The organism is Paenibacillus monticola (assembly GCF_009664975.1).
GTDB lineage: Bacteria > Bacillota > Bacilli > Paenibacillales > Paenibacillaceae > Paenibacillus_AQ > Paenibacillus_AQ monticola.
In genome coordinates this window covers 864,384-922,054 of sequence record NZ_WJXB01000002.1, presented here as the reverse complement: position 1 = coordinate 922,054, position 57,671 = coordinate 864,384, and the positions used below count along the sequence as shown (strand labels likewise).

The window sequence follows — 57,671 nt, the reverse complement described above, 5'->3', positions numbered from 1 at the left end:
TGATCTTTACAGCTGCTGCCCGGATGAACACAGACAATAGCTGGGAGTTGCTTCTTCTCTTCAGCTTGCTCTGGTATATTTAAGATCGCCGCTACTTGCAGTCTATTCGCGGGGAACGATACCTTTTTTTGAATCACTGTCATAATTGTATACCACCCTTGTTATTTTATTACACTAGTGAGTTTTAATCGCTTTGTGTATACTTATGTTATTCTGAATGATCCGTTTATTCAATAACCACATGATGTGATATGAGTGTTATTACACATTCCGTTATATGTGTGTAGCAACGAGAGGAGGATTCCGGTGTGGAGAAAGTTGATCGAAGAATTGTGAAGTCCAGGCAGGCCATTCAAACGACCTTTTTGCAAATGTTAGTCAAGGAAGGGTTTGACGAGATTACGGTCAGAAATATTACAGAACAAGCCAATTTGGGCCGAAAGACATTTTACCTTCATTATGTTGATAAGTACGATCTGTTAGATAAGATTGTAGATGACCATATCGCGCAAATGAGAAAGATAAGTGATCAAAAAAAAGATTTGGGGATTTTAGAGGGCTCGATATTGTGGTTCTCGTATGTTGAGCAGCATAAACCGTTTTTCGCTGCTTTATTTAAAAGCAAACATGCTTCGGCATTTCGCAGTAAACTGCTGTTATTTACTACAGGCGAGATTGACAACAAAATTCATGAGGGCTCGCACCCCCTAATGGATAAGACGATTTTCTTGAAGTTTTTGGCAACAGCAACCATGGGTGTATTGGAGGCTTATGTACTGCAGGAAATAGATAGTGATATTGAAGATATAGCAAAGCAAGTGGTACAGTTATTCGAGAAGCTTATAAACTAAAATGCTTTTCTTTTCATGGTTTTATTGAGTTGGAGTTTCAGAATGTTGGATGATGTATAACCTCTCTGCGCAGAAGAGTTTGCCCATCTTGAGATGATTGCGACCATGATCTATAAGTTGATCAAGGACGCCACGATTGAGCAGCTGGAGGCCGCTGGACTCGGTCCGAACTATGCGACGCGCGATCATGCACTGTTCTATAACAACGCCGCAGGGGTTCCGTTTACCGCTACCTATATCGCGGATATAACTAATATTAGCGTCAACAGTCCCCCATCGAAATCAAAAGGCGGGGGCTGTTTGACGCTTATATTTATTTGCTATTGTATGAGAGCTGAGAGAAGTCTCCACAGAGGAACGACATACCATGGGACACCGTACGGATAACAAGAATAAGGGAATCAAATGCTTTTTTTTGCGGAGAGAAGAGATAAGACCGCGGATGCGGGCGAATTGATGGGCCTTTTGAGGAAGGGAAATAAATAAAGTTCTTACAAGCACAGCGATTGTGACAATGATTTCTTCTCGATGCTCCATCCAAAACAATGACTATAATTCTAAACCAATTATTCAAATAAAAAAGAAAATGGATCAGTTGAACTCAAGTGGTTTGATGTTTTCTTCTTATCAATTTCTTTAAATGATGTTGTGAATCCTGCCGAAATCAGTATCGTTCCACAGAGAAATATCCAAATCAAAAGTCCTGTTACTATCCACATTAATTTTCCCTCCTCAAGATATTAAGGATACTTTATAAAGTGTACTTAATTAGTGTAGAGCAGAAGTTATATCTTGTCAAGATGAATCATTATGTTTGGAAGTCCATGACTTATTTTATAAAAAAGTTGTAAACTACCTGTACAGGCAGCAAAAGCAATATTATTATTTTTCATTTCGCGATAAACTTGTTTTATCTCATACAATCTCATAAAAAACTCCACATCTATTAGGGTATATAAATAATCTAATAGAGTGGAGTTTTCACTATGCGTTTGATCCATTTCATAATTAAATATACTTTATAAAGCATATTTAATTATAATGAGGTGTGTGGTATATATGGAGAGTCTTGGAGGCTCCAAGGTATTCTAGAGGGAATTTAAAAACGGAGAACTGTAGATACTAGTGGCAAGTTAATAGGTAGGGAGAGGCTTATGGAAAAAGCAAACGGAAATCTAGTTAAAGAAATCAATGTAAACAATGTTCGTGAAGCTATGAAGCAGATGGAAACCGCAACAAAGTCCCAATTGGCCGTGTTGACGAAACTGAGCGTAGTCACTATCAATTCGCTTATAAAGGAACTGCTCGACCTCGGCGAAATATTTGAAGATGAAACTGTTCCATCCAACGGAGGAAGGCCTGCATTAACCTATCGTTATAATTATGACTTTAGTCTGGCACTGGTCATTTATATGAACGAGAAGCAGGGGAAAGATGTGGTTTTAGCGACTGTGATTAATTTGCAAGAAAAAATTATAGTAAGAGAAGAACATAACATTCCACTTTTTGACCGCAGCCGTTTCTATGAAATGATTGATGTTATTGTCTCCCAATATCCTCGGATTAAAGTGATTGGAATTGGTATTCCTGGGCAGTCGGTAAATGGTGAAATTACAGTGAGCAGTCATGAAAAGCTGCAAGGCGTTCGAATGATCGAAGAGATACAAGGACAATTCGGATTGCCGGTTATACTGGAAAACGATGTGAATGCTGCTATAAGTGGATACTGTGCACGAAGAGAGTCCGTAGAGAATCAATGTATTCTTGGTGTTTATTTTCCGGAAACATCCCCTCCGGGTATGGGGATTTATATGGATAGAAAAGTAGTAAAAGGAAAAGATGGCATGGCGGGAGAAATTAAATTTCTTCCTATCGATGTTGATTGGAATAGTTCATTAAAGACAGAGGCATTTATAGAAATTGTCTGTACCATTATTCAAACTCTAAATGCTGTTCTTGCTCCGGATCAAATCGTGATATATCAGAGCATGATTGATGAAGACACATGGGCACGTTCATGGAAAGCTTATAAATCCAAACACTACATGGCTTCGTATGCAGAGATTATTCTTTTGGAATCGTTCCATGAAGACTTTGAAGCAGGCATGCGGTGGTTAACCTTAAAGGAACTGGAGCCCTCATTCTCTGTTTTTAAATAAAAGAAATAGCAGGGTTAGACTTATAAATCCAGAAGTGAATAACGACATCTCCGACGACTTATTTGAATACCATAACGTTCTTTTAGTCTTCTTATTAGGTTGTCTGGTGCGAATTAACAGAGGATTTGGAGAGGTTCATTTTCTATATTGGGGAGATACGGAATAGGGCTGCCTTATTTAAGTGTGAATGGTAATCGCAATGGGGAAGCTATATCAGAAAATGAGCTTGATTGAAGAAACAGAAGGCCTAAATTCAACCCACAGACGCAGGAATGAACTAATACAAATGGTCTAAGTTACTTCAAAATCTCACAATAAAAGGTCCGATTTCCACTCTATCAGAGAGAAATCAGACCTTTTTTCTTATCAGAAAAAAGGAAATAATAGTATAAATTTAAATGTAAATGGGAATATAGGTTCAATTACTTATAAGTGAATTATTTGTCTAATGACTGTAGACCTAAGTCTTTAAACTGAGCTGAATTTGTCGAAAAAGGAAGAATAATGGCTAATCGGGGGAATTAGAACTATATTTGAAAGAAATGTAATGGAAAATATAAACTTTCAGAAATCCCCACCGATAATGCTTGAGTTGAAGTAAGAATTGATAATAATGTTATTTTTTACATTAAAACAACTTATTTAAAATTCAGTTAATACAAAATTCCTATCCAGTGGTGATGAAGAAATGAGCGCTCCAGAAATGCTAACAAATCAGGTACAAAGAACCCCGCGTATTAAGCCGAATTACCCGGAAGGCGAACTTATTCTGGAGGATCCAGCCAGACCTTCGGGAAAACCGACATTTTCATGGCTAACTATATTAATCCCGCCAATCGGGATGTTGGTTATCGCAATCTTCATGTCTACGTTAACCAGGTCGTATACGATGCTAATATCTACGATGAGTATGACTCTACTAACGGTCATGGTATCAATCTTAAATTATACCTCTAGTGTCAAGAAGCATCATGAGCTGAATAAAAAGCTGGAAAAGAAATATCTCAACTACCTGTTTCAAGTCAGGAATGATTTACAAAGTGCTGCCAGCACGCAACGTGAAGCCTATACATACATACACCCGAGTATTTTATCCTGTTTAGAAATTGTCCGTAATAGGAGCAAACAGCTTTGGGAAAGAACAGCCATTGAAGATGACTTCCTGAATATCCGGCTGGGTATTGGGATTCAGCCTATAGCACTGCTGCCAACATTTAGTGCGAAGGCAAAAGCAATTGATGACGAGAATCTGCTTGAAGAGATCGCCAGCAAAATATGTGAAGAAATGTATTTTGTGAAAGATATTCCAGTCTACATTCCGCTGAGGAATGTGAATACGCTAGGAATATTCGGGAAGCGGCAAGAGGTGCGCGATTTTATTAATGCCACTATGGTTCATCTCACTACTCACCACGGATATGATGATGTAAGAGTGATCTGCGTTATGCCGCCTGAAGAGCTGAAGCACTGGGAGTGGCTGAAGTGGCTGCCTCATTCATGGAATAAGGATAGAAGCCTACGATGCTTGGCTACGAATTCTTATGAGGCATCCAAACTTGCTGATGAGCTGCTTCCAGAGCTGAGAAAGAGAGAAGAATCTAGCAAGAATAGTTATGGCCTGCAATCCTTACATACTCCACACTATATTTTTTTGGTGTTTGCTCCTGAGCTTTGGGAGAACACTGATATGATGAAATACTTATTGTCTAACAATTTAGGATCAGGAATTACTAGTGTTTTTATGTCGGAGAAGATTGATGTTGCACTTCCATTAAATTGTCAGGTTATTCTGGAGATTAAGGATAGCCAGGGCATGGTTCGGAAAGATATCAATCATCAACTGGGGCATTTGGCAGATTACTTTGCTGCCGATTCATTGGATGAAATCCATTCAGAGTTTTTTGCTCGTTCAATAGCGCCTTTGAGAATAAAGGAAGGGCAAAATAATAGCTATATTCCACCAATGGTTACGTTTCTGGAGAGCTTTGATGTTCAAAGTATTGACGAACTCAGTGTATTGGCACGCTGGTCAAAGAATCAGGCTAACCGGACGTTATCTATTCCCTTAGGGTTGGGGGCTGGAGGAAAGCTACTCTTATTCGATATGCATGAAAAAAGCTATGGACCTCATGGACTTGTAGCGGGTACGACCGGTTCAGGAAAAAGTGAACTGCTTCAATCCCTTCTGTTGGGATTAGCGGTTGACTATCATCCCCACGAGGTAGCATTTGTCTTGATTGACTACAAAGGTGGAGGAATGGCAAATGCCTTCCAAGGGCTTCCCCACTTGGTGGGAACCATCACCAATCTTGGCGGCAATCAGATCAATCGGGCCTTGGCTTCCATCAAAAGCGAGCTTCTGCGCAGACAACGCCTGTTCAGCGAAGCTGGTGTGACCAGCATTGACAACTACATCGTTCTTTACCGCAACAAGGAGGCAAAGCTTCCACTCCCCCATCTAATAATAGTGGTGGATGAATTCGCTGAACTCAAATCCGATCAGCCTGAATTTATGAAGGAGCTAGTCAGTGCAGCGCGGGTCGGAAGAAGCTTGGGGATCCATCTAATATTGGCAACTCAAAAGCCATCAGGTGTCGTTGATGATCAAATATGGAGTAACTCGAGATTTAAGTTGTGCCTGAAAGTACAGACGCCGTCAGATAGTCAGGAAATGTTAAAGCGACATGAGGCGGCAGAGATTAAAGAAAAGGGGCGAGGGTTTCTGCAAGTCGGAAATAATGAGATATTCACCTTATTTCAATCCTCGTGGAGTGGGGCGCCGTACCATGCTGGTTCATCCAATGAGGAGGATACACTCCAGATTGAAGTTGTTGCATTAGACGGCGAACACAGAGCACTGATTCCTAAAGAGAGAAAAAGCGATGACACTGCTGTATTGAGCCAGCTGCAAGCAGTGGTGGATCATATTGCTGCCCTTTCTCATGAACAATCCATTGGAGAGGCCTTCCAGCTATGGCTGCCGCCTCTTCCAGAGAACCTTGCGTTGGAAGAGGTGTTGGATGCGGTGCGGATTTGGAACGGAGAGCTGTGGCAGCAACCAGTTGATAATCTTACTGCAACCGTTGGAAGGATAGACAACCCTTCTGAGCAGGAACAATACAATCTGGATATTAATTTTAATCAGAATGGTCATCTGCTGGTGTACGGAGCGCCAAGCAGCGGAAAGACTACACTGTTAAAAACGATTATCATGTCACTTGCCCTGAAATATGATCCGGAATATGTGCATTTTTATATTCTGGATTTCGGTACAAGAACCCTGGGAGTCTTCTACGAGCTTCCACACGTAGGAGATATTATTTTTCCTGAGGACGAACAGAAGCTGGGCAAACTACTCAGTTGGCTCCTGTCTCAGTTGGAGGAGCGCAAACACAAGTTCTCCCAACTTGGGATTAGTAATCTGGTCTCTTATTGTACGGCTACAGGTGAAAAGGTTCCTTACATAGTTATTCTGCTTGATAATTACACAGGATTCTCAGAGGCTTACGATGATCATGTACTAGATCTGGCCAAGCTGGTGCGCGAAGGTGGGAATTATGGTATTTACTTTGTGTTCGCAGCCAATGCCGTTAATTCATTTCCTTACCGGATTAGCCAGAATATTAAGCAGGCACTTGTGTATCAAATGTCTGACAGAATGGATTACTCAAGTATTCTGGGAAGAACAGAAGGCATGGAGCCGACCAATACGGTAGGGCGAGGGTTGCTTAAAGATACTCGAATCTTAGAATTCCACACCGCTCTGCCGGTAGCAGCTAGTTCAGATGATCAGATTGCTGTAGGAATCCGTCAGATCAGCTCGCAGATGAAGGCTGCTGCAGGGGACCTTAATCCTATCGAAATTTCAGTAATCCCTGAGAAGTTATCTCTTGCTGAACTTCTGGAGCGGGCAAACCAGAAGCGTGGAGATAGAATTAATGATTGTCAAATGCCAATAGGGCTCGACTGGAATACCACTATACCGATTGAAATCGATGTGAAGAAGACTAGCAACTTTCTCATTTCCTATGTAAATCAGTCGAAATTGGATCTTAGATTCACGTCTATTGTCCAAACACTGCATGAGTCGATGGATCAAGTAACCAAGGAAATCTATCTGTTTGATAGCGGTGGGGTCCGACTGCCGAAATTAAGTAAACATCAAGCGGTAACGAATTGCATGAGTACAGCGGAAGAATTCCTAAGCTTTACACAATCAGTAATAGATCAGCTTCAATTAAGGAAGAATGATGGCCGGCAGGCCTTTGCCGCTGCTTCAATACCTGAAGAGTTCGATGAAACCAACTATATTCTCAGTAAATACCCGTTGCTCGTTATAGTGATTCCTCAGCTCAAATCCGCTTTTGAATTAATGGAAAATGATTCGCTGGATCACTTAGAACGGATATCGAGATTTGGCTTTGGCCTGGGTGTGCTTCTTCTAGTTGGCAGCAATGTCCAAGAACTGAACAAGATGCAGCTTATTACCGCTCTAGCTAGTGAACTGATTAATAGCGGGAATGCATTGCTAATCGACGGAAGACCTAACGATCATGTATCCTATACGCCGCTATTGGAGGGAATGGAATACCATGAGCTGAACCAAGTGATGGGTGAGGGGGAAGCAATGTTATTAATAGAGGGTACCTATACACGTGTCAAATTGATAACAGAACTATAGACAGCAGGTGCAGTAGCTATGAAGCCAGAGCGGGAAGTTTTTGAATTACAAGCTTTAGAAATTATATATTTGACAGCCCTAACTGGGGGGAACGGGTTTCCGGGCCTTATGATTGATTTGGAAGGCGAATCGGAACTCAAGTTGCGTTCCCTAATGGATGCTCAGATGAGGGCTCTTGAATTAAAGGGATATGTAGAGATTGATTTTATGGGAAGGGCCAAAGTTAATGAATTACTTCATAAATGTATTGGAATTGGGTCCAACTGCGACTCTTATTTCTGCCAGTATGGGCAAACGAATCAAGAAGTACATAGGACTTATTATTTTATTCAGGACGAATATCGTTTTGAACTGACACATCATCCGGAAACCAACATCTATAAGATGCAAGAAATATATGGTCTGCATGAGTTTATGTTTCAGGTCATTGAGCGGTTTCCATTAGTGCAAGACAGGGATAGCCATGAAGCTGCAATTGAAGAACAGCATCTTGGAGAATGGGTGGAACTGTCACTTCTAGAAGGGGCGGTCATCTCCTCAATCGCGGAAATCCAATGCCGCAGCGAGGAAGCTCATATTATGCGTGAACTGGTGATGCTGATTCATGAGGGACAAATGTGGGCGTTGCAGCGTGCTCCTGAAGACCAAATCAGCCGAATTACTATGACTCTAGCAACGGCGATAGAAGAACTATGTTTATGGCTACAAGTAGAGTAGCTTTCACGGGGAGGAGCAGAAGATGACAGCTGCACTAACAACTTTTGTGTTTAAAGGTGAGGTAGAGAAAGTTATAGATTTGGACATTTCCCTCTCTATTTCAGCGGGGGAATGTCTGGAACTATTGAAGAGCGTGCATTGGCTTCCGGATCACTGGAAATTTAGATGTGAGGTCAGCAGTACTGGTGAGGAGTGGACGGAGCTTGAGCATCACGTTGTATTAGCTGAGGTTATCCAGGGAGACGGAGCCATTATTCGGATTTTGCCCTATTGAGTATATGGATTTGTAAAGGAGGATACCTATGAAAAGTGTACATTTAGTCTGTTCCCCTGAACTCATTTTGCTTCTATCCCGAACACTTGAGAATGAAGGATATGTGATTTCCGGTAAACACTCAACTCTACATAGTTTTATTAGCGGTTTTAGCAGTAAGGAAGTAGACCCCTCTTCCATAGTCATTATGGAGGGAGGTGCAGGATTAGGCACTCCGGTGAGGTCGGCTGATATTATCGGGTTCATGACACTGATCCGCAAATATCTGAAAGCTACTCGGCTAATTGTCCAATTGGATCCTGCGCTGCAGACGGATATTGAATTTATACGTGCCATGGTGAACATGAATATTCACGATCTTCAGTTCACAACTGAATTTCGGGGCGACGATCTGCTGAACTGGATCAGGGAGAAGAAAACAACAAGGGATTACTACAGTATTCTCGGTAAAAAGAAAGGCCTTTTCTCATTTAGAGGGTCATCAGCGTCAAATACTCCAATACCAACTGTAGAGGAGCCCGTATCTGCTCCGGCGAGGCAGGTGGAATCACTTACCCGTCCACAGTCTGCTTCGGGACCCAAATCGAATGCAACTGCTGCTGGCGGATCGGTACCATCAAGACCAAGACCGCCAGCCAGGACAGAACCGCCAGCTATATCCGATGCAGCGATTCGTGAGCGCTTGGAACAGATGATACCCCAGGAGGTTCCCGCTGCATCAGCGGTGGGAGGGAGAATTCTCGGCGGCCATGTGCCGCTCGTCATCGGCATTTGCGGTGTTGGCGGCGAAGAGGATGTGGGAGCAGCAGCTTTCTTGTTGGCGGCAAGTCTTGCAGACTTGGGTTGGAAACCGCTAGTATGTGGGGATGATCGACCTGAGATCAGCTCTCTCGAACAAATTGTATTTGACGGTGAGAAGGAGGACTCCTCTTCTAATATGTTCGAGTATGAAGGCGTAACGTTTTACCGGAGAGGTTACTCGTGGGACATCTCTGAACTGCTGGCGAGCAATTTCACTCATATTATTCTCTGGGTTGATATTCATCATGAACGAAAAGGAATCAGTGGGCTGGAGCTCTGGTGGAACTCGCAAATCCCCATGATGGTGGGGAACGGGGCAATGTGGAAGTATGAGCTGCTCAAAGAGAAGCTGAATACCCTTAATCCCTTTGAACGCAAACGGTGCAGGCTGCTGCTGGAAAATGGGCATCAGGAAGTGCTGCAAATGCTGAAGAAGGATTTTGTAGAGATACAGGCAACCTTGATTCCCGTACATCAAGATCCACTCTATCCGGATAAAACAGCTGTCGAATGGGTGATGAGGCTGCTGTCTATCCAAAAAAAGCTTTTTCGCAAACAGACGCTGCTCTGGGGAATAGCGGGTGCTGTTCTATTTGTCACTTTGTTACTAATCGGAATCGGATTCTCTTTTGTTCCGGAAAGCCGATAATTCAACATTTGGAGGCTGAATATGAATTCAGGAACGGTTAGAGGTATTGCTTTTGATTGCCATAAATTATTGCCTCCAGCCCAGGAGTGCAGTGACAAAATGACTGGGGCTATCGCAGGATTGTCTGATTATTGGGTCGATTTAGGCGGGGAAGAGTTTAAGCAACACTGCGGGGAATGGATTAAGAAAATGAACTTATTCAAGGAAACCATCGCACAGATTGAATCTGGAATGCTGAGATATGCAGATAAATTGCAGGTAGAGGAAGAACGGGTGGAGGCAGCAAGAGTTAGGGAAGCTCAGAGACAAGCCAATGAGCGGGCTGCAGCAGCGGCAGCACCAAAAAAGACAGGCAACATTAAATAGGGATGGAAATGAGGTCATGAAGTGGCAGTACGCAAGAGTAAAAAAATATTGAGATATTCGATTATTTCAGGTTGTCTTGTTGCCGTCATTACATCGGGTGTATGGTTTGCAACCTATCGACACTACAATGCAAAGCTTATCGATGAACGGGTATCTTATGAAGAACAGCTAACGGATAAAGACGAGGTTCTGCAGCGTTATATGGATCAATCCCAAACCGCTTATGTGCTTGTATCCTCCAAGCTCGCAGGAGAAGCAATCACGGAATCGGATGTTATGGAAGAGAAGCTTCCTAAATTTTCGTCTCCTGACAATTTGATCAGTGAGTCCAAATTGATTGTAGGCAAATATCTGAAAATTGACGCTATGCCTGGTACAGCATTAACTACTGAGATGGTACGGGATGAAGAGAGGTTGGACCCGTCAGAACGGAAAGAAGAGACACAATACATCAAGCTTCCGCTTCGTTTGACTAAACGGGATGTCGTAGATATTCGGATTGTTTTTCCTAATGGTGAAGATTACATAGTCGTTGGAAAGAAGTCGCTGGAGGATGTGGATCTGGCGAATCAATATACATTTTTTAATGATGATGAAGAAGAGATGCAAATGCTGCAGGCAGCGCTTGTAGATGCTTATATTAACAATGCAGAGTTGTACATGAAACAATACGTAGAGCCAGAGCTGCAGCCTGAACCGGAGGCCAATTATGTACCCAACCTGGATGTATTAAGAGTAATTAAAGATAATCCGCTAATTATCGATCAGGCAAAATGGAGCCTTGCTGCGCAAATTCGGACTGAACTGGAGAAGCGCTTGGAAGCTATCAAGGATGGCAATGAAATTCATGTTGGAGCCCAGGCTCCAAGTGGCAGCGGAGTGATCGAAAGAAAGGCTGTACAGGGATCTACTGCGGTTGAAGCGGACAATAGTCAATCCGTGAATGGCATTATAGATCAAACTAATCAAGTGCCGGTCGATTCAAGTGTTGATAAGGGTTCACCCGAGGTACAAGGTAATACCACAACAGATGATAGCTTGCTGGAAGGAGAGTGACAGACTTGAACATTGTTGTCGCGGGGGAGTGCGAGAAGCACGACTTTATGCTTGTAGCAGCTGTCTTATTGAAGAATTATTTCAACAATGAAGTCATGATAATATCGGACAACAGCAGACATTATCAGTATTTTGAAGGAGAAGTATCCGGTGTGAAAATAGCGGATTCTTCAGCAACCGTGAAACCGGAAATTGTTCTATACGATTGGCATCACGGTTATCCGGAAGGTCTTGAAGACGAGGTTGTGGCTTATGCAACAACCTATGAACGTCAAGCTATGGAGAATGTGGATCTGCTGCTTAATCAGAAACGTATGCCGGCTGTATTGCTTGTTATTGAAGAAGAATGCGGTCTTGGATTGAAGTATATTGACAGATATTATCCGGTGATTTCTTCCCAAATCAGTTACATCAGCAGTCCGGAGAGAAAGATAGATTGGGTTCATGATGGAAGAGTAAATCTCAAGGTAGATAAAGATTTTGCCGAAGCTGTAAATGATTTTTTGGTGGAATTCTGCAATGTTCCAAAGGTTGACATCAAGAGGCTGTGGCAGTATGCAAGGAAACGGGGGTAGTTAATGTGCTTGTAGCTTTTTGGGGACCTGCCCATGGACAGGGAAGAACTACTTCGAATATGGCGGCTATTGCGACAACAATAGCGCTGGATAATCATATCCGAGTGTTAATGACACACACGCATTTGGAACAAGGGGCACTGGAGTATGTATTTGCCCAGACAAGACCGCCCGCCCAATCTACGCGTACTTCAGGTGGGATGGATGCAATCGAGAGACTAGTACAATGTGGAATGCTTACTCCTGAGGGGATTAGAGATCATGCGGAATCCATTCTTAAAGACCGTTTAGAAATGTTGGGGGGATCAACTAGCAAAGAGGGGCAGGCCACCAAATTGCTCTTGCCGCATATTTTTAAGGATTATAGACGGTTTTATGACTTGATGTTTGTGGATATTTCCTCTGAGGATAACCTGGAGGTGATCTCACTGGTTATGGAGCAAGCGGATCTGGTTGTTGTTAACCTGAATCAGAATCGGGTGAATCTTGATTCGTATTTCTCGAAGAATAACACAGTACCTATTCCAGCGGGCAAACCGGTTCTGTACTGTCTGGGCTCCTATGAGAGCAGTTCCAGGTTAAACAAGGACAGAATCATTAAACAATATGATCTTAAGAAAAAAGAGATAGGTTATATTCCGCACCATATCCGTTACATGGATGCTCAGAACGAGCAGCAAATTGTTCAGTTTATGCTGAAGGCAAGAGAGGCTAAATCCCGTTTTCTAGAGTTTAGTGAAGATGAATACTTTACCGGAGCGGTGCGCCATATGGGACAGCTAATTCTTCAGGCACTGGAAATCTCTCCCGTATCAGAATTGGATGATGATGATGATTAATCTGATCCTTATATTGGTTGTCTTGATCGCAATCGGTGTGTTTGTATTCTTGTGGCTTAACAGACATAAAGAATCGGCTCCATCGTCCAATCAGTTGAAATATGATATGAATGAAATTGTGCTTTTTATAAGACAGGCCTTTGAGGAGATTATGGCCTCCTCTCTTTATGAAGGAAGCCCGAATGAGGTTGAATATAATCGCCGTAAGGCTCGCCGGAGGGAACTGCAGAAGGCACTTAGAAGCTGTATGCACGGAGATTTATCAGCTAAGAAATACGTGAAATTATATATGAAAGATCTGCTTGTGCAAACCTATGGGCTGGATGAGAGCAATGTGGATAAGATTATAAGCTTCAGTCAGACTACAAGGCTTACTTCACAGGATTGCTTCGATATTCTACTTCATGTCTTTAAGAACACACATGGGCAAGAAGCGTTCAATGTGATGGTAGGCAAATATAATCTCGACACACTTCACAGACTGTCTGATGGCTCCAAGGGCTACCAGATTACTGAAGAGCAGATTCGCAGCATCTACAATGCCGAGAAACCAAGACTGTCTGTTCAGGATAAGATTGAAATTATCGTGCAGCGGGCTTATCAGGTGTATAAGGGGCTTGGAGTGATTGACGAGCTTCGGGACCAGAACATTGACGGTATTAATGGAGGAACAAGCGGTATGCCCCCGGATGTAGTGCAAACGACCGACTTCCTGGAATATACAAAACAGCAGCATCTAATTCCACAATCGTATGATGCTGTGTGGACTTTTTACCACGGGAAGTCGCTTCATCTGGAATTTTTAAGCTTTGGTTCGGAGCAGGAGCTTAAGCGAGTCTGCCAAAATATTTATGGGTTCGGAAATCCGGGACAACTAAATGAATCCAAGGGTTATATCATTAATGATATGGCTGATGGCAGTCGGGTAGTGGTTGTTCGACCCAAGATGGCAGAAAGCTGGGCCTTTTTTGTCCGCAAATTTAATGACTCATTGGTGGAGCTGGATCAGCAGATTCTGGATCAAGGCGCACCACTTGCGATAAACATGCTTGTGTTTCTTATCCTGGGTCATCAGGTAACAGCAATCACCGGCAGACAAGGCTCAGGGAAGACAACACTTCTAAAGGCAATGATTAAATATATAGATGCCAAGAACATTCGTATACAGGAGAGTTCATTCGAAATCTGGGCTAGAAAAATGTATCCGAGCAAAAATATTTTATCGTTCAGAGAAACACCTACAGTAAGTGGACAAGACGGTCTGGATGTACAAAAGAAAACCGATGGAGCAGTGAATATCGTCGGGGAAGCGGCTACCCATAGTGTTGTCAGCTATGTTATTCAGGCCGCCCAAGTAGCCTCCGAATATACCTTGTTTACCCATCACGGTAAAACCTTGGCTAACCTGGTTAGCGCTCTGCGCAACAGTCTTATCGCATCGGGAGCCTTTAGCAACGAGAAGATTGCTGAGATGCAAGTGGTTGAAGCGCTCGGATTCAATGTTCATCTGGTGCTGCGTGCAGGCAAAAGATACATCGAACGGATTACTGAGATTATACCGGCTGACTCCCAGTTCGAATATCCGCAGCATTACAAAGATCCGGAGAATATAGCGGATAAGCTGGATGCTTTTATGGATACGATGACCGAATACTTTGGCCGGATGACAGACCGGCGTTCTTATGAATACAAGGATATCATTGTGTGGGAATCCGGAGAGTATGTGGCCAAGCATCCTATCAGCAATAGGAAGATTGAGGAGATGCTGAAAAATATGGACTCAGACGATGCGGTGCAGTTCGAAGCCTTCCTCGGAGAGTATTGGGGGCAGTCCGCATGAGTCTACAAACGATATCGTTGATTATTTTAGGATCATTGACAGCTGTGCTTGCACTGCTGCTTATCCTGCTAAGCATTGTGCAGAGTAAATTAAAGGGCACTCAGTACCAGGAGCAAAGACGCTTGAAAGCCCTGCTTCCATCCAGAAAAAAAGAACGAAGATGGATAGAACAAGCTCAGAAGGCATACCCCATCTTGGATGAACTGCCGCTGGTAAAAAAACTGCTTCATCAGATGCGCGCACGTCTTACGATGATCCATGCTGGCAACGAAATCATGATCAGAGGCCGCGCGGCTGCGCTGACCCTGATGATTATCACCTGTATTATTGTGATATCGCTGCTCTCTTTACTCTGGACCTCTTCCTGGATTAGTCGTGCGACCATTATGCTGGTCTCCATTTATCTGGGAGGTATTCTTAGTGACCTCTTTATTAGCCGTCTAGTTAAGCAGATGTTATATGACCAATCTTCAATGATTCTAGATATCCGTCATGAATACCACCAGACGAATATGGTGCAGGTTAGTCTGGAGAATGCAGCAGAACGTTCGAAACCCATAGTAGCTTTACATGCCCGACAGATTGCAGGGATTCTGGCAGCTGTTGATCCGGAAGATGAGCTGCAACAATATTATGAGATTGCTCCCAACCGCTATATGAAACAATTGGCAGGGGTGAGCTTCAAAATAGGTGAATATGGGGATGCCGATATCCATAAAGGCGAGAAATCAATTTATTTATCTATGCTCGGCAATATCAGAGAAGAAATCCATATGGACATTAATCGGCGTGAACGTATTGATCGATTGCTATACGGTATTGTATTTGTGGCTATTTCACCAGTATTTATGTTGGACCCCATCCGTAACTGGGCGGAAAGTATGTTTCCGATTGTCGCCAATTATTATAATTCGGCTTGGGGAATGTACTCATTAATCTTGCTCTATTTGACTTTTGTTATCTCCTTTGTTGCCTTGCGGATTCTTAAGGGAGTAGACGAAGATACCAAGGCGATCAAAGATGAAGGCAAATGGTTAAAGCGGGTCTTGAAGAACAAATGGATATTTAAGGTGATCGACAGGGTGACTCCAGGGGAGCATGAGCCCGTCTATTTCAAGGTTGCCAGTAAACTTAAGGAAGCCAATTCGGGGCTTTCGCAGCATGCCTACTATTTACAGAAAACCATGGCTGCTGTGCTAGCCTTTCTGTTGATCGTTATTATTCAATTTTCCATACATGAGAATATCAAACATAATATTCTGCATCCCAACGAAGAAATTATGACAGGCGGCAATCAAACAGAATCTCAAGTGATGTTGAGTAAAGAACGGTATGCCTTTGAGGAATCATTGATTGGAGAACTGGTCGCCAAAGACCTTTCTCCTGATCAGATGGGCACGTTTATTCAGGAAAGAACGGAGAACAAGCAGTTTCTCCAGGCAAATCTGGATGAGAATACTTATGCCACACAGCTTATGCAGCGTGTAGAGCATTATCACGAGGAGTATTACAAATGGTATGAGCTTCTACTCGCATTTGCGCTGGCGGTAGCGAGCTTCTATTTGCCAGATATATATCTGGTGATCCGCACGCAACTAAGAAAATGGGAAATGCAGAATGAGGTGGATGGCTATAATACGCTTTCTATGATGCTGTCTCAATTTCCCAATATGAGCGTATTTGAAATGATTGAGTGGCTGCACCGGTACAGCTACATCTTTGAGCGTCAGCTGCTGCGCTGCATGCTGGACTATGAAGCGGGAGCATGGAATGCCATTGAGAATCTGAAGGAGGATGCCCGCTTCGTACCGCTTGAACGGTTGGCTGACCGCTTGCAGGTAGCAGCGGATCTAATCCCGGTGAAGAAGGCATTTGATGATATGGACGCGGAGAGAGCCTTTGCCATGGATCAACGCAAGGAACACTATGAGAAGGTAATCAGCAGGAAAAGTACACTTGGTAAAATATTCGGGTTCTTGCCGATGCAGGCGACGTTCACCTTATATTTACTGCTTCCCTTCGTTTATATGGCCTTCCAGCAGCTGGGTGACTTGACTGTTGTGACTGGCAAAATGTGAAGGAGATACAGGCATGGAGAATATAGCAAGCTTTCTAAAAACAACGGTATCTATTCTGATCACACTGGCCATTATTTCATCCGGGTTGTTCCTGTGGGGGAAGACACAGCCTGTTGTCGAGTTGGCGAACAGTCAAGCGGCAGCACAGGCCAGGGAACTCTCGGAACAGCAATATTCAGCATTTGATAACCAGCTTGTCAGCGGTTCACAGATCTTGACGGCTTATCGGCGTTATGAGTCCCAGCAGGGCTTCTGTTTGTATATAAAGAGACCTTATACAATCGCTGAACAGTACAGGGAATTCAGTATGAAGCCCAGCGGGAAAGGGAACTGCCGGGCATTTGATTATTCCAGTGGGAAGTTCAAGGACGGGGATGCTTCCAGTTATATAAACGAAGATGATATCACTTATGCGGGCGACTATTACATCAGTCCTCAGTCCAGATATAGAGCGAAGCTGGTAAAAGATAATAATGATCGGATCGCAGCCATTTATTTCAAAGCGGAGTAACGGACGTCAAGGTCAATAGAATATGAATAAGCTTCAAATAAAGTGAGGAGGAAACATCATGGAGAATATCTCGACTGGACTTAAATGGGTTATCGGCATCATTGTTACCATCCTGATTATCGCCGCAGGTGTAAGTATTTATTTGGTCATCAACAACTACTTCATCCGTGCTCAGGAGCAGACTCTGGCCCAGACGCAGATGATTAATCAAGCGGAGTTTAACAGCTACGATAATAAGGATGTCTCCGGCCAAGATGTTATCAATGCGGCGATGCGGTATAAAGGGCGTCCGCAGTTCGCGATTAAGATTTATACAGGGGAAAATGAGACTCGAGGATTTTATGCGGAGAATACGTATGGAGCTAAATATAAAGTTCCAACTACTGGGTTCGTGGATTTGACATCAATAGGTGAAGAGGAAGTTAAGAGTGTTTCTGAAATGCTGGATATAACGGATTCTGACGATTTTAATGTCAACACTCTAGGTGTTTTCAAAGCCAAGATTTATAAAGATCAGAATGATGAGGTTAGATTGATTGTATTTAAACAATAGTAATAATTGATAGTAGTTTCTGTCTTTTGCATAATACCTTTAAAAAGGAGAACAGGGTGAGAAATACATGGAGAATATTTCGACTGGTTTAAAGTGGGTGATTGGCATTATTGTCACCATTCTTATTATTGCTGCTGGAGTTAGCATTTATCTAATCATCAATAACTACTTTATCCGTGCCCAGGAGCAGACTCTTGCCCAGACTCAGATGATTAATCAAGCGGAGTTCAACAGCTATGATAATAAGAATGTATCCGGTCAGGATGTGATTAATGCGGCGATGCGTTATAGAGGGAGACCACAATTCACAATAATTATTAAGACAGGTGTAAACAAAGCAGGATTTTACGCTGAGAATGCTTATAGTACTTACTATAAGCTGGCTATACCACAGAACGGGGAAACAGCAGCAGAACCAATTAATTATAGTGTGAAAAATGGTTCTGCAGAAGCTCATAGTGTATCGGAAATGCTGGACCAGAGTGAAATCAAGAGTACGAATATCGGAAATTTCAATGTGAATACTCTTTCGATTTTTAAGTCTACAGTCATCAGGGACAAGAACGGCGAAGTTCGAATCATTGAATTCGACCAGAACAAGGCTACTAAATGAGAACTAGCACTCAGTTTCTACTAACTCTCTTTGCCTGGATATTGTTCGCTATAGGCGGCTTTACGTTTCTGCGGCTGGAAGGGGAAAACGCTGTTCAAGCACGGCAGCCGGTGCAACCTACAGTTGCATCGGCGCCTTATACAGGCACAGGCGATTTGAAGAAAGTCAATGGTGAACAAGTGATCGGTATGATCCCTTCGGCACTGGAGGGAGACTATATTTTATATATTGATGGCATTGTGATTAATATGGAAACAGATCTTACAGCAGTGGATTTGCGCGGAGTTCCTGGTGGTGCTTATCAGTTAAGCATCACGCGAACAGATGAGATGATTACGAAAATCTTTGCCACCCGCTAAGAAAGGAGGACCCGTCGTATGGCAGATGCACTGAAAGGGGTAATCGTCGTTATTTTATTGGTATTCGCTTTCGGGGTGTATCCCGCATACCGTCAATCTGAAGTCGTGGAGAGAAACACCAAGCTCGCGGCTAACGCAGCAGTGGTAGAGTTCGTGGATACGGTTCGTGCTAAAGGATATGTGGATGTGAACGACTATAGGTTGTTTTTGCACTCACTGGATGCCTCATACGGCGTTTTCGATGTACAGATGGAGTACTACAAGAAGGAATTACAGCCATTATATATAAATCCTGATGATTACTCGACATTCCAGGACAGTTTCAGTGTCAGGTATGACGGCTACTTCAGTAAGGATATTTTGGATGTGTTGTATCCAAATTCCACACTATCTGAGGATAATCCTGGCAGACGATTCACCATGCATGTGGGTGATTTATTTAATGTCCGGCTTGAATCCGAAGGCACGACCCTTGCTTCACGAATGCGTTCGTTTCTTTTTCACAGTGAGCTAATTCCGGTCAATTTGAAATACGGGGGAATGGTGCGAAGTGAAGCCCCTTAGTGTATTACTCATTTTTCTGATACTCGCGATTCCGCTCGTTCTTATCAATGATACTAGAGAAGACCAACGTATCTTTAATCAAGACCTTTATAAACGGTATTCGGATGATTTTCAGGCCGCAGTGGATGATGCTGGAGACTATATGTCGCGACTGGAAATGCAGCCGACTACAACAGCAGTGCATTATGGACGAGAACGTCAGCTGCAGCTGGATCAGGATGTATTGAATGTGTTCTACAGTAATCTGGCTATGAAATTTGGCTTGGAGAACAATCAGAACGAAATGAACAATTTGAAGCTGCATATGCCAGCACTCGTGTTATTCGGTTATAACGGCTACACCTTGATTACTCTGGATGATACGGCAAGCACTACTGGAAGCAAAGAGCTTAAGCCGGCGAGTTGGCCTGAGCGTCCCTACTACTATAAGCTGCAGAACGGTAATCTGCTCTATTTCACTTTGGATGACAACGCCCGGGTATATGATACAGGCTCCAATGAATTTTATGAGGGAGAGTATGCAGCGCTGGCGGCAGAGACTAGTCTCTCCCCTTTAACCTCCATAGAACTATTTCACGAGGTGCGCCAGAGTACGATAACTTCACTAGTTGAAAAAGATTTGGCAACGGCAATTAACAGGCATCTGGAACTGGTGAAACGTATGGATTTGTCGGTTCAGTTCACCTTACCCCGCGGACTGCAGGAGCAGTCCATACAGGATGTGGGGATCATGGCTTTTATCCAAGGTTATCCTCTCCCTGGTGGTGAGCTTCTGGATGCTTATTCATTAGGCAGCGGTGCGGTCATGAAGCGCAAGATTCTGGTAGGAACCAAGAATTCTGCAGGAAGACATATTGCATACGGGGAAAGTTGTGTGCCAGCTGGGGCTGTTGTTATTGAAAGCCTGTTTGATCCCGAGGAGGCTGCACGGAAAGGGTATTTTGTTGAGGATTGTGCGGTCAGGTAAGCTGGGGAAATTACATTTTAAGGACTCCGGTTGCTTGAACTAAAAGGTGAGTATTCTTGCGGAATATTTCATGAACCGACGTATACCGAACGATACATACGGTGGTGTGTGAGGTCGGGGCTTGTCGCCCCCTCCTACTCGATTTAGATGCAAGCTGGGGGAAGCACATGTCTGTAAAGAAGCTAGTATTCAAAGAAGATGAAGTCGAGCGCTTGCGCACGAAAATGGGGTTACTTAGTCAAGATACCAATCATCTATACCTACAGTTTAAAGGTCAGGCTAACAACTGGGGCGGTATTCCACTAGGCCAAAACTTGCTGCAGGCGCAGGTGCTGATCAACGAACTGACGATGGAGGCTGAAGAGCTTGAAGATATCATTCGTCTGGCCGTAAAGGGTGTACAAGGCGTTCAGGAAGAGAACAAACGGCAGATGAATCAGTTGGCTCAGCAGTTCAGCGCTCTTGGCGGTATGTTCGGGAGGCTTGGGGGAGGTAGTGCAACCGGGCGGATTACGATTCCGCCCTTTGTCCAGAAGGCGGCCACGAATCTAATCTCCTCGATTGCCGCACTGCTGGGCCGGGATGAGCTGAATAGTGATCCTATGGTCAAGAAGCTCCAGGATATTATTCAAAAATCCGGTCTGGGAACCATAGACAGTATAGCGGCGCAAAGCAAGCTTAAGGATATCTACGAGGCGCGGGATCAGATCGCGAAGGCGCAGACGGCCTACGAGGTGTATGAGGCATTTGGAAATAAAACGCAAATGGACGCGATGCACAAGCTGGCCGAAGACGCACGGGCGAAGCTGGAATCCATGGGTATAGACGAAGTCCAGTATCAGACGGGGAAGGATCTAGGTGTCTATTACAAGCAGCCAGCGGTTAGGGCGTGTGACTATGATCCGTCGATCACGACAAGTAGCGTACCGCTGATGCAGGATGAGTCGTATCTGCTGCTGCTGCGAATGGCAATGGAATCAGGAGATCAGGGGGGCTGGGCAAAGAGTCAACTGGACGGAAAAAGATTGGAGATTAAGTTAGCGGAGGCTGGGAAGATCGTTGCGGCACAGATCGCGGCAGAGAAGCGGCTGAATGGTCCGCCGCTGGAACTACCGGATGGGACGCTGATTACCGCGAAGAACAAAGAGAATGAAATAACCTTTAATTATTTTAAAACGCATGTTTCTGATCCCAAAGAAACGAATCAGGCATTGGCATACTATGTATGGCTGGAAGAAACCTATGGAATGACCGAATGGCGGAAGAAGGTCGTGCAAGCGGATGCGGTAACGAGCGCATTTGTAGGAGCAATTATCGAAGAGACGGTTATGGGTGTAGTGGATACGGCAAAGTTAGCGTTCAACTTTGTGGTAGATCCGCAGAAGACGACGCAGGACATGGTGGATAAGGCCACCTATTTGATGAACCATCCGGAAGCACTGCTCGAAGCAGCCCGGACGGTATACCATAACTTTGATGAGGGGACCCCGGAGGAAAAGGCTGCGATGCTGGGGTCGGTCGCCTCCTTGTTAGTGCCAGGACTCACGATTACGAAGAGCGGAAAGGTAGGCAAAGTGGTCGACGGGGTGCAAGGGCTTGCCACCAAAGTCCTCCAGAACTCCGAACGCTTCACTGGATTCCCTAATTTGAACCCATTTTTAAGTACGCCGGAGGGTTTCACTTTCAACGTAGGAAAGATCACGCCGGATACGAATTCGCTGCCCAAGACATCGGTACAGGAGCATTATCTCAATGAGATGGACGGGCTTGGGGATGTGAAAGCGGGTAAGGTTGAGGGGACGGGTGATACTTCAGGCAATTACATAAAAGAAATAGATGAAGTAAACTATGGCGACCAATTTACTAAAGGAAAAAATGGGAGAAAAGAACTCGCACCTAATGTTCAATATATAACTCAAGATGGATATAAATACAAAACGGATGAGTTAGGAAGAATTGTTGACGTGGAAGCAGATAATCTGATACTTAAAGAAGCAGATAGAAATTTAGGAATGCAAAGAGCCGCTGGTAGAGAGGACAGATTACCAGAGGATGATGGAGGTCATTTGATAGGAAGTCAGTTTCATGGTTCGGGAGATATTGATAATCTTGTTGCTCAAAATAGTCGAATTAATCGTTCAGGCGGTCAATGGTATAAAATGGAGACGGAGTGGGCAAAAGCTTTGAAAGAAATACCACCAAGAATAGTATCTGTCAGAATAGAACCATTATATTCAGGAAATTCAATACGACCGGATTCTTTTGAAGTAGTTTATGAAATTGAAGGAAAAGGGATTTTCGAGAAAATAATTAAAAATCAATCAGGAGGTTGAGTTTGTTGGAGAAAAGACTAAATGATTTATATCGACAAATTGCTGAAACGGTTAATGAAATGATTCCAGAATTATGGGAGAAGTTTTACTTTTATGCTCAAGTTTCTGAAGATGGTGGAGGTACATATTTTTTCTATCAACCTGCATCCAACCAGGAAAAGTATGAGTACAGTCTTGAAATTCCTAATAAATATCAGGTTAACGAAAAAAAATATAGATTAGATAAAAGAAAGCTATTTTCCATAGCGGAAGAAATGAGGGAGGTATTTAAAAGTGAGAATCAAGAATTATGGTACTCTTTCACGTTAATCTTAGAGAGAACAGGTGAATTAAAAGTTCACTTTGATTATACAAATTGGTTTGATACTGATTATAGCTTTAGTGATCAACTTATCATTTGGAAGTACAAATATCTAAGCGAGATACCAAAAGATACTGGACTACAAAGATTAATAAAACAATACTTAGAAGAGTTTCCTGATAATCCAATTTAAATCCCAATTCAAATCTTATTTAAAGAGAATATTCAAGAAATTTTCACCAAACAAAATTAAGTATGGAAAACAAAGTAGAACTTTTGAAAAAAATTTCAAACCAAGATTTGATAAATAAAATAGTTGTATGGTCATAAGGGGGATGTTAAGTGGATTTATTTACAAAGCTAAAGAAATATACTGAGTTTTCAATGGGGCAATCCAAGGAAGTGAGTGAACTTATTTTGATGAGTACTTCAATGTTGCGGAAATCAGGGTTATGCTGATCTACGTATTTTTACGAACTACTATAATGATGATCCAGGTGAACATAAGACAATAGATGCATTCTCCAGTTTGTTTGAAAACTCTACCCTCCATGAATTGAAGTGATGGAAGATGCGACTAGATGAAGAAGAAATATTCATAGCAAAGTATATTTAAAATGAACCGAAAAATAGGAGGTACATAATGAAAAAATTAATACTTAACAGTCTGGTCGTTGTTTCTCTGGTGTGCATTAGTTTGGTGATACAGGTTAATCCAGCGGCGGCAGCGGAGCCAATCGTTACATTTACAGATATTAAAGGACATTGGGCCAAAGCAGCTATCGATACGGCAGTGAAAAATGGGTACTTCAAAGGATATGCTGATGGTACATTCAAACCGAATGGATCAGTAACCCGGGCAGAGTTCGCGGCATTGCTGGCAAGGGCGTCGAAGGTACAGCCTGAGACAGCACAACCGGGAAATTTCCCGGATCTGGCGGGACATTGGAGTGAGACTGAAGTGAACCGGGCGGTTGCACTAGGGTACATTAATGTCAGTGATTATCCGAACGGATTTAAGCCAAGCACACCCATTACACGTATGGAAATTGCCAAGTGGATGGCGTCCGGACTTGCGGCAGCCGATCCAGAGTATAAGCAAGCCTTGCAGGACACGGTTACAACGGTGCTTCCGGTAAAAGAATACTTTAAACCAGGCATTCCACAGTCACAATCTCCGTATATTGCGATTTCACTGGGGACGAAGCTGATGAGCGGCTATCACGACGGATCATTCGGCCTAACGCAAAACGCGACCCGGGCGGAAACCTCGGCTATCCTGCTACGCCTAGATGACGTTAGCCAGCAGCAGGCGAGCAGCTTTGTTGGATTAAATGAATTGAGGGAAGTTGGGACCAAACGGACGAATATGGAGACGATTAGTCCATTTAGAACTCTAAATGATACCTCCGTCAATGGAGTGGTGGGGAAAAAATATACTTTTCGTAACAAATCAGGAAGTGTTGTATTAAACAATTATATAGTAGTAGATACACAATACGTTAATAACATTAAGGGGATTTATGCACCATTATTTGTAGACAAGAGTGAAGATAGTAAATATCATGTTCCAGGTACCTATAGAGTATTTGGGGAAATTACCATTTATCCTCAAAAGGAAGGTTTTAATTTAGATGATTATTATTCTGGAATGCGGAATGGTTTTTCTGGTTTTTTTATTAACAATAATTTACATGAAAAATTTGGCTATAAAACGATGCCCCGAAATTATCCAAAGGATTTCTTTTTGAAGAGCGGAGTAACCTTATGGTTAGAATTTTCTTGGTTGAGTGTAGATGAAGATAGTAGGTGGCTAATTACGGATGATGGCACAGAACTCGGCATTGGAGCTAAAAGTAATTAGGAGGGGGGAATAGTGGGAAAATGGTTAGTAGTCGCAACTTTAATTATTTTGTTTTGTTTTTTGACTCCTGATTTTACAAATGCTGATTTTTCTAATGGCTATCCTACCGAAGGAATTGAGGTTACACCACAGGGACCCGTAAACATGCAGACTCTTAAAGTTGAAGTTACGGGTGAAGATGATGCAAAACCTAAGGTAGTATGGGAACAGAATGATTCAGGTGATTGGGTGGCTATCTACGAGGGCGGAACTACAGTAACACCAGGTGATGTTAATTCAAACGGTGAGACAGTTCCGTTGAAGAAAGAAACCGACTTTAATTTAGATATGGGTAATTATGCGCCTGATTCAATGAAAGATAAATTAAGTAATGCTTTTCAACAAACCTATATCAAGGGTCTTGGTATTAAAGATATGAATTGGGCAGAGCCGAAAATCACTTACGAGGCGGTCGATGATAAACCTTTATTTCAAGAAGGATCCTTGAACGCTTTTATAAAAGTTCGCACGGGTTCCTCGATACCGTATACTGCTAGAAATGTATACACTCCAGATGGTAGTCCCATTAAATACAAGGTTCAATACTATATACCAATGAAGGTAGAGTTCAGTGGCTATGTAATAGAGAAGAAACAAATGCGCGTGCTCCAAAATGCTTCATTACAAGTAAACGAGACTAAAAATTTGCAAGCGCAAGTTAGAACGATGGATGTAAGCATGTCTGCTTTTACTGATAATTGGTACGATGTTACGGTATCGCCAGTGAATCCATCGACATTAGAAGGTACGACTTGGAGCTCGGATAACTCAGCAGTAGCTAGTGTGGATCAATATGGAAAGGTTACGGCAAAAGCAGAAGGTACTGCTCATATCACGGCAAAATGGAAAAAGGGTCCGTATTGGCTATATGGCACTGCTACTATAACTGTAGGTGGGACGGGGGAAGGTTCAGGTTCAGGCGAATGCACGTATACCATTGACCCGCCTAACAAGATCGCTGCACCGCAAACGTCATTTATGGTACCGGATGCGAATGGGGCGATTCTTGGTAATGACACGGCAAATGGAATCCATTTTGATGCGCCGACGGGAATTCCTACCTCAGAGCATTTATACGCCAATGCTTGGGGAAAAAATTATTTGTTTGAGCATACCTTTGCCAATATGGCAGGTAAGATTCGTTATTCCTGCAGCGTAGATCTTACCTATCCTACAAAGTGGGAGGAAGAGCAGCTGGATCTACCGGGACCGAATGGAACATCGATTCCCCAGCTTCCGCTTCCCAAAACATCATCCTTTGATAAAACCTACACCTTTGAACTGACGCCAAGAGAATATGCGTACTGGCAGATCGAGCAGCTATCCGTCTATCAAATCGATCAGGCTCGCATGAAGAACTACGCATTGCCCGGAGGGGAAGTCACACTTTACCCGAATAACTATGATTCTCCAACGGTCGAGCTTGCCAACAGCACGGTGGTGGAAGACCATGTTGTTCCCCAAGAGACAGGAACCCTATCGTTTACGCCGGAGGTGGTAGATGGTGGAGACCACGAGCCGGGCCCGGGAGATGTTGATGATACCGCGGAGCTTAAGAGTCTTGCGGAAACGCAAACCAAAGATCCGGAGGTGCAGAATGACCGACTCGCATTTAACGGAGAAACCATTATGGATGATACCGTGGCGATCAAGACCGGACCCATTCCGGGGAGGATTCCCGATCCGCAAATCATCGGAGACGAGGTGCTTTACGAAGGCCAGTTACTGATCAATAGTGGTCTACTCAATCGGCCGAATACAATCAGCACAGGCACGATTTATTATAAGATGCTGGCGGAGAATGTAGAGGGAAGCGGGAATCGGGAATATCCGATCTCTCCGATTAACTCCGTCACCGTGCACACACCGGTCGTCAATTATTCGCTCCTCCCCGACGATAACCGCCCATTCGACCAACGGATGGTGCCGGATATGACCCGAACGGTGCTGATCCTGGACCGGCCTTTCACCGTACACTTTACGGAGAGCGGCCAGCATCTCAATATTCCTGGGTACGGCAACCGGGATTATGCCAAATATACGAAGAACAAACGCATTCAGTTTCCGTTCGGCGTGTTCCAAGAGGGCCAGTATTACCCGGAAAAAACCTGGATTTACATCCCTGTCGGGACACCGTCCATGACCTTTACGATGCCGACCTGGGTGAATGAAGGCGACTATACCATTCATACGCAATCCTGGGCAATTAATGCCCCATTAGAGGGTACGGATCTGTGCGAAGTGAACCTGAACGGAGACTTAACGAATTACTGTGCTTCGGAGAGTTTCAATGTCGGGGTGGTCGGTCGGCTGTTCGATTTTCGGATCAGGGACATTGGAGATTTCCGCTTTGAAAAGGTGTTCCGCACCGGAGTGGGGACACTTGAGCATAGCAACGCGATGTATTATGCGGGCGGGAATGATGAGAATGGCCTTCCGACGGCTTTAAGCGGACAAACACAGTGGCACTTGCCCATCCGCAAGGGTTCTCATCCCACCGAACCATTGACGGTTCCGCATAACGGATACTCTTTTCTATTTGATTTCCGGACGATCGGGAACCTGTGGCAACCAGGTGAGGGCATCCGAATCGAGCCGAGCTTCTATTTTATCCCGAAGACCGGAGGTTCACCGACACCTGTCGATCTGTACTATGACATATCCGGTTCGAATAACAAAATGATCGGCGTCGGCTCTCCTAAGGACAAGCTGAGCTATACCCGGACCTACCGCTTGGCGGATGGCTTTCGGAATATATCAGGCGGTGAATTATCGACGGCAGCGAGCTATGAGTACAATGATATACTGACCGAGGCGGAGCGGGTGAAGACTCCTTGGCTGAAGTTCTATAAACAATTTGTAAAGCGCAAAACCAAAATCGCCACGGGTTACGAGCTGGAGGTTCTGCCCTATAAATCGCGGACCTTAGTCGGTCCGACCGATATCCCGAATGAAGTAAACCCAATCACGGCTGTGCGGAGCGTGCAGCATTGGTACGGAGAATATAACCTGCCGATTGCGCCCTACATCCTGCCGAAGGGGACGAATATTGTGGCACTGGCGAATCAGTATGGAGGGGCGCTGGACGGGCATGAGAAGGAGTTTATGAAAGGGGGTTATATCCTTGTCAAGTTTGGGATCTATACCGTAAAAAATGGAGATGTGGACACACGTATACTGGGATATAAGGCGCCTATTGCCAACATGTGGGCGATTGAAGGACAGATGACGGGCGACACGGATGAACGGGGGCAGACGTTTTCTTTTTCCTCCGGGGATATTATCTTGTTCGAATCGGACTTTTCGGTGCGGAATGACTATCAAGGGCAAGGGAGATGAAATTAGAAAATAGTTACTGTGAAGTTAAATTTATCATTAAAAGGATGAAAATATAAACTTCTTAGGGCTATAGACCGATAAAGATGAAGTGGGAAAATAGATCTATAAAAACAATTGTTTAAAGGAGCGGTTAATAATGGCAGATAAAGTTACATTGAGTTATGAAGGTCTAGCTGGACAGGCATCGACAGTTTTGAAACAAAAACAAGAGTACGATAATTTAATGAAAAAAATTATGACGACGGCTACGAATCTGAATAGTATTTGGGAGGATGCAGCCGCTAGAGATTTTGCCGAAAAGGTTAAAAGTATGCAGAAAACATTCGATGCCTTTGGTAAAGCTCTGGAAGACATTGGAACTCATATGAATAATGTATCGAAGAGTTACGCAGAACTTTCTAAAAATATTACGAACGCACAAAAAGGTTTCTAAGAATCATATACATGTAGACTACACGAGCCCCACTACATAAGAATGCAATTAGCTATGCAGCATGCTGCATAGCTAATTTTAGTAGAAGCAAGCAGGGGGAAGCACATGTCTGCAAAGAAACTAGTATTCAGAGAAGATGAAGTTGAGCGCTTGCGCATGAAAATGGGGTTACTTAGTCAAGATACCAATCATCTATACCTACAATTTAAAGGTCAGGCTAACAACTGGGGCGGTATTCCACTGGGGCAAGACTTGCTGCAAGCACAGTTGCTTATTAATGAACTGACGGTGGAGGCCGAAAAGCTTGAAGATATCATTCGTCAAGCTGTAAAGGGTGTTCAAGGCGTTCAGGAAGAGAATAAGCGTCAGACGAATCAGCTTACTCAGCAGTTCAGCGCTCTTGGCGGTATGTTCGGAAGGCTTGGGGGAGGGAGTACAACCGGGCGGATTACGATTCCGGCCGTTGCCCAGAAGGCGGCCACGAATCTAATCTCCTCGATTGCCGCCCTACTGGGCCGGGATGAGCTGAATAGTGATCCTATGGTCAAGAAGCTCCAGGACATCATCCAAAAGTCCGGGCTGGGAACCCTAGATAGTATAGCGGCCCAAAGTAAACTAAAGGATATTTACGAGGCGCGGGATCAGATCGCGAAGGCGCAGACGGCCTACGAGGTGTATCAGGCATTTGGAAATGAAACGCAAATGGACGCGATGCGCAAGCTGGCCGAAGAGGCACGAGCGAAGCTGGAATCCATGGGTATAGATGAAGTTCAGTACCAGGCGGGGAAGGATCTAGGTGTCTATTACAAGCAGCCCGCGGTGAAGGCGTGTGACTATGATCCGTCGATCACGACCAGTAGCGTACCGCTGATGCAGGATGAAACGTATGCGCTTTTGCTGCGAATGTCGATGGTGGGAGGACCGAAGGGAGACTGGGCGAAGCAACAATTGGAGCTGATGAAGCCGCAGGCTACGATAGGCCCCGCTGACCCCTATAACGCAGTGTCGGAAGCAGATATTTTAAACCGGAACGACCCTAAGGTGATTGAACGGCTGAAAGGAACGTATTGGTTCAAGCTTTCGATAGAGGAGCAGGACCGGAGATTTGAAGAGATCAAGGCATATTATGAAAAGCAAGTGAAGGAAGCAGTGAACAAAAACCGTTTAGTGGGAAGTGGGGTTGGCAATCAGACACTTGCCAATATTCTCGTAGGCGGAAGCAATATGGTAGTTAATGCAATCGATACGGCGTCATTTGGGATGGCCGGGACGATCACGGACTGGATCATGGGGCCGAAACCGGAAGGTTATGTCGATCCGCTGGATGATTCGTATGGGAAGAAGGCCGGGCAGTTTTTGGGAACGGTGGTCAGTATAGGCCTGCCCTGGAAATATTTAAATGGATTGAAAATCCCAGGTGCAGTGGGTAAATTCTCACCTACCTTATTGAAGTCGATGGTATCGGGAGCAGTTAGTGGAATCGTGAGCGAAGCGTTTGACGCATTTAATGATTTTAGGGATGATGGAAAGCAAAGCTTGGGAGAGCGTATAGCTACTGTTGGAATCAACACCGTTATTACTGGTGTGGGCGATGTAGCAATTACTGCGGGCAGCAAAGTGCTTGCCAGTACAATGAGATTTGTGCGCGGAAAGCTGCCGGATATCAAGGTAGAAAAGGTTGAGGTGGTAGGTAAAGCCAGTGAAGAAATAGAAGTTAAACTAAAGGAGGTAGAAGAACTTCGTATTGAGGTGACGGGGAAAGCTTCTCAAGGACAAACTGAGAGATACCCTACTAAATTAATTGATCCAATAGAGGATAAATATATTATTGATCAAGTAGCCGAAGTAAGGGGAGGATTGTCTAATAGATATAAAGAAGATGGCAATTTTGCGTATGCTGAGGTAAATATTACAGGTGTCGATAAGACAGACTTTTATGCGCATAGCGGAATTCATGATGCAAGCAAAAATATCCCTGGTACTGGGGAGTTTTCATTCAAACCTGACCAGCAAATATTTAAGGCAACGGAAGCTCCTGATAAAGTAGGAAATATTTACTTGAGGGACGGGGATACTGAGTATAAAATTTTAAATGATCTGGCTAAGAGAATAGGTGATAATCCAAATGCAACAGGGAAAATTAAATTGTTTTCCGAGAAGGATACATGTGGTAGTTGTAATATAATTATTCAACAATTTAATGAAAAGTATCCTAATATTAAAATTGAAGTAATCCATAATGGTGATGTCCCTATTCTACCTAAGACTTAAAAATAATTTTCCGGAGGGTTCTATTAAATGGCCACTAGTTATGAAGAGTACTTGGAATACATAAATGAGACTTATAATGAATTTAAAGAAGAAGGGAAAATGAGTAATAAGGAGGCTATTGCACGAACATTTAATGAATATGATATGTCAATGAAAAAAAGTGAGACAGATAAAGCAGTGATAAGTGTAACAATTGCAGAAATTTTAATTTCCCATTTAAGGATTCTGAACACCTTCAAAGATTATATGATAAACACGATATCCAAATTAAATTTTAAATTAATTGAACAAGATAATGAATTATCACGAGAACAGCACATTGCTTTATTTATACGCAGGGAGCAAGTACTTAAACAATTAGATAATAAACCATTAGATTATTATCCGAGGGTATGTTGGTATTATGAAGAATTGACAGATGAGGTTAATAAATTCTTAGACCAAATTAATACAGGCATCATAAACAAAGATGAAATAATTGCTAAAGTATTTAAACGTTTTGAACGAGATTGTAAGAATACACTAAGTGAAAAAATAATCGTGTGTACAACGCTAGCTGAAAACCTGTTAAATCTTGGCTACACAAGAATAGAAGGTTTACAGAAGATTAAACAGGAGTTGCAACTATTCAATGTGGAAGATATTTGCAATGAGCAACTGATAGAAGGGGAAAGGAAGAACCTAGTAGTAAGAATTGATAACGTATTAGAGCAATTAAACAATATAGGATGATAGCTGTAATTATGAAAGAGAATATATGTGCACAACTTGGAGAACTACTAACGGATAGTGAATTTATTGGACCATGGCAATTTGGGCATGTTGCATTGGCCACATTATCTCTTTTAGACAATGAGGGTGCAAAAATTAAGTTTAGCGAAATGGTTGAAGGATTAAGTGATAATGATAAATTTTTGGTGGATAATTTTATTAAGTCAGAATCGTATAAAGCGTAAAGTTCAAGTAATCTCTGGTTGATGCAAAAGGTGATAAGTGAAATGGACTGTGCATTATTTATAGTTTCAAACATAGACCATGAAGTATTGAAGAAAATGCTGTATAGCATAGCGAGTGAAACAGTTAAAGAAAAGGTAAGTAGCTACGAGGATTTTTCTCGTTTCAGCTGTAAGTATTTCACAATATATATTGAAACAGAAGATATTACTAGCATTGATTTTGTAAGAAAGGTTTAATACACTCCAAGCTTCATTGTTTGAGGTCCCATATGGTAAGTCAATGAGTAGAAATGTTGCCGATGGTCCCCATTTACTGGAAACGGTTTTACTGCAGCAACTAATGGACAAGCCATACCTGAGTATAAATGTGCGAGCTATTTAAATTTTGATGATGGAGCCGAACTATATACAATAATGCAGGATGGTACTGAAAGTTTACGTGCAGTTTATGATAGTGATTTAGGTAAGTTTGTAGAAATATTAAAATAGGTAGGTGTCTTAAATGAAAAATGGTATTTATGCTATTTATAAAGGCAATGAATATGAAGCTGGTACAAAAGGTGCAAACACCATAGTACTTCGTTCATATAATTGTAATGATATATCAAAGGGCTTTTCTTTATACAAGAACATTCTTTACACTAAAAACGTAGAGAGAAATGAAGTCGAAGAATTGTATAGTATTTCAACTATTGCTGACTTTAAGGGAATTAAATTCCAAGTAATAAAAGAAGAAGGAAGTACTGTGTTATTAAGTTCAATAAATGGAGATTACAAAGTTTTAGAAAACCTAGGTTTGGATATGGCAGATAAAGGTGTGTATCAAAAATGGATTGATATAAGTGAATTAACATCAATGCATGAAGAAAAAAATCATATCTGATAAGACAAAGTCGTTCATTGAACAAGTCAATTATGGTCAGATACCACCATGATTGATTTGTTTTTGTTATCTTCCAGTTCTTCCTGTGTATTAAAAAGTAAACGCAACTATGCAACAAGTCAAAACGATAGATACGATGTAAAGGGTATGAAGAATAAAAATAAGTTTGAGACTTTCCATTGAAAAAATCCCCACTAGATTTCAACAGTTGTTCTCGTACTTTACAGCTATACTTAAAAGGTTTATTCAAACTATGTAAACAAAACTATTGCGCGTGAATGGGATCCGTAATACCTTCAACATATTTTGTTGCGGTGAGTCATGGATTGGAGTCTTGTTGGGCCGCTCACTTGCGTTTCAACAAACCGTAGTCAACTGTTAATAGGCTGAGAAGTTAAAATTAAGGATATAGAGTAAAAAAATGGGAAACAAAACCGAGATATAGTTTAGGTATGCTCTCGCTTTACTTAAGTATTTTAAGGATGAAGTAGTACATAAAGTCTGAGATTGGTCGAGAGGTGCAGGGCATTTGGTGATCTATGCGTAAGAGCTGGAGGTAATGAATGGCACCTGGAAAAATGGTATTTAGAGAAGACGAAGTCGAGCGTCTGCGCACGAAAATGGGGTTACTTAGTCAAGATACAAATCATCTATACTTACAACTGAGAGGTCAGTCCAGCAACTGGGGTGGCATCCCGCTGGGCCAAAACCTTCAACAAGCCCAGGTGCTGATCAACGAACTGACCGTGGAGGCCGAAAAGCTTGAAGATATCATTCGTCAAGCCATAAAGGGTGTTCAAGGCGTTCAGGAAGAGAACAAACGGCAGATGAATCAGCTGGCTCAGCAGTTCAGCGCTCTTGGCGGTATGTTCGGAAGGCTAGGGGGAGGGAGTGCAACAGGGAGGGTTACAATTCCGGCCTTTGCCCAAAAGGCGGCCACGAATCTAATCTCTTCGATTGCCTATCTAACGGGACGTGATGAGCTGAATAGTGATCCTATGGTCAAGAGGCTCCAGGACATCATCCAAAAGTACGGGCTGGGAACCCTAGACAGGATAGCGGCCCAAAGTAAACTGAAGGATATTTACGAGGCGCGAGATCAGATTGCGAAGGCGCAGACGGCCTACGAGGTGTATCAGGCATTTGGAAATAAAACGCAAATGGACGCGATGCACAAGCTGGCGGAAGACGCACGGGCGAAGCTGGAATCCATGGGTATAGACGAAGTCCAGTATCAGGCGGGGAAGGATCTAGGTGCCTATTACAAACAGCCGGCAGTTAGGGCGTGTGATTATGATCCGTCGATCACGACCAGCAGCGTACCGCTGGTACAGAATGAGGCGTATCAACTGCTGCTGCGAATGGCGATAGGAACAGGGGATCAGGCCGATTGGGCGAAGGGGCAGCTGGAAAGTATTCATGCTACAATGAAGCAGATGATTGCCACTGGGGTCAATTTGGGAGTGCATGTGATGACGAACCAAGGTGCAGAAGCTTGGAAAGACGTTGCCCAATTCACTTCCTCAATCGTCCAATTAGGAAGCTACAATCTGTTTATAAAAAAAGCGCAGGATGAAAAAGAAGAAAATCCAGAGAAATCGAAAAATGCTTTCTTTAAATCGCTAGACAGTTTTAAAGAGATTGGAACAGCTTTTGTGGGTACGTTAAGAACTCGTGCGGATAAGGCCACAGATTCTCCTTATGATTTTTTCAATTGGCTGACATTAGGAATTACAGGCGATCTTCCCGTAGCCATGTATGAGGGAGCAAAAGACCGATCAGACCATATGTTTGATTCAAAGGAGAAGTTTGCAGATTGGTTGACGTTGGGGACAGTGGAGATGGCGAAGGGGGCGTTTCATCCAGAGGAAGCCTGGTCGGCTGACCATTGGATGAATAGTCTGGGAATGGTGACGCTGTTATACGGTCCAGTCGAAAAGTCCTTGCTACCCACCGGTGGCGGATTGCCGAAGCCAAAGCTTCCGAAAGCAATAGACCTAGTGCAAGAGATTAATGCTCGTCAATCCCCACAATTCAGTACAAATGAAGGCTTACAATTTAATATAAACGATATTCAGACGGATACAAAGTCACTTCCAAAGACACCCGTGCAAATTCATTTCAATAATGAAATGGATATAATCCGAAAAGAACAGGGTGGAAAGGCTATTGAGGGGACGGGTGATATTGGGGCTGGTAGAGCTCCTCACCTAAAAAACATTGATGAATTTTTATCGGGGAGTAAATCTTTTGATGAAGTCGTTGATGATTATGCCAAGAATTATGTTGAGGTAATAAATACTAAAGGGTGGTCTTGGGAAAAAAGTATTTATGGAGGAGATGGTTTAACTGGTAAGCAAAGAAAGTTGATAAAAAGTAAAGCCGAGGAATTGAATCTCATACCTAAAATAGAAGTGGGAAATATAGATGGTATGCGTTTTGGTTTTGCTGATTTTGAGGGTGCCGGCGTGGTAGCGCATACTGATGAGCTTCCAAAAAGTTTGTGGAAAAAAGGTGATACAGAGCAGTTTGAGTGGTTGAATAATAATCTTCCAGAAGACATAAGGAAATTGGTTGAAAACGGATCGTATACATGGCACCATACTGAAGTACCTGGGAAGATGCAATTGGTTCCTTATGGAATTCATAACATTACAACTCACAATGGTGGAAGGTCTACTGGAATGTGGGCAGATGCTGCAAGATAAATAAGAAGGAGAAAGGTAATGATTATGAAAATAAAAAAAGAGACTATTATTTATCCATTACCGTCTGATCAACTATTATCGAAAGAAGAAGGTTTTTGGAGAGTAGAATTGTCATCAGAGTATAAAGAATTTATTAAAGCATATAACGGAGGTATTCCAGAAATTCGTTCGTTTATTTGTAATGATCGTAGCTATGCAATCACTAGATTCTTATGCATTCTTGAGGATCCAACCAAAAATGAGTTTGGAATATTTGATATTGACGCTACTAAATCACAGCTTGATGAGAGACTAATTGATGATGAAGATTTGATAGGAGTTGCATTATTACCAGTTGCTGTTCTATTTGCTGGTGATTTTCTATGCTTAGATTTTCGTAAATCTAGAAATAATCCTAAAGTTTGTGTATGGGATCATGCTAATTCTGGTGAATTTGACCCAGTGAGCTATCATGTTGCAGATAGTTTTAAAGAATTCCTAACAATGCTAGTTGAATAAAAAGAATTAAGAGCTACCCAGTACCGAATGAATCCACCAAGAAATTTCGCATATAACCGACTTTATACCCACATTAATACTTGGCTTATATACCCTCAATAACGCTTTTTCATTACATTGAACAGGTCGATTATGGTTAGAAACCACCATGATTGACCTGCTTTTTGTTATCTTCGTTTTCTGGCGTTTTTTCAAATTTACTCGCAACTGTAGAATACCAAATAGCTTAGATTCTCAGGAAATTACACCTAGGTAGGGATGCCCGCTGCCAGGTCCGTATAGTGATCCATTTGTGTTTTGGTAAACTCGCCAATTCGGCGCCTGCCCCCTGGTTGTTCAAAACATTCGATGATATCTAACTCGTCCAAAACTTCAGCATGGTATAGTTTTCGTATAATCTTGGTCAGACATTGTTTCCTCATGATGGAATCATTGTGAATGTGGCTTCCCTTGCAGCTTTTCAACCGAGTGCTTATATGGCCGTTTATTGTGCTTCCAAGGCGTTTGTTCTTCCCTTTACGGAGGCGCTTTGGGCTGAGAACCGTGGGAGCGGTGTGTGTGTTCTTGCTTTGTGTCCGGGAGCCACGGAAACGGGGTTCTTCAATGTGATAGGCACAACGGATGCAGCAGGCGGAATGACACTGGCTTCCCCCAAAAAAGTAGTGCAGGCCGGGTTCCGTGGGGTGAGCAAAGACGAAGTTATATCATAGCAGGTAGGGTGAAGTATTTCGCTGACCAACTGAACCGCTTTTTGACTCGCAAAATGATAGTAACAATCATGGAGCGGGTGGCTCGTCCGAAACCAACGGGCGCTGCCCTCTCAACACAGGCTTCTGGTAAATTCAAATGAGGAGCGGTTTAGGGATCCCTTCCATATTTTAACGCTGCCTTATCTGATATAATATGAGTTTGAAGAGGTAATAAATTCAATTTATATATGGAGGGGTATTCATTGATTGTAAGTACAAAACTTCACATCCCTCATGTGCGTAAATCTTTGGTATCCCGTCCAAGGCTGATTCGTAAGCTGAATGAGGGGATGGAAGCCAAACTGACGCTTGTGTCAGCACAGGCTGGTTACGGGAAAACTACCGCATTAAGTGAATGGGTAAGACAATGTAACAGGCTTGTAGCTTGGGTTTCGCTAGATAAGCAGGATAATGATTGGATTCAGTTCTGGAGTTACATCATAGCTTCCATTCAGGTGGGAGAGCCCAGTTTTGGCTTGGGGGTCCCATCTCTTCTTGAAATAGGGCCTTCGGCGTCTTTGGAGCCAGCAATCACAGAGCTCTTAAACGAGTTGAATCGTTTCCCACGCGAACTGGTAATTATTCTCGATGATTTTCATGTTATTGAACTTCCGCCTATCCATCAATCCATGATCCATCTGCTTGAGCATTTGCCTCCTCATATTCATCTATATATTGCAAGTCGTACGGACCTAACCATACCGACCGCCAGGTTACTGGCAAAAGGTGAATTGCATCAAATCATGATGCAGGATTTGCGCTTTCAGCTGGACGAAGGGCTTGTTTTTTTTCGAGAGACGACCGATTTAGGACTAACCAGAGAACAAGTGACCATTCTATTCCAACAAACCGAAGGCTGGATCAGTGGCTTGCAGCTCGCAGCGATCTCTTTGAGACGAAGTGATAATATTGCCGAGACCATACAGCAGTTCAGCGGTCATCAGCATCATATCTCTGATTATCTGCTGCAAGAAGTATTTCGTCATCAATCGGACCAGACGCGTGCTTTTTTATTGGAAACGTCCATTTTAAGTCGTATGAACGCTTCATTATGCCAGGCAATAACAGGTCAAATGAACAGTCAAGCACAGCTGGAAAAATTAGAGCAAATGAATTTATTTATTGTGTCTCTAGATGATCAAAGAAATTGGTTTAGGTATCATCATTTACTTTCGGATTTCTTACAACAGCTATTGTTCAGAACAGACCAGGATCGTTGGAAGCAGGTGCATGTTCATGCGGCACATTGGCTGGAGAATCAAGGATTTGACGAAGAAGCGGTAGAGCATTATTTACAGGGACAACAGGTCCAGGATGCCGTTCGGTTGATTGAGAGAAATCTACATACGTTAGTGCAGACGAAAAGTGAAGTGTTGATCCGCTGGGTTTCTGTTTTACCGGAAAACTCCTTTGCGGAGAAACCCATGATCGAACTGTTTTACATATCTGTCTTATTGGGCGTGGGAGAATGGAAAGCAGCATTTCAAAGAGTGGAACAAGCGACCATTCGGTTTCAAGCATTGGAGAAGAAAGTAACTGAAGTGGAATGGAAGCAGGCTATGGGCAATATCTACTTCTTTCAAGCGATCACTTCTTATCTTCAGAAAGATTTGGAACGAACGTCAGACTATTTCGCGCTAGTTGAACGGTATATGCCGGAAGGCAGCTTTTTTCAAACGGTGGGGCGCAATAGATATCAAGGGTATGATTCGTTTGACGATCTATTGGCACATATCAACGATCTTCATGCAGCGGACGTATTCCTGTTGAAATGGATCACAGTGTGGCATAACAAGCAGGAATATCCTTTTCTCGGATTCTTGTGTGCCTCTTACAGCAAGTTATTGTACGAGTGGAATCGATTGGAAGAGGCAGAGTCGTATGTGGCCATGGTTGTTGGACGCAAGGACATGCGGCCTTTTGCGAGGATTATGATACAAATTGTCATTAGTGCTTCACGGATTCAGCAAGCTAAAGGAAATACAATTCAGGCATCTGAGCTGCTCATCCAATTGAAATCACAGATTGACTCTCCTGATCATGAATTATTTATGTTAAGAATCGAAGCGGAACAAGCCTGTCTATCTCTACAGCAAGGGTTGCTTCAAGAGGCTATAGATTGGTCGCAAAGATGCGGTCTGGCGCATACCGACGAGGTTTCGCTGAATCGTGTGGCGGAGTATCTAGCTTTTGCTAGAGTTCTAGTAGCATCTGAACGTATGGATGAAGCGTTGTATCTATTGGAACGATTAGATTCTTTATTTGACAAGGAAGATCGTCTGCGGGATCGTATTCAGGTAATTATTCTACAAAGTATAACGCTAGAGCGATTGGGTCAAACGGATGCTGCTCTCCTTCAGTTAGCGAAGGTGCTGCATTTGGCAGAACCAGAGGGGTATATCCGAAGCTTTATAGATGAAGGCCCTGTGATGGCAGAACTGCTATCGGCTTATGGGAAGAGGCAGCAAGGCAGTCACTTGGGGGACACTCCCCTTGTTTCTTCTGGTTATGTACAGCAACTGCTTCAGGCTATGCAGGTCACGAGCCAAGACAGCTTACAAGTGGAACAGCCTCGTAAAGAAATATTGACAGAACAGGAAACGAAGGTTCTATTGTTGATTGCGGGTGGATTGACGAATAAGGAGATTGCGTCAGATCTTAACATCACAGGTGAAACCGTAAAGTTTCATATCCGGAATGTGTACAGAAAGCTTGAAGCGAACAATCGGGTACAAGCCCTGCAGCGTGCCAAAGAATTAATGATTTTGGTCTAATATTTCTAAATTTTTTGCCCTTACCTCCCCAAATGGGGAGTTATTTTTTTGCGCGGAAAGGCTTATAGTAGGATGGATGCAATGAGGAATGACACTATGGAGTATGGAATTAAGGATTCCTTGTGAAATGAACACGGAGTTTAGGCGATATGAAGCAGATATGGAGGAGAAAATGCAATGTATAGGGTATATAAAAAGGGAATGTCGATTTTCCTGGTGCTGTTAATGGTATTGAGCGGAATATTGGGAGTTGTTGGGCCTGGCGAAATGACGGCTTCTGCGGCAGCGTCGGACTTCGCAGGAGGAACGGGGACTGCAAGCGATCCCCATCAGATTGCAACGGCTGATCAGCTCGATGAGGTTAGGAATCATTTAGAGGCGGGGCTCTATTTCGAGTTGACGGCTGATATTGATTTGAGTAGTTACGCATCCGGCGAGGGTTGGACTCCGATCGGTGATATGTCTAACTCATTTAAAGGGAACATGGAAGGTAATGGATTTAAAATCACAAATCTGAAGATGGATAGACAAGGACAAACTTTTATCGGATTGTTCGTAGTAAATGGGGGGATTATGACCAATTTGATTCTGGAAAATATTGAGGTGAAAGGTTATGGAAATGTGGGCGGCTTGGCGGGAAGGAACCACGGAACCATCCGCAACAGTTACGCTGCAGGAAGTGTGAGTGGAGGTCGATATGTGGGCGGCTTGGTTGGTGTTAACTTCAACGGAACTATCGCCAACAGTAATGCTACCGGAAGTGTGAGTGGAGATGAATATGTGGGCGGCTTGGTTGGTAGCAACACATTCGGATCTATCAGCAACAGTTACGCCACCGGAAATGTGAGTGGAAGTCTAGAGGTGGGCGGCTTAGTTGGTGAAAACTACTCCAATGGAACCATCCGCAACAGTTACGCCACCGGAAGTGTGAGTGGATATCGATATGTGGGCGGCTTGGTTGGTGAAAACTCATATGGAACTATCAGCAATAGTTACGCCACAGGGAGTGTGAGTGGTAATTCACCTGTGGGCGGTTTGGTTGGTGAAGACTTCCCCGCAACCGGTTCCACCCATAGTTTCTATGATAGCAACACAACAGGACAACTGGATACAGGGAAAGGTACTGGTAAAACAACTGGAGAAATGAAAGATCCAACCACATTTAGTGATTGGAGTTTCAGCGAAGATTGGTATATGCTTTCAGGTCAATATCCTCAGTTATGGGCGTTTATAGCCTTGACACCAGGAACGAATGTCGGCACAACGAAGTTAAATAATATTCCGAATGGTATGGAGTATTCGATTGATAGTACTAACTATACGGCAATTACGGGTAGTTCTGTCGATAACATTACTGTGGATTCTGGGGATGAGATCCTCGTACGAGTAGTATCACCTAATTCAATTGCAAAAATATTCACGGTCGATAAAACAAATATTAAGCCGGCAGCAGCACCGCAAACAGCGGTGTTGACGGTTGGAACAACCATTCCCGGAACAACAAAGCTAAACGATGTCACGAGTGATATGGAGTATAGAATCAACACAGGCTCGTACACGACAATTGTGGGTGCAAGCGTCGACAATATTGCTGTCGAAGTAGGAGATCGGATTTATGTTCGAGTAAAGGAAACAATAACCCAACCGGCTTCCAATGAACAATTGTTGACTGTAGATGCTGGGGATATCAGGAAATTAATTGCAACAGCAGCCATAGACGGAGTAACCGCACCAGTAGCGGGAGCAACGCCAGTAAATGTCGTAACGTATTCGGCAGAATACACCGCAGTAGTTAGTTGGTCGCCAGCGACAACCTTATTTGTTGGAGAAACAGCCTATACTGCAACGATTATAATCACACCGACAGCAGGATATACATTAACAGGAGTGCCTGCAAACTTCTTTAGCGTAGCCGGAGCGACTACCACGAATGCAGCTGATTCGGGTGTTGTGACCGCCTTATTCCCGGCGACGGCAGCAATACCTGTCACAGAAGTCCCTGTGACAACCGTCCCCATCGCAACCGCAGGGATAGCTGGAGTGACAGCGCCAGTAACAGGCTCAACGCCGGTAACGACGGTAACGTATTCGGTGGAATATACCGCAACGGTTAGCTGGTCGCCAACAACGACATTATTTGCCCAAGGAACAGTATACACCGCAACGATAACCATCTCCCCGAAGGCAGGATTTACATTGACGGGAGTGCCTGCTAATTTCTTCAGTGTAGCCGGAGCAACAACGACGAATGTAGCGGACTCAGGAGTTGTGACCGCCGTGTTCCTGGCGACAGCACCTGTTAGCACCGATACCGACACTGGTACCTATACGGGCACTGGAAGTACCTTCACACTACCCACCAACAGTATTGTTACCAGCACGAATGGTAATTTAACACTTCCGGTAAACCAATCCGGCGAGGTTAGCTTCGAGGATGCCGTTAAGATCTCTATTCCCGTAGGAGCGATAAACAAAGAACTGATATTATCCATCCACAAGGTGCTGGACACTCAAATTCTTTTCGCGAATAAAGAGATCCTACTCAGCCCCGTATACGAGATTACGAAAAACTTTGCGGAAGACTTCAGTAAACCGATCACAATGAACTTTACGTTTGATTCAACCCTTGTGAGAAGTAACCAAAAAGCAGCGGTATTTTACTATGACGAAGTGAAGAAAGCCTGGGTGGAAGTAGCAGGTGGCAAGATCGAAGGAAATCACATCATTGTAGAAGTTAATCATTTCGGGAAATATGCAGTACTCAGTGTGAACGAAGTGACGGGATTGCCTGTAAGTGAGCCCGTAACGGATACAACCACGGTAATGAACTTCAGTGATGTCACTGGACATTGGGCGGAAGTAAGCATCCAGCAAGCGCTGAGCATGGGGATGGTCAAAGGTTACACAGACGGAACGTTCCAGCCGAATCATACCGTAACGCGTGCGGAATTCGCGGTGATGTTGATGAATGTGCTGAAACCGCAAGGAGCAGGAGCGGATCTGACCTTCACGGATACAGCAACAATCGGAGCATGGGCGCAGACAGCAGTCGCACAGGCGGTGCAAACAGGTATGATTACAGGTTATGAAGACGGTGGTTTCCGTCCGAATACGGAAATTACACGCGCCGAGATGGCAGTCATCCTCGCCAAAGCACTGGGTGAGTCTACCGAAGTCAAGCTGACCACCAGTTTCGCTGACGATAAGGAAATTCCAGTATGGGCGAAAGCCGGCGTGGATTTCGTGAAGCAAGCGGGAATCGTACAAGGAAAAGGGGACAACGAGTTCGCTCCTCAAGACTCTGCTACAAGAGCCGAGGCGGTTACGGTTCTTCTGAAATTATTAGCACAACGGAGTAACTGACAGAGGAACTATGGCGAACATCATGCTAGGCAGGATACTCTCCAAGACAAGCAAATTCTTAACAATAGTCAGATTCTCTGAGATATCGCTATATTTTCATCCTTACCTCCCCAAATGGGGAGTTATTTTTTTGTGCAGTTAGAGTTATAGTGAGATGAGTGCAATGATGAATGGCACAATGGAACGGGAAAATCGAATTTTCTTGTGAATATATTCAGTGTTTAGTAGTTTTGGAGGAGGAAGTAGAATGCATACAATATTTAAAAAAGGAATGTCGATCATTCTGGTGTTGTTAATGATAATGGGTGGAATATCAGGAGTGATTGCACCTAACGGAGGGACGGCTCATGCTGCGGGAGGCTTCGCTGGAGGAACGGGTGCAGCAGGCGATCCTTATCAGATCGCAACTGCTGATCAGCTAGATTTGGTTAGAGATTATTTAGGTGCGGGTCTTTATTTTAAGTTGATAGCGGATATTGATTTGAGTAGTTACGCAAATTGGGAGCCGATAGGTTATGTCGTTGGGTTCCCATTTAAAGGGAAAATGGACGGAAACGGGTATACAATCACTAATCTGAAGATAGAAAGTACAGGATATGTTGCAGTAGGATTGTTCGGAGCAATAAACCAGTATGCTGAGGTTTCTCATATGATATTGGAAGATGTAGAGGTGAAAGGTCAAGCAGTGGGCGGATTGGCAGGAATGAACCAAGGAACCATCAGCAACAGCCATGTCACAGGCCATGTGAGTGGATCTAGTGGGGCAGGCGGTTTGGTATCTCTAAACAACGGGGGTTCAACCATCAGCAATAGCTACGCCACAGTTACTGTGAATGGCATTCTGCAACCGAATGGCGATCAGTCTTATAATTTGGGCGGTTTGGCTGGTATTAATTATGGGACCATCGACAACAGTTACGCCACCGGAAGTGTGAGTGGAGATGCAACATTAGGTGGATTGCTCGGCAATAACTCTGGAACCATCAGTAATAGTTACGCCACCGGAAGTGTGAGTGGAGATTTACTTGTAGGTGGATTGGTTGGTTTGCAAGATTTCGGAACCATCAGCAATAGTTACGCCACCGGAAGTGTAAGTGGAAATGAATATGTGGGGGGATTGGTTGGGTTCGATAATACTACTCAAACTCCAATTAACTCCATTGAAGCAGCGATAGCTGGCATATCAGCGCCAATACCAGGCGATACGCCCGTATCAATAATAAAGGCTACGGCAGAATACACAGCAACTATTAGCTGGTCGCCGACGACTACAGTATTTGATGGAGGAACAGAATATATAGCAACGATTATAGTTACACCTGACTCCGTACATACATTAAAGGGTGTGCCTAAAAATTTCTTCACCGTAGACGGAGCAATCACAACGAATGAAGCGGGTTCAGGCGTTATAACAGCTATATTCCCAAAAACCTTAGTACCTATAGCGATAAAAGCCATAGAAGGAGTGACACCGCCAGTAGCCGAGGAAACGCCAGTATCTACAATAGCAGACACAGAACAATATACAGCCTCGATAACCTGGTTCCCTGGAGATGGAATTTTTGCAAGAGCGGTAGCCTATACAGCAAGGATTGCAATTGCCCCCAAAACAGGATATACATTGACAAGTGTGCCTGAAAACTTCTTCACCGTCGCTGGAGCAACAACGAAGAATGGAGCGAATTCCAACATGGTGTATGCGGAATTCCCGGCAACGGCAGCGCTCCCTATCGCATCAGGAGCCATTATTGGAGTGACAGCGCCAGTAGCAGGGTCAACGCCAGTAGCTGTAATAGCGGACACAGCACAATATACAGCTTCGCTAATCTGGTCGCCTGTAGTAGATGCAACATTTGCAGGAGCAGAAATCTATACAGCAACGATTACAATCAACCCCAAATTAGGATATACATTAACAGGTGTGCCTGCAGACGCCTTCACCGTGGCCGGAGCAACAACGAAGAATGATGCGGATTCAGGCGTTATAACCGCAAAATTCCCAGCCACAGCAGCAGTACCTATCGTAACAGGAGCCATAGTGGGTGTGACAGCGCCAATTGCAGGGGGAGCGCCAATCACTTCAATAGCAGATACAGCACAATATACAGCCTCGATCACCTGGTCGCCTGTAGTAGATGCGAAATTTGCAGGAGCAGAAATCTATACAGCAACGATTACAATCACCCCCAAGGCGGGATATACCTTAACAGGTGTACCTGCAGATTCATTCACCGTGGCTGGAGCAACAACGAAGAATGATGCGGATTCAGGCATTGTAACCGCAAAATTCCCAGCCACGGCAGCGATCCCTATCGCAACAGGAGCCATAGTGGGTGTGACGGTGCCAATTGCTGGGGTAACTCCAGTAACCACAATAGCAGATACAGCACAATATACAGCCTCGATAACTTGGTCGCCTGCAGTAGATACAAAATTTGCAGGAGTAGAAATTTATACAGCAACGATTACCATCACTCCCAAAGCAGGATATACCTTAACGGGTGTGCCTGCAAACTTCTTCACCGTCGCTGGAGCAACAACGAAGAATGATGCGGATTCAGGCGTTGTAATTGCGGAATTTCCGACAACGGCAGCGCTACCTATCGCAACTAGGGCCATAGCTGGAGTGACAGCGCCGGTATCAGGGGCAACGCCAGTAACTGCTGTAACCTATTCGGCAGAATATACAGCCACACTGACGTGGTTGCCAACGACGACATTATTTGGTAGAGAAACAACTTACACAGCATTAATAATAATCACTCCCAGAGCAGGATATACCTTGACGGGAGTGCCTGCAAACTTCTTCACCGTTGCCGGAGCAACAACGACGAATGCAGCGGATTCCGGGGTTTTAACCGCAGAATTTCCGGCGACAGAAGCAAAGCCTGTCACAGAAGTCCCTGTGATCACCCTCCCCATTGCAACTGCAGGGATAGCTGGTGTAACAGCACCAGTAACAGGAGCGACGCCGGTAACAACGGTAACCTATTCGGCAGAATATACAGCCACACTTAGTTGGTTACCAACGACGACAATATTTGTTGGAGGAACAACTTACGTAGCGTTGATTATAATCACTCCCAGAGCAGGATATACACTAACAGGAGTGCCTGCGAATTTCTTCAGCGTAGCCGGGGCGACAACAACGAACATAGCCAATTCGGGTGTTATAACCGCGGAATTCCTAGCAACACAGCCTGTTAGCACTGGAACTGGGACGGGAACTGGAACGGGAACTGGCACGGGAACTGGCACGGGAACTGGCACGGGAACTGGCACGGGAACTGGCACTGGCACTGGCACTGGCAGTACTTCAACACCATCAAGCAACACCACTGTTACCAGCACGAATGGAACATTAACCCTTCCGGTATACCAATCAGGCGAAGTTAACTTTGAGGATGCTGTTAAGATCTCTATTCCCGTAGGAGCGATAGACAAAGAACTGAAATTAACGATCGAAAAGGTGCTGGATACTCAAAAGCTTATCTCGAATAACGAGATTCTGCTCAGTCCCGTATTCGAGATGCTGAAAAACTTCTCGGAGAACTTCAATAAACCGGTAACGCTGAACTTTACGTTTGATCCAAGCCAACTAAAGAGCAACCAAAAGGCATCCGTATTCTATTATGACGAATTGAAAAAGGTTTGGGTGGAGATTGGCGGCAAGATCAGTGGTAATAAAATCACTGTAGATAGCAATCACTTTACGAAGTTTGCGGTATTGGCTGTAGACGAAGCGACTGAGGTACCAACAATAGACGTCCCAACGGAAATTAACTTCAGCGATGTCGCAGGACATTGGGCAGAAGCAAGCATCAAACAAGCGGTGAGCATCGGAATGGTCAAAGGTTACCAAGATGGAACGTTCCAACCGAATCATACGGTGACGCGTGCGGAATTCGCGGTGATGCTGATGAATGTGCTGAAACCGCAAGGTACAGGAGCGGATCTAACCTTCACAGATACAGCAAAAATCGGAGCGTGGGCGCAGACAGCAATCGCGCAGGCGGTGCGAGCAGGCATTATTACAGGTTATGAGGACGGCCGTTTCCGTCCGAATGCGGAAATCACACGCGCCGAGATGGCGGTCATCCTTGCCAAAGCGCTGGGTAAGTCTACCGAAGTCAAGTTGACAACCAGCTTCGCTGACGATAAGGATATTCCGGCGTGGGCGAAAGCCAGCGTGAATTTCGTGAAGCAAGCCGGGATGGTACATGGAAAAGGGGACAACGAGTTCGCCCCTCAAGACTCTGCTACAAGAGCTGAGGCTGTTACGGTTTTATTGGAATTATTGGCACAACTGAGTAACTAACAGAGGAACTATAGCGAACATCATCCTAGACAGGATACTCTCCAAGACGAGCAGATTTCTAAAAATAGTCAGATTTCTTTAAGAAATCGCTATATTATTACGCGTACCTCCCCAAATGGGGAGGTACTTTTTTGCGCGAAAAGGCTTATAGTAGAGTGACACAATGAGAAATAACACAATGGATCATAGAAATTCAGATTTTGTTGTGAATTTTATTCGAAATTATATAGAGATGGAGGAGGAAGTGTAATGTATAGGGTGTTTAAAAAAGGAATGTCGATCCTCCTGGTGATGTTAATGGTAATGGGTGGAATCTCAGGAGTTGTTGTACCTAGTGGAGGGACGGCTTATGCTGCGGTAAGCTTCGCTGGAGGAACGGGTTCAGCAAGTGATCCTTACCAGATCGCAACGGCTGATCAGCTCGATTTGGTTAGGAATTATTTAGGTGCGGGACTTTATTTTAACTTGACAGCTGATATTGATTTGAGTAGTTATACGAATTGGGAGCCGATAGGAACAGTTGACAATGAGTTTATGGGGAACATGGATGGCAATGGGTTTGAAATCAATAATCTGAAGATTGATAGTCAAGGACACTATTATAGTGGATTGTTCGGTTTTAGTGATGGGATTATTACCAATATGATTCTAGATGATATTGAGGTGAAAGGTGCGTATACTGTGGGCGGCTTGGTGGCATGGAACTACGGAACCATCAGTAACAGTTACGCCACGGGAAGTATGAGTGGAGATACAGCTGTGGGCGGCTTGGTGGGAATAAACAGTGGAAGCATCAGCAACAGTTACGCCACAGGAAGTATGGATGGATTTTTTTATGTGGGCGGCTTGGTGGGTGAAAACTACCACGGAAGCATCAGCAATAGTTACGCCACAGGAAGTGTGAGTCGAAATCGTTATTTGGGTGGTTTGGTTGGTTATAACGAGGGACCCATCAGCAACAGTTATGCTACAGGAAGTGTGATTGGAAATAATGATATGGGGGGCTTGGTTGGATACAACACCACAACCATCAACCATAGCTTCTATGATAGCAACACAACAGGACAACTGGATACAGGGAACAGCACGGGTAAAACAACTGAAGAAATGCAAAATTCAAGCACATTTAGTGATTGGGATTTCAGCGAAGATTGGTATATGCTTTCAGGTCAATATCCTAAATTATGGGCGTTCACAGCCTTGAAACCAGGAACAAATGCGGGAACAACGAAGTTAACCGGCGTGACGAGTGGGATGGAATATAAAGTAAATACAGGCTCGTACACGACGATTATAGATACAAGCGTGGACAACATTGTTGTCGAGTTAGGTGATATGATTTATGTTCGAGTAAAAGAAACAACTAACCAACAGGAGTCCGCTGAACAAATTCGGAGTGTAGATGCCCAGGATATCAAGATCCTACCTATCCCGACAGGAGCCATAGCTGGAGTGATTGCGCCAATAACAGGGGCAACGCCAGTCACTGCCGTAACCTATTCGGCAGCATATACCGCATCGATAGACTGGTCCCCAGTAGATGCAATCTTTGCAGGAGGAGAAATCTACACCGCAACGATTACCCTCACACCAAAGAGAGGATATACATTAACAGGAGTAGGTAAAGACTCCTTCGCCGTGGCCGGAGCAACAACTACGAATGCAGCGGATTCTGGTGTTGTAACTGCAGAATTCCCGGCGACGGCAGCGCCTATCCAATTAGGAGCCATAGCTGGAGTGACAGCGCCAGCAATAGGGGCAACGCCAGTAACTGCGGTAACGTATTCGGCGGAATACACCGCAACGGTTAGCTGGTCGCCAACGGCGACATTATTTGTCCCAGAAACAGCTTACACCGCGACAATTACAATCACCCCAAAGGCAGGATATACATTAACGAGAGTGCCTGCAAACTTCTTCACTATAGCCGGAGCAACAACGACGAATGCAGCGGATTCCGGTGTTGTAACCGCGGAATTCCCAGCGACGGCAGTGCTGCCTGTCACAGAAGTACCAGTGACAACCATCCCCATCGCAACAGCGGGGATAGCTGGTGTAGAAGCACCAGTAACAGGGGCAATACCGGTAACAACAGTAACATATTCGCCAGAATACACAGCAACGGTTAGCTGGTCGCCAACGACGACACTATTTGCCCAAGGAATAGCCTATACCGCAACGATTTCCATCATCCCAAAGGCAGGATATACACTAACAGGAGTACCTGCTAATTTCTTCAATGTAGCCGGAGCAACAACTACCAATGAAGCAAATTCGGGTGTTGTGAGTGCCGTATTCTCGGCAACACAGCCCGTTAGCACTGGCAGTACTTCGACAACACCAAGCAACAGCATCGCTACCAGTACGAAGGGTACATTAACACTTCCCGTAAACCAAGCGGGCGAGGTTAGCTTCGAGGATGCAGTCAAGATCACTATTCCCGTAGGAGCTATAAACAAAGAACTGATATTATCCATCCACAAGGTGCTGGACACTCCAATTCTTTTTGCGAATAAAGAGATCCTACTCAGCCCTGTATACGAGATTACGAAAAACTTTGCGGAAGACTTCAGTAAACCGATCACAATGAACTTTACGTTTGATTCAACCCTTGTGAAAAGTAACCAAAAAGCAGCGGTATTTTACTATGACGAAGTGAAGAAATCCTGGGTGGAAGTAGCAGGTAGTAAGATTGAAGGAAATCACATCATTGTAGAGGTCAATCATTTGGGGAAATATGCAGTACTTAGTGTAGACGGAGTGACGGGATTGCCAGTAACGGAGCCAGTAACGGGTACATCTACGAAAATTAATTTGAGTGATGTCGCCGGACATTGGGCAGAAGCAAACATCCAGCAAGCGCTGAGCATTGGAATGGTCAAAGGTTACTTAGACGGAACGTTCCAGCCGAATCGTACGGTGACGCGTGCCGAATTCGCCGTGATGCTGATGAATGTGCTGAAGCCGCAAGGAGCAGGCACACAACTAACGTTCACGGATACAGCAACAATCGGAGCTTGGGCGCAGACAGCAGTCGCACAGGCGTTACAAGCAGGCATAATTACTGGCTATGAGGACGGCACTTTCCGTCCGAATACGGAAATTACACGCGCCGAGATGGCAGTCATCCTCGCCAAAGCGCTGGGCAAGTCTACTGAAGTTAAGCTGACCACCAGCTTTGTCGACGATAAGAATATTCCGGCGTGGGCGAAAGCCAGCGTGGATTTCGTGAAGAAATCCGGAATGGTGCAAGGAAAAGGGGATAACGAGTTCGCTCCTCAAGCCTCTGCTACAAGAGCTGAGGCGGTTACGGTTCTTCTGAAATTATTAGCACAACGGAGTAACTGACAGAGGAACTATGGCTAACATCATGCTAGGCAGGATACTCTTCAAGACTAGCGGATTACTGAAAATAGTGAGATTCTGTGAGATATCGTAATATTTTTACGCGTACCTCCCCAAATGGGGAGGTACTTTTTTGCACGGAAAGGCTTATAGTGGGATGAAGACAATGAGAAATAACACAATGGAGCATAGAGTTCGAATTTTCTTGTGAATATATTCAGTGTTTAGTAGTTTTGGAGGAGGAAGTAGAATGCATACAATATTTAAAAAAGGAATGTCGATCATTCTGGTGTTGTTAATGATAATGGGTGGAATCTCAGGAGTTATTGTACCTAGCGGAGGGACGGCTCATGCTGCGGTAAGCTTCGCTGGAGGAACGGGTACAGTAAGCGATCCCTATCAGATTGCAACGGCTGATCAGCTGAGTGAAGTTAGGAATCATTTAGAGGCGGGACTTTATTTTGAATTGACAGCAGATATTGATTTGAGCGGTTACACAAATTGGGAACCCATAGGAGAGATATTTTATGGGAACATGGATGGCAATGGATACAAAATCACACATTTGAGGATAAACAGAGAAAACAGTGATGGAGTGGGATTGTTCGGGAATTTTGGTCCTAATAATATGATTACTAATATGAGAGTGGAAGATGTAGTGGTGAGAGGCCGACTCTATTCGGGAGGTTTGGTAGGAATGAACTCCGGAACCATCAGTAATAGTTACGCCACAGGGACTGTGAATGGCTATATCTATGCGGGCGGCTTGGTAGGCGCGAACTCGCTCAATGGAACCATCAGCAACAATAGTTACGCCACAGGAAGCGTGAATGGAAAGGAATATGTGGGCGGTTTGACAGGGTTCAACCGGGGGATAATCAGCAATAGTTACGCTACAGGGAGTGTGAATGGAGATAGAAATGTGGGTGGCTTGGTAGGCGGTAACAAGAAAACCATCAGCAATAGTTATGCCACAGGGAGTGTAGTTGCAACTAGTACTACTTCTTCTATTGTGGGTGGGTTAGTGGGTGAAAATTCCATCGGAACCATTAGCAATAGTTACGCCACAGGGAATGTGAGTGGACATTTTGTGGTTGGCGGCTTGGTTGGCTATAACTTTGACGGCGGAGTAATCAGCACCAGCTATACCACAGGCAATGCGAGTGGAGGGAGCTATGTGGGCGGCTTGGTCGGTCTCGAAGATGCTATTCTAAATTCAGTCCACACCAGCATAAGTAGCATAGCTGGAATAGAAGACATAGCTGGAGTATCAGCGCCAGTAACAGGTGCAACACCAGTCACAGCGATAACTGCTTTTTCAGTCTACACAGCGACGGTTAGCTGGTCTTCAACAGGTTCAGTATTTGCTGGAGGAACGGCCTACACAGCAACGATAAACATTTCACCAAGATCAGGGTATACTTTCAGTGGCTTACCTGCTGATTTCTTCAAAGTGGCTGGAGCAACAACAACGAATACAGCTGGTTCTGGAGTTGTAACCGCAGTGTTTCCGGCGACCCAAGTAGTATCCATCACAACCCCAGCCATAGCTGGAGTGACAGCCCCAGCAACAGGGGATACGCCAGTATCTATGGTATCGGACACGACGGCCTATACTGCGACGGTTAGCTGGTCTCCAACGACAACACCCTTTTCAGGAGAAACAGCTTACACAGCAACGATTACCATCACACCAAAAGCATGGTATACATTAACGGGCGTGCCTGAAGATTTCTTCACTGTAGCCGGAGCAATAACGACGAATGCAGCGAATTCGGGTATTGTGACTGCTGTATTCCCGCCGACAGCAGCAATTATAACTACAGAATCCATCACTGGATTGGCATCTCCAGTAACAGGCGCAATACCAGTAACCACGATTTCTGCTTCATCAGCCTACACAGCAACGGTTAGCTGGTCTCCAACGACAACAGTGTATGCTGGAGGAACAGCTTATTCAGCAACGATTACCATGACACCCAAAGCTGGGTATACATTTGCGGGTGTACCTGCTGATTTCTTCAAAGTAGCTGGAGCAACAACAACGAATGGAGCGAATTCAGGCGTAGTAACTGCCGTATTCCCGCCGACAGCAGCAACTATAGCAACAAAATCCATCGCTGGAGTGACAGCTCCAGTAACAGGTGAAATACCAGAATCTACGATATCGGACACGACAGCCTATACGGCAAAGCTTACCTGGTTGCCAACGACAACACCTTTTAGAGGAGGAACAGCTTACACAGCAACGATTGAGATCACTCCAAAATCAGGGTATACATTAACGGGAGTGCCTGTGGATTTCTTCACCGTAGCCGGAGCAACAACAACGAATGCAGCGAATTCGGGCGTTGTGACCGCCGTATTCCCGGCGACAGCAGCAACTATAGCTACAGCAGAGATAACTGGCGTAATAGCACCAATAGCAGGTGCAACGCCAGTTGGGACAATAGCAGACACGGCAGCCTACACAGCATCCGTTACCTGGTTGCCAACGACAACACCATTTGGAGGAGAAATAGTCTATACCGCAACGATTGCAATCACACCAAAATCAGGGTATACATTAACGGGAGTGCCTGTGGATTTCTTCTCCATAGCTGGTGCAACAACAACGAACGCAGCGAATTCAGGACTTGTGACAGCAGTATTCCCGGCGACCGCAGCAATACCTCTCGCAATAGCTGCCATAGTTGGGGTAACAGCGCCAATAGCAGGGGAAACGCCAGTAAGGACAATAGCGGACACATCACAATATACCTCATCGATAGCCTGGTCCCCAGTAGATGTAACCTTTGCAGGAGAAATAGCTTACACCGCAATGATTTCAATCACTCCAAAAGCAGGGTATACATTAACAGGCGTACCTGAAAATTTCTTCACCGTAGCCGGAGCGACAACGACGAATGATGCGGATTCGGGTACTGTAACTGCTAAATTCCCGGCAACCTCAGCGATACCCATCGCAACAGCAGCTATAGCTGGAGTAGTTGCGCCCGCAGCAGGTGCAACGCCAGTATCTACAATAGCGGACACGGCAGCCTATACCGCAGCGGTTAACTGGTCGCCCACAACAATAACTTTTGCAGGAGAGATGGCCTATACTGCAATGATCTCAATTACTCCAAAGGCAGGGTATACATTAACAGGTGTACCTGCAAATTTCTTCAGCATAGCCGGAGCAACAACGACAAATGATGCGGATTCGGGTATTATAACCGCAAAATTCCCGGCAACGGCGGCAGTACCTATCGCAACAAAAGTCATAGCTGGAGTGACAGCGCCAAAAGCAGGGGCAACATTAGTGACTACGATAACGTATTCGGAAGAATACACCGCAACCCTTGCTTGGTCGCCAACAACGACACTGTTTGTTGGGGAAACAGCCTATACCGCAACGATTACAATTACTCCAAAAGTAGGGTATACATTAACGGGAGTGGCCGCAGATTTCTTTGTAGTAGCCGGAGCAACAACAACGAATGCAGTGGATTCGGGCGTTGTGACCGTCGTCTTCCCGGCGACTGCAGCAATACCTATCGCATCCGCAGATATTACTGGAATAATAGCGCCAGTAACAGGCGCGACAACTGTATCTACGATAACGTATTCGGAAGAATACACAGCAACACTTATCTGGTCGCCAGCAACGATACTATTTGTTGGGGAAACAGCCTATACCGTTACGATTGCAATCACCCCCAAAGCAGGGTATACATTAACGGGAGTGCCTGCTAATTTCTTCAGCGTAGCCGGAGCACTAACAACGAATGAAATGGATTCGGGCGTTGTGACCGCCGTCTTCCCGGCGACTGTAGCGGGACCTATTACTACAGGAGTTATAGCTGGAGTAACAGCTCCAGTAACAGGAGAAACACCGGTTGCGACAATAGCGGACACTTCAGAATACACAGCAACCATAGCCTGGTCCCCAGTAGATGTAACCTTTGCAGGAGCAGAAATATACACCGCAACCTTAACCCTCACACCAAAGAAAGGATATACATTAACGGGGGTGCCTGTGGATTTCTTCACCGTAACCGGAGCAACCGCGACGAATGCAGCGAATTCGGGCGTAGTAACCGCCGTCTTCCCGGTGACTCAGCCTGCTAGCGCTAACGCTGGCAGTGGAGGTGCTTTCACACTACCAAGCGACAACATTGTTACCAGCACGAATGGTCAATTAACACTTCCAGTAAATAAAGCAGGAGTGGTTAGTTTCGAGGATGCAGTAAAAGTCTCTATTCCCTTAGGTGCAACAGATAAGGAACTGAGATTACGAGTAGATAAGGTACTAGACACTCAGAATCTTCTCACGAATAATGAGATTCTCCTCAGCCCCGTATTCGAGATACTAAAGAACTTTTCGGAGAATTTCAGTAAACCTATAACATTGTACTTTACGTTTGATCCAAGCCAAGTAAAAAGTAACCAAAAGGCGTCTGTATTCTATTATGACGAAGTCAAAAAGAGTTGGGTGGAAGTCGGCGGCAAGGTAAACGGGAATAAGATCACAGTAGATATCAATCACTTTACGAAGTTTACAGTCTTGGCTGTAGACAATTCTGTGGATATTCCAACCGATGAAACTTCGCCAGACATGAAACCGACAATTAATTTAAGTGATATTACTGGACACTGGGCAGAAGCAAACATCAAACAAGCCGTGAGCAATGGAATCGTCAAAGGTTACCTAGACGGAACTTTCCAACCGAACCATACAGTGACGCGTGCGGAATTCGCAGTAATGTTGATGAATGTACTGAAACCGCAAGGCAAAGGAGCGGATCTAACGTTCACAGATACAGTAAAAATCGGAGCTTGGGCGCAGACAGCAATCGCGCAGGCGGTGCAAGCCGGCATTATTACAGGTTACGAGGACGGCGGTTTCCGTCCGAATGCGGAAATTACACGCGCTGAGATGGCAGTCATCCTCGCCAAAGCGCTGGGTAAGTCCACCGAAGTCAAGCCGACAACGGGCTTCGCCGACGATAAGGATATTCCGGCGTGGGCGAAAGGCAGTGTGGATTTCGTGAAGCATTCTGGGTTGGTACAGGGGAAAGGCAATAACGAGTTTGCTCCTCAAGACTCTGCTACAAGAGCTGAGGCGGTAACGGTACTTTTGAAATTATTGGCACAACTGAATAACTGAACAACTAAATTAGGGAGCACATATTAGAAAAAGAGTGTCTCGGGGGCTGTCCCAAGCTATTATAGATTTGGGGCAGCCTATTTGCTGTGGGTATGATTAACTATCAGAAAAGAGTGAGAAAGCCTCTCTCCATCCCAATTCAGACTGTCTAAATTACATAGGTTGTTACACAACCAGATTGGGAGAGACCTGTCTTTAATTTAAGTAGAGTCTTATTAAAGCTGGGAAGAAAAGAGGAAGCTTTCAAATATTTCACAAGAGCCTTGGAAATAAACAATCAGATTGAGAATGCACTGTTCTATATGGGATTATATTATTTTCAAGATGAAGAATATGAACAAGCTGAAATATACTTTAAGCAATCACTATTGATTAATGAAAATCAATCTGAGACCCATCTAAATTTAGGTATCTGATATAGGTGGTTGTCGGATTATGAAGTGTATGACCGATATTATTTATTGTAATCTAAAGATGAAGCTTATCGTCAATCGAAAGAAAGACTGATATACTTGGCTGATAATGATTATCAACCAAGGAAGAGAGACTTAAGCCTATGCCTACTCATAGTTCTGACGGAATGCAGCACATTTCCCATCCTTTTTACATCCCTTCACGTGTGAAGAATCTTACAGGCTTGTCCGTGAATCAAGAAAAAAATGTGCAGCAGTCTCATTCATTGATCCTTATGATCGTTTGGGGTGGCAGTGGCCATATCGATGTGAACGCCGTGCAGTATAAGCTTGCGGCCGGGAGCATATTGACCTGTATAGCAACAACCAGCCTGAAGCTAAACCCCCAGCTCCAGTTGCAGGGAATCTGGATCGAATACTCTAATCTGGGAGCACATCAACCGGACATTTGCCCGTTGAATTATAGTATTCCGATTCAAGAATGTTCATCTAAAATCTTGGCTCAGGCCAGTGCCTTTTACAGCGCTTGGATGGAGCCAAAAAGTAGTATGCCACTTGCGGTCCAACAGCTGTTTACAGAATTGATAGCTGAACTATTCTACGAAATGGATGGCAAGCAACAAACGGGCAGCAGTTGGTTTGACCAAGTGCTCTCCTATATAGATGCGCATTATAATGAAGATTTGACCCGCGAGAAAGTAGCTCGTCTTGCTGGTGTTAGTCCGGAGCATTTCTCACGTACCTTTCGCAAAAACACAGGCCAAACCTTCAATGCCTACCTCACATTGCTTCGGATACGCAGAGCCCAGCAGCGCCTGCTGACAGGTGCACCGAATTTGGCCACCCTGGCTCTGGAAGTTGGATATGGGGAAGGTACCTATCTAAGCCGCAAGTTCAAACAGATCGTTGGAATTTCGCCCACGGCCTACCAACAGAAGAACAAGAAGGTCGTGACCTTGAACTATAATCATACCGCCACCTTACGGGTGCTGCAGATTAGGCCCACTTTAGGCGCTTATTCCGCCTGGTCGCTGAAGCAGGAACAAGTCCCCTTTGCCCAGGAGCTTAGACTTGGCAGTAGTAGCGCATCTTTCCTCTACGACTCCGTAGCCTCCGTGCAACCAGATGTTATCATCAGTTACAGTCTGGAGGCTGAGAATAAGAACCTGCTCTCACTCGCCCCGGTAATTGAGTTGCCCTTTATGCAAATGAGCTGGCGCGAACAATTCTGTTTAATTGCTGAGGTGGTCGACCGCCAGCGGAGAGCAGAGGAATGGCTAATTTACTACGACGAGCTCTGCGATAGCGCCAATGTGCAGCTAAACCAGTGCCTAGGTTCAAGAGGAACTGCTATTGTTTGGGAGGTCAGTTCCCGTTGTGCTTACTGCTTCAGCAGCAGTTATGGACGAGGGTGCCAGATTCTATATGGAGACCTTGGCTTTAAACCACCTTCAATACTTATTGAGCAGGGAATTGTAG

The 57,671-nt window shown here is 44.3% G+C and carries 41 protein-coding genes and 2 pseudogenes (2 of these 43 cut by a window edge); 40 read left to right on the top strand and 3 right to left on the bottom strand.

Features of this window, described 5'->3' with window-relative positions; all coding sequences use genetic code 11:
- A protein-coding gene (locus GJB61_RS08625; protein WP_154118037.1) for an alpha/beta hydrolase crosses the window boundary here: on the bottom strand, positions 1-143 show its 5' end (the start). Its footprint begins 775 nt before the window's first position; the window shows 143 of its 918 coding nt (coding positions 1-143); its start codon is at positions 141-143; its stop codon lies off the left edge, out of view.
- Between the two features lie 165 nt (positions 144-308).
- Here GJB61_RS08625 and GJB61_RS08620 point away from each other — a divergent pair, with 165 nt between their 5' ends.
- Entirely contained in the window at positions 309-851 is a 543-nt protein-coding gene (locus GJB61_RS08620; RefSeq protein ID WP_338115715.1) for a TetR/AcrR family transcriptional regulator, read from the top strand.
- A 72-nt stretch (positions 852-923) separates the two neighbouring features.
- Positions 924-1,094: pseudogene (locus tag GJB61_RS08615) on the top strand (manganese catalase family protein); the annotation flags it as partial.
- A 323-nt stretch (positions 1,095-1,417) separates the two neighbouring features.
- Here the strand turns inward: GJB61_RS08615 and GJB61_RS08610 are convergent.
- Positions 1,418-1,570, bottom strand: coding sequence for a hypothetical protein (locus GJB61_RS08610; protein ID WP_154118036.1), 153 nt, complete (start codon positions 1,568-1,570; stop codon positions 1,418-1,420).
- Positions 1,571-2,005: 435 nt separating this feature from the next.
- Here GJB61_RS08610 and GJB61_RS08605 point away from each other — a divergent pair, with 435 nt between their 5' ends.
- The 28 genes from GJB61_RS08605 (at position 2,006) to GJB61_RS08455 (ending at position 36,078) form a co-directional block, all read left to right on the top strand.
- Positions 2,006-3,010 carry an ROK family protein gene (locus GJB61_RS08605; RefSeq protein WP_154118035.1) on the top strand — a complete coding sequence of 335 codons (1,005 nt, stop codon included), beginning with the start codon at positions 2,006-2,008 and terminating at the stop codon, positions 3,008-3,010.
- A gap of 703 nt (positions 3,011-3,713) precedes the next feature.
- A complete protein-coding gene (essC, locus tag GJB61_RS08600) occupies positions 3,714-7,691 on the top strand; it encodes a type VII secretion protein EssC (RefSeq protein ID WP_229521540.1) in 3,978 nt (1,325 codons plus the stop codon).
- A gap of 108 nt (positions 7,692-7,799) precedes the next feature.
- The gene (locus GJB61_RS08595) at positions 7,800-8,408 is read left to right on the top strand and encodes a hypothetical protein (protein WP_229521539.1); all 609 of its coding nucleotides are present in this window, start codon (positions 7,800-7,802) and stop codon (positions 8,406-8,408) included.
- Positions 8,409-8,430: 22 nt separating this feature from the next.
- Positions 8,431-8,682 carry a hypothetical protein gene (locus GJB61_RS08590; protein WP_154118032.1) on the top strand — a complete coding sequence of 84 codons (252 nt, stop codon included), beginning with the start codon at positions 8,431-8,433 and terminating at the stop codon, positions 8,680-8,682.
- 28 nt (positions 8,683-8,710) lie between these two features.
- Entirely contained in the window at positions 8,711-10,132 is a 1,422-nt protein-coding gene (locus GJB61_RS08585; RefSeq protein ID WP_154118031.1) for a hypothetical protein, read from the top strand.
- 21 nt (positions 10,133-10,153) lie between these two features.
- Positions 10,154-10,498, top strand: coding sequence for a hypothetical protein (locus tag GJB61_RS08580; RefSeq protein ID WP_154118030.1), 345 nt, complete (start codon positions 10,154-10,156; stop codon positions 10,496-10,498).
- Between the two features lie 21 nt (positions 10,499-10,519).
- Positions 10,520-11,554 carry an SAF domain-containing protein gene (locus tag GJB61_RS08575; protein WP_154118029.1) on the top strand — a complete coding sequence of 345 codons (1,035 nt, stop codon included), beginning with the start codon at positions 10,520-10,522 and terminating at the stop codon, positions 11,552-11,554.
- Between the two features lie 5 nt (positions 11,555-11,559).
- Positions 11,560-12,129 carry a hypothetical protein gene (locus tag GJB61_RS08570; protein ID WP_154118028.1) on the top strand — a complete coding sequence of 190 codons (570 nt, stop codon included), beginning with the start codon at positions 11,560-11,562 and terminating at the stop codon, positions 12,127-12,129.
- Positions 12,102-12,968 (top strand): hypothetical protein, encoded by an 867-nt coding sequence (locus tag GJB61_RS08565; protein ID WP_229521538.1) that lies wholly within the window; start codon positions 12,102-12,104, stop codon positions 12,966-12,968. The genes GJB61_RS08570 and GJB61_RS08565 overlap by 28 nt, the downstream gene beginning before the upstream one ends.
- A complete protein-coding gene (locus GJB61_RS08560) occupies positions 12,952-14,808 on the top strand; it encodes an ATPase, T2SS/T4P/T4SS family (RefSeq protein ID WP_229521537.1) in 1,857 nt (618 codons plus the stop codon). The genes GJB61_RS08565 and GJB61_RS08560 overlap by 17 nt, the downstream gene beginning before the upstream one ends.
- Positions 14,805-16,886: a hypothetical protein gene (locus tag GJB61_RS08555; RefSeq protein ID WP_154118025.1), complete on the top strand. Its 2,082-nt coding sequence runs from the start codon at positions 14,805-14,807 to the stop codon at positions 16,884-16,886. Before GJB61_RS08560 ends, GJB61_RS08555 begins: the two co-directional genes overlap by 4 nt.
- Before the next feature lie 13 nt (positions 16,887-16,899).
- The gene (locus tag GJB61_RS08550; protein ID WP_154118024.1) at positions 16,900-17,397 is read left to right on the top strand and encodes a hypothetical protein; all 498 of its coding nucleotides are present in this window, start codon (positions 16,900-16,902) and stop codon (positions 17,395-17,397) included.
- Between the two features lie 58 nt (positions 17,398-17,455).
- Entirely contained in the window at positions 17,456-17,950 is a 495-nt protein-coding gene (locus GJB61_RS08545; RefSeq protein WP_154118023.1) for a hypothetical protein, read from the top strand.
- Between the two features lie 67 nt (positions 17,951-18,017).
- Complete coding sequence (locus GJB61_RS08540) at positions 18,018-18,563, top strand: hypothetical protein (protein WP_154118022.1); 546 nt, start codon at positions 18,018-18,020, stop codon at positions 18,561-18,563.
- On the top strand, positions 18,560-18,922 hold the full coding sequence (locus GJB61_RS08535; protein WP_154118021.1) for a hypothetical protein: 363 nt from the start codon (positions 18,560-18,562) through the stop codon (positions 18,920-18,922). Before GJB61_RS08540 ends, GJB61_RS08535 begins: the two co-directional genes overlap by 4 nt.
- A gap of 18 nt (positions 18,923-18,940) precedes the next feature.
- Positions 18,941-19,486 (top strand): hypothetical protein, encoded by a 546-nt coding sequence (locus GJB61_RS08530; RefSeq protein ID WP_154118020.1) that lies wholly within the window; start codon positions 18,941-18,943, stop codon positions 19,484-19,486.
- Positions 19,473-20,453, top strand: a complete 981-nt coding sequence (locus tag GJB61_RS08525; protein ID WP_154118019.1) for a hypothetical protein — start codon at positions 19,473-19,475, stop codon at positions 20,451-20,453. Before GJB61_RS08530 ends, GJB61_RS08525 begins: the two co-directional genes overlap by 14 nt.
- Positions 20,454-22,099: 1,646 nt before the next feature.
- Positions 22,100-22,786 carry a DNA/RNA non-specific endonuclease gene (locus GJB61_RS32545; protein ID WP_420819738.1) on the top strand — a complete coding sequence of 229 codons (687 nt, stop codon included), beginning with the start codon at positions 22,100-22,102 and terminating at the stop codon, positions 22,784-22,786.
- 5 nt (positions 22,787-22,791) lie between these two features.
- Positions 22,792-23,280: an antitoxin YezG family protein gene (locus GJB61_RS08510; protein ID WP_154118018.1), complete on the top strand. Its 489-nt coding sequence runs from the start codon at positions 22,792-22,794 to the stop codon at positions 23,278-23,280.
- 450 nt (positions 23,281-23,730) lie between these two features.
- On the top strand, positions 23,731-24,951 hold the full coding sequence (locus GJB61_RS08505; RefSeq protein WP_154118017.1) for an S-layer homology domain-containing protein: 1,221 nt from the start codon (positions 23,731-23,733) through the stop codon (positions 24,949-24,951).
- A 12-nt stretch (positions 24,952-24,963) separates the two neighbouring features.
- Positions 24,964-28,329, top strand: coding sequence for a DUF5704 domain-containing protein (locus GJB61_RS08500; protein ID WP_154118016.1), 3,366 nt, complete (start codon positions 24,964-24,966; stop codon positions 28,327-28,329).
- Between the two features lie 136 nt (positions 28,330-28,465).
- The gene (locus GJB61_RS08495; RefSeq protein WP_154118015.1) at positions 28,466-28,762 is read left to right on the top strand and encodes a WXG100 family type VII secretion target; all 297 of its coding nucleotides are present in this window, start codon (positions 28,466-28,468) and stop codon (positions 28,760-28,762) included.
- 105 nt (positions 28,763-28,867) lie between these two features.
- Positions 28,868-31,033, top strand: a complete 2,166-nt coding sequence (locus GJB61_RS31590) for a deaminase domain-containing protein (protein ID WP_229521536.1) — start codon at positions 28,868-28,870, stop codon at positions 31,031-31,033.
- A gap of 27 nt (positions 31,034-31,060) precedes the next feature.
- Entirely contained in the window at positions 31,061-31,765 is a 705-nt protein-coding gene (locus GJB61_RS08480; protein ID WP_154118014.1) for an Imm3 family immunity protein, read from the top strand.
- Between the two features lie 11 nt (positions 31,766-31,776).
- Entirely contained in the window at positions 31,777-31,989 is a 213-nt protein-coding gene (locus GJB61_RS08475; protein ID WP_154118013.1) for a hypothetical protein, read from the top strand.
- Positions 31,990-32,491: 502 nt separating this feature from the next.
- Positions 32,492-32,872 carry a hypothetical protein gene (locus tag GJB61_RS08470; RefSeq protein ID WP_154118012.1) on the top strand — a complete coding sequence of 127 codons (381 nt, stop codon included), beginning with the start codon at positions 32,492-32,494 and terminating at the stop codon, positions 32,870-32,872.
- Positions 32,873-33,435: 563 nt separating this feature from the next.
- Positions 33,436-35,580, top strand: coding sequence for an HNH endonuclease signature motif containing protein (locus GJB61_RS31585; RefSeq protein ID WP_229521535.1), 2,145 nt, complete (start codon positions 33,436-33,438; stop codon positions 35,578-35,580).
- A 24-nt stretch (positions 35,581-35,604) separates the two neighbouring features.
- Positions 35,605-36,078 (top strand): SMI1/KNR4 family protein, encoded by a 474-nt coding sequence (locus GJB61_RS08455; protein WP_154118195.1) that lies wholly within the window; start codon positions 35,605-35,607, stop codon positions 36,076-36,078.
- Positions 36,079-36,326: 248 nt separating this feature from the next.
- Here GJB61_RS08455 and GJB61_RS31155 read toward each other — a convergent pair whose 3' ends face one another.
- Positions 36,327-36,500: a hypothetical protein gene (locus GJB61_RS31155; protein WP_195724283.1), complete on the bottom strand. Its 174-nt coding sequence runs from the start codon at positions 36,498-36,500 to the stop codon at positions 36,327-36,329.
- 12 nt (positions 36,501-36,512) lie between these two features.
- Between GJB61_RS31155 and GJB61_RS08450 the strand changes: the two genes are divergently transcribed.
- The 10 genes and pseudogenes from GJB61_RS08450 to GJB61_RS08415 form a co-directional block, all read left to right on the top strand.
- Positions 36,513-36,788 (top strand): SDR family NAD(P)-dependent oxidoreductase, encoded by a 276-nt coding sequence (locus tag GJB61_RS08450; protein WP_338115713.1) that lies wholly within the window; start codon positions 36,513-36,515, stop codon positions 36,786-36,788.
- A gap of 8 nt (positions 36,789-36,796) precedes the next feature.
- Positions 36,797-36,928 carry a hypothetical protein gene (locus tag GJB61_RS32135; RefSeq protein WP_267490783.1) on the top strand — a complete coding sequence of 44 codons (132 nt, stop codon included), beginning with the start codon at positions 36,797-36,799 and terminating at the stop codon, positions 36,926-36,928.
- Between the two features lie 102 nt (positions 36,929-37,030).
- Positions 37,031-39,601: a winged helix-turn-helix domain-containing protein gene (locus GJB61_RS08445; protein ID WP_195724281.1), complete on the top strand. Its 2,571-nt coding sequence runs from the start codon at positions 37,031-37,033 to the stop codon at positions 39,599-39,601.
- Between the two features lie 201 nt (positions 39,602-39,802).
- Complete coding sequence (locus GJB61_RS08440; RefSeq protein WP_195724280.1) at positions 39,803-42,964, top strand: S-layer homology domain-containing protein; 3,162 nt, start codon at positions 39,803-39,805, stop codon at positions 42,962-42,964.
- Between the two features lie 247 nt (positions 42,965-43,211).
- Positions 43,212-47,282: an S-layer homology domain-containing protein gene (locus tag GJB61_RS08435; RefSeq protein ID WP_154118009.1), complete on the top strand. Its 4,071-nt coding sequence runs from the start codon at positions 43,212-43,214 to the stop codon at positions 47,280-47,282.
- 249 nt (positions 47,283-47,531) lie between these two features.
- Positions 47,532-50,630, top strand: coding sequence for an S-layer homology domain-containing protein (locus GJB61_RS08430; protein ID WP_154118008.1), 3,099 nt, complete (start codon positions 47,532-47,534; stop codon positions 50,628-50,630).
- A 247-nt stretch (positions 50,631-50,877) separates the two neighbouring features.
- A complete protein-coding gene (locus tag GJB61_RS08425; RefSeq protein WP_154118007.1) occupies positions 50,878-55,779 on the top strand; it encodes an S-layer homology domain-containing protein in 4,902 nt (1,633 codons plus the stop codon).
- Between the two features lie 206 nt (positions 55,780-55,985).
- Positions 55,986-56,048, top strand: a pseudogene (locus GJB61_RS32540) (hypothetical protein); the annotation flags it as partial.
- A 33-nt stretch (positions 56,049-56,081) separates the two neighbouring features.
- A complete protein-coding gene (locus GJB61_RS32535; protein ID WP_420819737.1) occupies positions 56,082-56,195 on the top strand; it encodes a hypothetical protein in 114 nt (37 codons plus the stop codon).
- A gap of 140 nt (positions 56,196-56,335) precedes the next feature.
- Positions 56,336-57,671 carry the 5' portion of an AraC family transcriptional regulator gene (locus GJB61_RS08415; protein WP_154118005.1) on the top strand. The gene runs 257 nt beyond the window's last position, so only the first 1,336 of its 1,593 coding nucleotides appear in the window; its start codon is at positions 56,336-56,338; its stop codon lies beyond the right edge, outside the window.

Coding starts and splice junctions, on each gene's coding strand:
- GJB61_RS08610 (WP_154118036.1), bottom strand. CDS start 1,570: ATGTGGATAGTAACAGGACTTTTGATTTGGATATTTCTCTGTGGAACG.
- GJB61_RS08605 (WP_154118035.1), top strand. CDS start 2,006: ATGGAAAAAGCAAACGGAAATCTAGTTAAAGAAATCAATGTAAACAAT.
- essC (WP_229521540.1), top strand. CDS start 3,714: ATGCTAACAAATCAGGTACAAAGAACCCCGCGTATTAAGCCGAATTAC.
- GJB61_RS08595 (WP_229521539.1), top strand. CDS start 7,800: ATGATTGATTTGGAAGGCGAATCGGAACTCAAGTTGCGTTCCCTAATG.
- GJB61_RS08590 (WP_154118032.1), top strand. CDS start 8,431: ATGACAGCTGCACTAACAACTTTTGTGTTTAAAGGTGAGGTAGAGAAA.
- GJB61_RS08585 (WP_154118031.1), top strand. CDS start 8,711: ATGAAAAGTGTACATTTAGTCTGTTCCCCTGAACTCATTTTGCTTCTA.
- GJB61_RS08580 (WP_154118030.1), top strand. CDS start 10,154: ATGAATTCAGGAACGGTTAGAGGTATTGCTTTTGATTGCCATAAATTA.
- GJB61_RS08560 (WP_229521537.1), top strand. CDS start 12,952: ATGATGATGATGATTAATCTGATCCTTATATTGGTTGTCTTGATCGCA.
- GJB61_RS08555 (WP_154118025.1), top strand. CDS start 14,805: ATGAGTCTACAAACGATATCGTTGATTATTTTAGGATCATTGACAGCT.
- GJB61_RS08550 (WP_154118024.1), top strand. CDS start 16,900: ATGGAGAATATAGCAAGCTTTCTAAAAACAACGGTATCTATTCTGATC.
- GJB61_RS08545 (WP_154118023.1), top strand. CDS start 17,456: ATGGAGAATATCTCGACTGGACTTAAATGGGTTATCGGCATCATTGTT.
- GJB61_RS08540 (WP_154118022.1), top strand. CDS start 18,018: ATGGAGAATATTTCGACTGGTTTAAAGTGGGTGATTGGCATTATTGTC.
- GJB61_RS08535 (WP_154118021.1), top strand. CDS start 18,560: ATGAGAACTAGCACTCAGTTTCTACTAACTCTCTTTGCCTGGATATTG.
- GJB61_RS08530 (WP_154118020.1), top strand. CDS start 18,941: ATGGCAGATGCACTGAAAGGGGTAATCGTCGTTATTTTATTGGTATTC.
- GJB61_RS08505 (WP_154118017.1), top strand. CDS start 23,731: ATGAAAAAATTAATACTTAACAGTCTGGTCGTTGTTTCTCTGGTGTGC.
- GJB61_RS08495 (WP_154118015.1), top strand. CDS start 28,466: ATGGCAGATAAAGTTACATTGAGTTATGAAGGTCTAGCTGGACAGGCA.
- GJB61_RS31590 (WP_229521536.1), top strand. CDS start 28,868: ATGTCTGCAAAGAAACTAGTATTCAGAGAAGATGAAGTTGAGCGCTTG.
- GJB61_RS08480 (WP_154118014.1), top strand. CDS start 31,061: ATGGCCACTAGTTATGAAGAGTACTTGGAATACATAAATGAGACTTAT.
- GJB61_RS08475 (WP_154118013.1), top strand. CDS start 31,777: ATGAAAGAGAATATATGTGCACAACTTGGAGAACTACTAACGGATAGT.
- GJB61_RS08470 (WP_154118012.1), top strand. CDS start 32,492: ATGAAAAATGGTATTTATGCTATTTATAAAGGCAATGAATATGAAGCT.
- GJB61_RS31585 (WP_229521535.1), top strand. CDS start 33,436: ATGGCACCTGGAAAAATGGTATTTAGAGAAGACGAAGTCGAGCGTCTG.
- GJB61_RS08455 (WP_154118195.1), top strand. CDS start 35,605: ATGAAAATAAAAAAAGAGACTATTATTTATCCATTACCGTCTGATCAA.
- GJB61_RS31155 (WP_195724283.1), bottom strand. CDS start 36,500: ATGAGGAAACAATGTCTGACCAAGATTATACGAAAACTATACCATGCT.
- GJB61_RS08440 (WP_195724280.1), top strand. CDS start 39,803: ATGTCGATTTTCCTGGTGCTGTTAATGGTATTGAGCGGAATATTGGGA.
- GJB61_RS08435 (WP_154118009.1), top strand. CDS start 43,212: ATGCATACAATATTTAAAAAAGGAATGTCGATCATTCTGGTGTTGTTA.
- GJB61_RS08430 (WP_154118008.1), top strand. CDS start 47,532: ATGTATAGGGTGTTTAAAAAAGGAATGTCGATCCTCCTGGTGATGTTA.
- GJB61_RS08425 (WP_154118007.1), top strand. CDS start 50,878: ATGCATACAATATTTAAAAAAGGAATGTCGATCATTCTGGTGTTGTTA.
- GJB61_RS32535 (WP_420819737.1), top strand. CDS start 56,082: ATGGGATTATATTATTTTCAAGATGAAGAATATGAACAAGCTGAAATA.